Origin of the sequence: Bradyrhizobium sp. HKCCYLS20291, assembly GCF_051167715.1 — a bacterium.
Classification (GTDB): Bacteria; Pseudomonadota; Alphaproteobacteria; order Rhizobiales; family Xanthobacteraceae; genus Bradyrhizobium.
In genome coordinates, this window is record NZ_JBNPTO010000009.1 from 230,140 (window position 1) to 284,537 (window position 54,398).

Annotated in this window: 47 protein-coding genes and 1 other RNA gene; 31 read left to right on the forward strand and 17 right to left on the reverse strand. The window is 66.2% G+C overall.

Features of this window, described 5'->3' with window-relative positions; all coding sequences use genetic code 11:
• The first annotated feature begins 180 nt into the window (after nt 1-180).
• From rpmH to ACQR07_RS21495, 12 genes are all read left to right on the forward strand, one after another.
• Nucleotides 181-315: a 50S ribosomal protein L34 gene (gene rpmH / locus ACQR07_RS21440; protein ID WP_006609582.1), complete on the forward strand. Its 135-nt coding sequence runs from the start codon at nt 181-183 to the stop codon at nt 313-315.
• Nucleotides 316-346: 31 nt separating this feature from the next.
• The gene (gene rnpA / locus ACQR07_RS21445; protein ID WP_434904152.1) at nt 347-757 is read left to right on the forward strand and encodes a ribonuclease P protein component; all 411 of its coding nucleotides are present in this window, start codon (nt 347-349) and stop codon (nt 755-757) included.
• Between the two features lie 22 nt (nt 758-779).
• Nucleotides 780-2,642, forward strand: coding sequence for a membrane protein insertase YidC (gene yidC / locus ACQR07_RS21450; RefSeq protein ID WP_434904153.1), 1,863 nt, complete (start codon nt 780-782; stop codon nt 2,640-2,642).
• 152 nt (nt 2,643-2,794) lie between these two features.
• Complete coding sequence (yihA, locus tag ACQR07_RS21455) at nt 2,795-3,454, forward strand: ribosome biogenesis GTP-binding protein YihA/YsxC (RefSeq protein ID WP_434904154.1); 660 nt, start codon at nt 2,795-2,797, stop codon at nt 3,452-3,454.
• Nucleotides 3,451-3,822 (forward strand): DUF423 domain-containing protein, encoded by a 372-nt coding sequence (locus tag ACQR07_RS21460; protein WP_434904155.1) that lies wholly within the window; start codon nt 3,451-3,453, stop codon nt 3,820-3,822. Before yihA ends, ACQR07_RS21460 begins: the two co-directional genes overlap by 4 nt.
• A 73-nt stretch (nt 3,823-3,895) precedes the next feature.
• Entirely contained in the window at nt 3,896-4,792 is an 897-nt protein-coding gene (argB, locus tag ACQR07_RS21465; RefSeq protein ID WP_434904156.1) for an acetylglutamate kinase, read from the forward strand.
• Between the two features lie 86 nt (nt 4,793-4,878).
• On the forward strand, nt 4,879-5,946 hold the full coding sequence (locus ACQR07_RS21470) for a DUF1036 domain-containing protein (RefSeq protein ID WP_434904192.1): 1,068 nt from the start codon (nt 4,879-4,881) through the stop codon (nt 5,944-5,946).
• A gap of 211 nt (nt 5,947-6,157) precedes the next feature.
• Nucleotides 6,158-6,853: a pyrimidine 5'-nucleotidase gene (locus tag ACQR07_RS21475; RefSeq protein ID WP_434904157.1), complete on the forward strand. Its 696-nt coding sequence runs from the start codon at nt 6,158-6,160 to the stop codon at nt 6,851-6,853.
• A gap of 388 nt (nt 6,854-7,241) precedes the next feature.
• A complete protein-coding gene (dapD, locus tag ACQR07_RS21480) occupies nt 7,242-8,087 on the forward strand; it encodes a 2,3,4,5-tetrahydropyridine-2,6-dicarboxylate N-succinyltransferase (RefSeq protein WP_434904158.1) in 846 nt (281 codons plus the stop codon).
• Nucleotides 8,088-8,155: 68 nt separating this feature from the next.
• A complete protein-coding gene (locus ACQR07_RS21485; protein ID WP_434904159.1) occupies nt 8,156-8,806 on the forward strand; it encodes a DUF805 domain-containing protein in 651 nt (216 codons plus the stop codon).
• A 17-nt stretch (nt 8,807-8,823) separates the two neighbouring features.
• The gene (gene dapE, locus ACQR07_RS21490; RefSeq protein WP_434904160.1) at nt 8,824-9,978 is read left to right on the forward strand and encodes a succinyl-diaminopimelate desuccinylase; all 1,155 of its coding nucleotides are present in this window, start codon (nt 8,824-8,826) and stop codon (nt 9,976-9,978) included.
• A gap of 19 nt (nt 9,979-9,997) precedes the next feature.
• Nucleotides 9,998-10,381 carry a RidA family protein gene (locus ACQR07_RS21495; protein WP_434904161.1) on the forward strand — a complete coding sequence of 128 codons (384 nt, stop codon included), beginning with the start codon at nt 9,998-10,000 and terminating at the stop codon, nt 10,379-10,381.
• Here ACQR07_RS21495 and truA read toward each other — a convergent pair whose 3' ends face one another.
• The 3 genes from truA to def all read right to left on the reverse strand — a co-directional run bounded on the left by truA (nt 10,382) and on the right by def (nt 12,843).
• The gene (truA, locus tag ACQR07_RS21500) at nt 10,382-11,119 is read right to left on the reverse strand and encodes a tRNA pseudouridine(38-40) synthase TruA (RefSeq protein ID WP_434904162.1); all 738 of its coding nucleotides are present in this window, start codon (nt 11,117-11,119) and stop codon (nt 10,382-10,384) included.
• A gap of 120 nt (nt 11,120-11,239) precedes the next feature.
• The gene (fmt, locus tag ACQR07_RS21505) at nt 11,240-12,175 is read right to left on the reverse strand and encodes a methionyl-tRNA formyltransferase (RefSeq protein WP_434904163.1); all 936 of its coding nucleotides are present in this window, start codon (nt 12,173-12,175) and stop codon (nt 11,240-11,242) included.
• Between the two features lie 140 nt (nt 12,176-12,315).
• The gene (gene def, locus ACQR07_RS21510) at nt 12,316-12,843 is read right to left on the reverse strand and encodes a peptide deformylase (protein WP_434904164.1); all 528 of its coding nucleotides are present in this window, start codon (nt 12,841-12,843) and stop codon (nt 12,316-12,318) included.
• A gap of 169 nt (nt 12,844-13,012) precedes the next feature.
• On the opposite strand from def, the gene ACQR07_RS21515 reads away from it, so the two are divergent.
• Complete coding sequence (locus tag ACQR07_RS21515) at nt 13,013-14,245, forward strand: DNA recombination protein RmuC (RefSeq protein WP_434904165.1); 1,233 nt, start codon at nt 13,013-13,015, stop codon at nt 14,243-14,245.
• Nucleotides 14,246-14,288: 43 nt separating this feature from the next.
• Nucleotides 14,289-15,674 carry an AmpG family muropeptide MFS transporter gene (locus tag ACQR07_RS21520; RefSeq protein ID WP_434904166.1) on the forward strand — a complete coding sequence of 462 codons (1,386 nt, stop codon included), beginning with the start codon at nt 14,289-14,291 and terminating at the stop codon, nt 15,672-15,674.
• 94 nt (nt 15,675-15,768) lie between these two features.
• On the opposite strand, the gene ACQR07_RS21525 is transcribed toward ACQR07_RS21520, so the two are convergent.
• The 5 genes from ACQR07_RS21525 to ffs form a co-directional block, all read right to left on the reverse strand.
• A complete protein-coding gene (locus ACQR07_RS21525) occupies nt 15,769-16,194 on the reverse strand; it encodes a hypothetical protein (RefSeq protein WP_434904167.1) in 426 nt (141 codons plus the stop codon).
• A 20-nt stretch (nt 16,195-16,214) separates the two neighbouring features.
• Nucleotides 16,215-16,814: a recombination mediator RecR gene (gene recR, locus ACQR07_RS21530; protein ID WP_231318362.1), complete on the reverse strand. Its 600-nt coding sequence runs from the start codon at nt 16,812-16,814 to the stop codon at nt 16,215-16,217.
• 20 nt (nt 16,815-16,834) lie between these two features.
• Nucleotides 16,835-17,155 carry a YbaB/EbfC family nucleoid-associated protein gene (locus ACQR07_RS21535; RefSeq protein WP_434904168.1) on the reverse strand — a complete coding sequence of 107 codons (321 nt, stop codon included), beginning with the start codon at nt 17,153-17,155 and terminating at the stop codon, nt 16,835-16,837.
• Nucleotides 17,156-17,232: 77 nt separating this feature from the next.
• Nucleotides 17,233-19,050, reverse strand: a complete 1,818-nt coding sequence (locus ACQR07_RS21540) for a DNA polymerase III subunit gamma/tau (RefSeq protein ID WP_434904169.1) — start codon at nt 19,048-19,050, stop codon at nt 17,233-17,235.
• 147 nt (nt 19,051-19,197) lie between these two features.
• An RNA gene (gene ffs, locus ACQR07_RS21545) (signal recognition particle sRNA small type) lies at nt 19,198-19,294 on the reverse strand.
• A 149-nt stretch (nt 19,295-19,443) separates the two neighbouring features.
• Here ffs and ACQR07_RS21550 point away from each other — a divergent pair.
• The 4 genes from ACQR07_RS21550 (at nt 19,444) to ACQR07_RS21565 (ending at nt 23,419) form a co-directional block, all read left to right on the forward strand.
• Nucleotides 19,444-19,863 (forward strand): HIT family protein, encoded by a 420-nt coding sequence (locus tag ACQR07_RS21550; RefSeq protein ID WP_434904170.1) that lies wholly within the window; start codon nt 19,444-19,446, stop codon nt 19,861-19,863.
• A gap of 3 nt (nt 19,864-19,866) precedes the next feature.
• Nucleotides 19,867-20,805, forward strand: coding sequence for an NAD(+) diphosphatase (gene nudC / locus ACQR07_RS21555; protein WP_434904171.1), 939 nt, complete (start codon nt 19,867-19,869; stop codon nt 20,803-20,805).
• Nucleotides 20,806-20,941: 136 nt separating this feature from the next.
• Nucleotides 20,942-21,442, forward strand: a complete 501-nt coding sequence (locus tag ACQR07_RS21560) for an Lrp/AsnC family transcriptional regulator (RefSeq protein ID WP_434865404.1) — start codon at nt 20,942-20,944, stop codon at nt 21,440-21,442.
• Between the two features lie 507 nt (nt 21,443-21,949).
• Nucleotides 21,950-23,419 (forward strand): methyl-accepting chemotaxis protein, encoded by a 1,470-nt coding sequence (locus tag ACQR07_RS21565; protein WP_434904172.1) that lies wholly within the window; start codon nt 21,950-21,952, stop codon nt 23,417-23,419.
• Nucleotides 23,420-23,435: 16 nt separating this feature from the next.
• Here ACQR07_RS21565 and ACQR07_RS21570 read toward each other — a convergent pair whose 3' ends face one another.
• The 4 genes from ACQR07_RS21570 to ACQR07_RS21585 all read right to left on the reverse strand — a co-directional run bounded on the left by ACQR07_RS21570 (nt 23,436) and on the right by ACQR07_RS21585 (nt 29,876).
• The gene (locus ACQR07_RS21570) at nt 23,436-24,935 is read right to left on the reverse strand and encodes a phosphomannomutase/phosphoglucomutase (RefSeq protein ID WP_434904173.1); all 1,500 of its coding nucleotides are present in this window, start codon (nt 24,933-24,935) and stop codon (nt 23,436-23,438) included.
• A gap of 181 nt (nt 24,936-25,116) precedes the next feature.
• The gene (locus ACQR07_RS21575) at nt 25,117-25,614 is read right to left on the reverse strand and encodes a TIGR02281 family clan AA aspartic protease (protein ID WP_434904193.1); all 498 of its coding nucleotides are present in this window, start codon (nt 25,612-25,614) and stop codon (nt 25,117-25,119) included.
• Between the two features lie 160 nt (nt 25,615-25,774).
• Nucleotides 25,775-28,252 carry an ATP-dependent helicase HrpB gene (hrpB, locus tag ACQR07_RS21580; RefSeq protein WP_434904174.1) on the reverse strand — a complete coding sequence of 826 codons (2,478 nt, stop codon included), beginning with the start codon at nt 28,250-28,252 and terminating at the stop codon, nt 25,775-25,777.
• Between the two features lie 304 nt (nt 28,253-28,556).
• Complete coding sequence (locus ACQR07_RS21585) at nt 28,557-29,876, reverse strand: UDP-glucose dehydrogenase family protein (RefSeq protein WP_434904175.1); 1,320 nt, start codon at nt 29,874-29,876, stop codon at nt 28,557-28,559.
• Nucleotides 29,877-30,027: 151 nt separating this feature from the next.
• Between ACQR07_RS21585 and ACQR07_RS21590 the strand changes: the two genes are divergently transcribed.
• The 3 genes from ACQR07_RS21590 to ACQR07_RS21600 all read left to right on the forward strand — a co-directional run bounded on the left by ACQR07_RS21590 (nt 30,028) and on the right by ACQR07_RS21600 (nt 37,041).
• Nucleotides 30,028-31,080 (forward strand): acyltransferase family protein, encoded by a 1,053-nt coding sequence (locus tag ACQR07_RS21590; protein WP_434904176.1) that lies wholly within the window; start codon nt 30,028-30,030, stop codon nt 31,078-31,080.
• A 282-nt stretch (nt 31,081-31,362) separates the two neighbouring features.
• Nucleotides 31,363-34,377, forward strand: a complete 3,015-nt coding sequence (polA, locus tag ACQR07_RS21595) for a DNA polymerase I (RefSeq protein ID WP_434904177.1) — start codon at nt 31,363-31,365, stop codon at nt 34,375-34,377.
• A 1,464-nt stretch (nt 34,378-35,841) separates the two neighbouring features.
• Entirely contained in the window at nt 35,842-37,041 is a 1,200-nt protein-coding gene (locus tag ACQR07_RS21600; protein ID WP_434904194.1) for a glycosyltransferase family 87 protein, read from the forward strand.
• Nucleotides 37,042-37,063: 22 nt separating this feature from the next.
• On the opposite strand, the gene ACQR07_RS21605 is transcribed toward ACQR07_RS21600, so the two are convergent.
• A complete protein-coding gene (locus tag ACQR07_RS21605; protein ID WP_434865395.1) occupies nt 37,064-37,690 on the reverse strand; it encodes a glutathione S-transferase family protein in 627 nt (208 codons plus the stop codon).
• 191 nt (nt 37,691-37,881) lie between these two features.
• Between ACQR07_RS21605 and pyrE the strand changes: the two genes are divergently transcribed.
• Both pyrE and ACQR07_RS21615 read left to right on the forward strand, forming a co-directional pair.
• Nucleotides 37,882-38,439 (forward strand): orotate phosphoribosyltransferase, encoded by a 558-nt coding sequence (gene pyrE, locus ACQR07_RS21610; protein WP_434904178.1) that lies wholly within the window; start codon nt 37,882-37,884, stop codon nt 38,437-38,439.
• Between the two features lie 193 nt (nt 38,440-38,632).
• Nucleotides 38,633-39,454, forward strand: a complete 822-nt coding sequence (locus ACQR07_RS21615) for a DUF2865 domain-containing protein (protein ID WP_434904195.1) — start codon at nt 38,633-38,635, stop codon at nt 39,452-39,454.
• A gap of 34 nt (nt 39,455-39,488) precedes the next feature.
• Here ACQR07_RS21615 and ACQR07_RS21620 read toward each other — a convergent pair whose 3' ends face one another.
• Nucleotides 39,489-39,920, reverse strand: a complete 432-nt coding sequence (locus ACQR07_RS21620; protein WP_434904179.1) for a hypothetical protein — start codon at nt 39,918-39,920, stop codon at nt 39,489-39,491.
• Nucleotides 39,921-40,099: 179 nt separating this feature from the next.
• On the opposite strand from ACQR07_RS21620, the gene ACQR07_RS21625 reads away from it, so the two are divergent.
• From ACQR07_RS21625 to ACQR07_RS21635, 3 genes are all read left to right on the forward strand, one after another.
• Nucleotides 40,100-40,402, forward strand: coding sequence for a GIY-YIG nuclease family protein (locus tag ACQR07_RS21625; RefSeq protein ID WP_434904196.1), 303 nt, complete (start codon nt 40,100-40,102; stop codon nt 40,400-40,402).
• A 229-nt stretch (nt 40,403-40,631) separates the two neighbouring features.
• A complete protein-coding gene (locus ACQR07_RS21630; RefSeq protein WP_434904180.1) occupies nt 40,632-43,139 on the forward strand; it encodes a glycogen/starch/alpha-glucan phosphorylase in 2,508 nt (835 codons plus the stop codon).
• Nucleotides 43,140-43,244: 105 nt separating this feature from the next.
• Nucleotides 43,245-44,066: an acyl-CoA thioesterase gene (locus ACQR07_RS21635; RefSeq protein ID WP_434904181.1), complete on the forward strand. Its 822-nt coding sequence runs from the start codon at nt 43,245-43,247 to the stop codon at nt 44,064-44,066.
• A gap of 243 nt (nt 44,067-44,309) precedes the next feature.
• On the opposite strand, the gene ACQR07_RS21640 is transcribed toward ACQR07_RS21635, so the two are convergent.
• From ACQR07_RS21640 to ACQR07_RS21650, 3 genes are all read right to left on the reverse strand, one after another.
• Nucleotides 44,310-45,923 carry a phosphoenolpyruvate carboxykinase gene (locus ACQR07_RS21640; RefSeq protein ID WP_434904182.1) on the reverse strand — a complete coding sequence of 538 codons (1,614 nt, stop codon included), beginning with the start codon at nt 45,921-45,923 and terminating at the stop codon, nt 44,310-44,312.
• A gap of 257 nt (nt 45,924-46,180) precedes the next feature.
• Nucleotides 46,181-48,763 (reverse strand): CHAT domain-containing protein, encoded by a 2,583-nt coding sequence (locus ACQR07_RS21645; RefSeq protein ID WP_434904197.1) that lies wholly within the window; start codon nt 48,761-48,763, stop codon nt 46,181-46,183.
• A gap of 390 nt (nt 48,764-49,153) precedes the next feature.
• Nucleotides 49,154-49,882 carry a HugZ family protein gene (locus ACQR07_RS21650; RefSeq protein WP_434904183.1) on the reverse strand — a complete coding sequence of 243 codons (729 nt, stop codon included), beginning with the start codon at nt 49,880-49,882 and terminating at the stop codon, nt 49,154-49,156.
• Nucleotides 49,883-50,098: 216 nt separating this feature from the next.
• On the opposite strand from ACQR07_RS21650, the gene ACQR07_RS21655 reads away from it, so the two are divergent.
• From ACQR07_RS21655 to ACQR07_RS21675, 5 genes are all read left to right on the forward strand, one after another.
• Nucleotides 50,099-50,800, forward strand: coding sequence for a response regulator transcription factor (locus ACQR07_RS21655; protein ID WP_434865387.1), 702 nt, complete (start codon nt 50,099-50,101; stop codon nt 50,798-50,800).
• 268 nt (nt 50,801-51,068) lie between these two features.
• A complete protein-coding gene (locus ACQR07_RS21660) occupies nt 51,069-52,886 on the forward strand; it encodes a stimulus-sensing domain-containing protein (protein ID WP_434904184.1) in 1,818 nt (605 codons plus the stop codon).
• Entirely contained in the window at nt 52,883-53,335 is a 453-nt protein-coding gene (locus ACQR07_RS21665; RefSeq protein ID WP_434904185.1) for an HPr kinase/phosphorylase, read from the forward strand. Before ACQR07_RS21660 ends, ACQR07_RS21665 begins: the two co-directional genes overlap by 4 nt.
• 204 nt (nt 53,336-53,539) lie before the next feature.
• Nucleotides 53,540-53,941 carry a PTS sugar transporter subunit IIA gene (locus ACQR07_RS21670; RefSeq protein ID WP_006611446.1) on the forward strand — a complete coding sequence of 134 codons (402 nt, stop codon included), beginning with the start codon at nt 53,540-53,542 and terminating at the stop codon, nt 53,939-53,941.
• A complete protein-coding gene (locus ACQR07_RS21675; RefSeq protein WP_434904186.1) occupies nt 53,938-54,267 on the forward strand; it encodes an HPr family phosphocarrier protein in 330 nt (109 codons plus the stop codon). Before ACQR07_RS21670 ends, ACQR07_RS21675 begins: the two co-directional genes overlap by 4 nt.
• Nucleotides 54,268-54,398 lie beyond the last annotated feature (131 nt).

Sequence of the window (54,398 nt, forward strand, 5' to 3'; positions counted from 1 at the left end):
GTCGGGACGCTCCCTTATAAGCCGCGCCAACCGTCCGCGATGACCCGGCCTGTCCGGGAGCGGCTCGATTTCAGGGCCGGAAGCGGTCCACTTTGGGCCCGAAACCATCTCTGGACATCAATCGACATTTCAAGCAGGCAAGTTGTCAACTGGCAAATTGCCCGTCAGCGGAGAACGACCGTGAAGCGGACTTATCAACCCAGCAAACTGGTGCGCAAGCGCCGTCACGGCTTCCGCGCGCGCCTCGCCACCACTGGCGGCCGCAAGGTTCTTGCTGCCCGTCGTGCACGTGGCCGCAAGCGTCTGAGCGCCTGAAGCCAGGGCGTCCGTCCCGGAGATTTCGATCATGGATCGGCTACGGCAGCGGGCGGACTTTCTCGCCGTTGCCGATGGCGCGCGGGCCAACGGCCCTGCCTTCGTGGTCCAGCGCCGTGAGCGCGCCGACCAGGGCCCGGTCCGGATCGGCTTTACCGTCACCAAGAAGAATGGCACCGCCACGGAGCGCAATCGCATCCGTCGGCGGTTGCGCGAGCTTGTGAAACGGCTCGATCCCCTGTCGATGCGGCCGCACAGCGACTATGTGCTGATCGGTCGCCGCGATGCGCTGTCGCGCGACTTCCTGGCCATGCTCGAGGACCTCCAGGCGACGCTCCGCCGCCTCGACCGGCAACAGGCCAGGCCGCAGCCGCGCAGGCCGTCGCATGCGGACAGGCAGAATGCTCCCGCACCGGCCGCGCAGTTCCGCAAACCGGATTGAACGACGAGATCATAAGAAAACGATGACCGACAATCGCAACACCATCCTCGCCGTCATTCTGTCCGGCCTCGTGCTGATCCTGTGGCAGGTCTTCTACAACGGGCCGCAGATGGAGAAGCAGCGCGCCCAGGCCCAGATGCAGGCCGAGCTCGCCAAGCAGCAGGCGCCGGCCGGGCAGCCCGGCGCGACGCCCTCCGCCACGCAGCCGAATGCGGCCGCCTCCGGCAGCCCGAGCGCGCCCGGCGGCGCCGCGGCCACGGCCGCCGGCGTGATGCCGCGCGAGACCGCGATCGCGGCCAACCCGCGCGTCAAGATCGACACCCCGCGGCTGACCGGCAGCATCTCGCTGAAGGGCGCCCGCCTCGACGACTTGGCCTTTGTAAAGTATCGCGACACGGTCGATCCGACGTCTCCGGCCATCGTGCTGTTCTCGCCGTCGAACACCGCTGAGCCGTATTATGCGGAATTCGGCTGGGTCAATGCCGCCGGCGCCAAGGTGCAGGTGCCGGACCAGAGCACGATGTGGCAGCAGGACGGCTCCAATGCGCTGACGCCGACCACGCCGGTGAAGCTGACCTATACCAATGGCGACGGCCTGACCTTCCAGCGCACCATCGCCGTCGACGATCACTATCTCTTCACCATCAAGGACGACGTCACCAACGCCGGCAATGCCCCGGTGACGCTGTATCCCTATGGCCTGATCTCGCGCCACGGCACGCCGCATGTCTCGGGCTACTACATCCTGCATGAAGGCCTGATCGGCTATCTCGGCGAGAAGGGCCTGCAGGAATTCACCTACAAGAAGATGGACGACGAGAAGGCCGCCAAGTTCGACATCACCAATGGCTGGCTCGGCATCACCGACAAGTACTGGGCGACTGCGCTGCTGCCGATGACCGACGCCCATTTGCAGGCGAACTACTCGTCGAAGCTGGTCGACAACCAGCACCGCTACCAGACCGACTATGTCGAGAACCCGCAGACCGTTGCGGCCGGCGGCTCGGCCACCGTCTCCACCCGGCTGTTCGCCGGCGCCAAGGAGGCCGGCGTCGTCGGCATCAACTTCCCGATCGGCGGCCTTGACGGCTACAATCAGAAGCTCGGGCTGAACCATTTCGACCTGCTGATCGACTGGGGCTGGTTCTACTTCCTGACCAAGCCGATGTTCCTGGCGCTCGACTTCTTCTTCCGCTTCTTCGGCAATTTCGGCGTCTCGATCCTGCTGGTGACGGTGCTGGTGAAGCTGCTGTTCTTCCCGCTGGCCAACAAGTCCTACGCCTCGATGGCCAAGATGAAGGCAATCCAGCCGCAGCTGCAGGCGCTGAAGGAGCGCTATCCGGACGACCGGATGAAGCAGCAGCAGGAGATGATGGAGATCTACAAGAAGGAGAAGATCAACCCCGTCGCCGGCTGTCTCCCTGTCGCGCTGCAAATCCCGGTGTTCTTCTCGCTGTACAAGGTGCTGTTCGTCACCATCGAGATGCGGCATGCGCCGTTCATTGGCTGGATCAAGGACCTCTCGGCGCCGGATCCGACCAACCTGTTCACGCTGTTCGGCCTGATCCCGTTCGATCCGACCCAGCTGCCGCTGTTCGGCCATTACCTGGCGCTCGGCATCTGGCCGATCATCATGGGCATCACGATGTGGTTCCAGATGAAGCTGAACCCGACGCCGCCGGATCCGACCCAGGCGATGATCTTCAACTGGATGCCGCTGATCTTCACCTTCATGCTCGCGGGCTTCCCGGCCGGTCTCGTGATCTACTGGGCCTGGAACAACACGCTGTCGGTGCTGCAGCAGGGCTTCATCATGCGCCGCAACGGCGTGAAGGTGGAGCTGTTCGACAACATCCGCGGCACGTTCAAAAAAAAAACGGCGTGACGACGAGTAAGGCGGCGTGAGAGTTCACGCGCTGAGACGATAAAAGATTGCGTCATGGCCGGGCTCGTCCCGGCCATCCACGTCTTGAGACCCACGCACAGCGGCGTGGATGCCCGGGTCAAGCCCGGGCATGACGGAGGCATGAGCCTGTCATGACAACGAGCAGCGACGTCGACGAGCGCCTGATCGAGAAGGGCCGCAAGCTGTTTGCGCAATCTTGGCGCTTCACCCATGCCTCGCCGTCGATCGAGAGCCTGCCGCCGATGGGGGCCATCGAGGTCGCCTTCGCCGGCCGCTCCAATGTCGGCAAGTCGAGCCTGATCAATGCGCTGACCGGCCAGAACGCACTGGCGCGAACCTCGCATACGCCCGGCCGGACCCAGGAGCTGATCTTCTTCGAGGCCCCCGAATACGCGCCGCTGCGGCTGGTCGACATGCCCGGCTATGGCTACGCCGCGGCAGCCAAGACCAAGGTCGCGTCCTGGACCGAGCTGATCCACAAATTCCTGCTCGGACGCTCCTCGCTCGCCCGCGTCTATGTGCTGATCGACGCCCGCCACGGGCTGAAGGAGGTCGATCAGGAGATCCTCAAGACGCTCGATCGGTCGGCCGTCAGCTATCAGCTGGTTCTGACCAAGGCCGATCAGATCAAGCCGGCGGAACTCGCGGCCCGCATCGCCGAGACCGAAACCGCGCTCGCCAAGCATCCCGCAGCGTTTCCGCAGGTGCTGGCGACGTCGTCACGCTCCGGCACCGGCATGCCGGAGCTGCGCGCCGCGATGGTGCGCCTGCTCGAGGAGCGCGGCGCATGATCAAGGCCTGGCGAATTCTCGTCGCCCTGGCGGGCCTGATGGGGGCCGCCGGCGTGGCGCTGGCGGCGAAGGCCGCGCACGATCCCGACGCGTCGCGGCTCGCGACTGCGTCCACCATGCTGCTGTTCCACGCCTGCGCCCTGCTTGGCACCGTCGCGCTGGCCGAGCGCGGCGTCGTCGCCCGGCGCATCGGCCTGGTCGCGGCGATCGGGTTCGTGCTCGGCCCGGCGCTGTTCGCCGGCGACCTCTTGATGCGGCAATTCACCGGCGACCGGCTGTTTCCGTTTGCGGCGCCGATCGGCGGCAGCCTGCAGATCGCCAGCTGGCTGGCGCTCGCGGTGTGCGCGCTGTGGCCACGGCGAGCGTGATCCGGCGCTTTGCGCCGCCCCGGCAATCGGATAGAACCGCGCGCGACGTTCCGACAGCCGAGATCACCCAGACATGACCGACGCGACCACCATCAGCCCGCTCGATCAGGCCCGCATCCTGTCCGAAGCGCTCCCGCACATGCAGGAGTATGACGACGAAACCATCGTCATCAAATATGGCGGCCACGCCATGGGCGACGAGGACACCGCCAAGGCATTCGCGCGCGACATCGTGCTGCTCGAGCAGACCGCCATCAACCCGGTGGTCGTGCATGGCGGCGGGCCGCAGATCGCGACCATGCTCAAGCGCCTCGGCATCGTCTCCGAATTCGCCGCAGGCCTGCGTATCACCGACGCGGCGACGATCGAGATCGTCGAGATGGTGCTGGCCGGCTCGATCAACAAGCAGCTGGTCGGCTACATCAACGAGGCCGGCGGCAAGGCCGTCGGGCTGTGCGGCAAGGACGGCAACATGGTGCGCGCCGTCAAGGCGACCCGCACGATGGTCGATCCCGACAGCCACATCGAGAAGGTGGTCGATCTCGGCTTCGTCGGCGAGCCGGACAAGGTCGATCTCACGCTGCTGAACCAGCTGATCGGCTACGAGCTGATCCCGGTGCTGGCGCCACTCGCGACCTCCAAGGAGGGCCAGACCTTCAACGTCAACGCCGACACTTTCGCCGGCGCCGTCGCCGGCGCGCTGAAGGCCAAGCGGCTCTTGCTGCTGACCGACGTGCCCGGCGTGCTCGACAAGTCGAAGAAGCTGATTCCGGAAATCTCCATCAAGGACGCGCGCAAGCTGATCGCCGACGGCACCATCTCCGGCGGCATGATCCCGAAGGTCGAGACCTGCATCTACGCGCTCGAGCAGGGCGTGCAGGGCGTCGTGATCCTGGATGGCAAGGTGCAGCACGCCGTGCTGCTCGAGCTGTTCACCAACCAGGGCACGGGCACGCTGATCCACAAGTGATGGGCACCGTCGCCACACAGTCAGGACTCGTCATGCCCGGGCTTGACCCGGGCATCCACGACTTCCTTTCCGGTGGTTGCAAAGACGTGGATGGCCGGGTCAAGCCCGGCCATGACGGCGGAGAGAGTTTCGGACGAAGGAGGCTGGTCTCAGCTCGGGTGGTGCTCACTCTGACGGCCATTCTTCTTCCGCTTCTCGCCGCCACCACCCCTGCCCACGCCGATCTCAAGCTCTGCAATCGCATGAGCTACGTCGTCGAGGCCGCCATCGGCGTCGACGAGAAGGCGGCCACCGCAACGCGCGGCTGGTTCCGGCTCGATCCGGCGGCCTGCCGCGTCGTGCTGCAGGGGGCGATGACCGCCGACCGCATCCTGCTGCATGCCCGCGCGCTCAGCCTGTACGGCGCCTCGCCGATCGCCGACAACGGCAATGACCAGCTGTGCGTGGCTGCGTCCGACAATTTCGTCATCGCCGCCGCGCGCCAGTGCCGCACCGGACAGACGCCGGCGCCGTTCACACAGGTGACGCCGGCCAAATCCGACGATGGCACGCTGACCGCGTATCTCGCCGAGAGCGCCGAATATGACGACGAGCAGGCGCGGCTCGCGGGGATTCAGCGGCTGCTCGGCATCGCCGGCTACGACGCCTCGCCGATCGACGGTGTCGACGGGCCAAAGACGCAAGCCGCGCTCGCCGCCTTCCTGAAGAGCCGTGGGCTTGCTTCCGACATCGTCTCGCAGCCGACCTTCTTCGCCACCATGGTGGACGCGGTACAGACGCCGTCGCCGACCGGGCTCACCTGGTGCAACGACACCCCGCACAAGGTGATGGCGGCGGTCGGCACCGACGACGGCCGCACCGTGGTCAGCCGCGGCTGGTACCGCATCGATGCCGGCAAGTGCCTGCATCCGGACATCACCGGACAGCCGAAGAAGGTCTACAGCTTCGCCGAGGCGGTCGATGCCGACAACCGCACCATCAAGCTGAAGGACAAGCCGCTGAATTGGGGCGGCCTGGTGCAGCTCTGCACCCGCGAAAACAAGTTCGAGACGACGGAGCAGGGCGACTGCCCGAGCCGCGGCTTCACCGCGACCGGCTTCACCGCCGTCGACATCACCCGCGGCGGCAAGACGCTGCGATTTGCGCTGCCGTGATGAGCGTGTCGATGAGAGCCGTGATGCCGCAACAAATTCCGCCGTCATCCCGGCGAACGCCGGGATCCATAGCCACCAGCCGTCGTGTGGGCCACCGGCATCAGCCATTCTGCCTCAAGACAGATCACGCGGTATGGGTCCCGGCGTTCGCCGGGACGACGGCGGAATATGCCGTGCCAGCTGGGCATGATCACTCAGGACCCAGGCACCCATGACAAAATCCCCCCGCAGCTTCGGTCACGTCGACACCTGGGTGTTCGATCTCGACAACACGCTGTATCCGCATCACGTCAATCTGTGGCAGCAGGTGGATGCGCGGATCGGCGAGTTCGTCTCCAACTGGCTCAAGGTCGACGCCGACGAGGCGCGGCGCATCCAGAAGGACTACTACCGGCGCTACGGCACGACGATGCGCGGCATGATGACCGAGCATGGCGTGCATGCCGACGACTTCCTCGCCTACGTGCACAAGATCGACCACTCGCCGCTGGAGCCGAACCCGGCGATGGGCGCGGCGATCGAGCAGTTGCCGGGGCGCAAGCTGATCCTGACCAACGGCTCGGTCGACCATGTCGACGCCGTGCTGGCGCGGCTCGGCATTGCCGGGCATTTCCACGGCGTGTTCGACATCATCGCCGCCGAACTGACGCCGAAGCCGGCGCGCGAGACCTACGACAAGTTCCTCAAGCTGCACGACGTCGATCCGACCCGCTCGGCCATGTTCGAGGACCTCGCCCGCAACCTCGCCGTGCCGCACGACCTCGGCATGACCACCGTGCTGGTGGTGCCCGACGGCACCAAGGAGGTGGTGCGCGAGGATTGGGAGCTGTCGGGCCGGGACGATCCGCATGTCGATCATGTCACGGATGACCTGACGGGGTTCTTGCAGCGGCTGGTGGCTGCCTAAGACTCTCTGTCGTCCCGGACAAGCGGAGTGCCCGGCGTGCACTGGGATCAGATGGCCGCCCGACAATCTCAGTGTCGTCCCGGGCAAGCCCGTTGACGCGCAGCGTCAGCGGGCGCCGACCCGGGACCCATAACCACAGGGAGATGTGTTGGGCACGCAAGCGGCTCAGGATGTGCCCAATACGTCGCCCTGTGGTTATTGGGTCCCGGATCGCGCTCGCGCGATAGAGCCGTCTCAATAGCGGCAGCCGGGCGCTCCGCTTGTCCGGGACGACCACTGTGGGTGCCTTGACTCCCCTGCCTCAAACTCCGAAAAAGCCGCCCTGCCCATCAAGCTCGTACATGACCGATCCCAGGCGGCGCGCCCGGGACCAAGCGAGGATCGACCGATGTCACTGTCCGCCCTGGAATCCACCATCAACAGCGCCTTCGATGCCCGTGACGGCGTCTCGACCTCGACCAAGGGCGAGGTCCGGGACGCCGTGGAGAGCGCGCTGGAGCTGCTCGACAAGGGCGAGACCCGCGTCGCCGAGCGCGGCGCCGACGGCAAGTGGAGCGTCAACCAGTGGCTGAAGAAGGCCGTGCTGCTGTCGTTCCGGCTCAACGACATGAGCGTGATCCCCGGCGGCCCCGGCCAGGCGTCGTGGTGGGACAAGGTGCCGTCGAAGTTCGAGGGCTGGGGCGAGAACCGGTTTCGCGATGCCGGCTTCCGCGCCGTGCCCGGCGCGATCGTGCGCCGCTCGGCGTTCATCGCTAAGAACGTCGTGCTGATGCCGTCCTTCGTCAATCTCGGGGCCTATGTCGACGAGGCCACGATGGTCGACACCTGGTCGACGGTCGGCTCCTGCGCCCAGATCGGCAAGCGCGTGCACATCTCCGGCGGCGTCGGCATCGGCGGCGTGCTGGAGCCGCTGCAGGCTGGCCCGGTCATCATCGAGGATGACTGCTTCATCGGTGCACGCTCGGAGGTCGCCGAAGGCGTGATCGTGCGCAAGGGCGCGGTGCTGGCGATGGGCGTGTTCCTGAGCGCCTCGACCAAGATCGTCGACCGCGAGACCGGCGAGACCTTCATCGGCGAGGTGCCGGAATACTCGGTCGTCGTGCCGGGCGCGCTGCCGGGCAAGCCGATGAAGAACGGCCAGATGGGACCGTCCACGGCTTGCGCCGTCATCGTCAAGCGCGTCGACGAGCGAACCCGCTCCAAGACCTCGATCAACGAGCTGCTGCGCGACTGATCGAACCGCCGCTGCGGCGGCAGCGACGAATCTCCGGACCGGCCCTACCGCTCGTCCGGAGATCGCCCATGGACTGGATCTGGTTTCTGCTCCGCTTCCACGGCCGCATCAATCGCGCCAAGCTGTGGCTGTCGCTGCTGGTGATCTTTGGCTGGATGGTGGCCGCCGCTGCTCTGACGGCCGGCTTCAGCAAGCTGCTCGGCGGCCCGGCGGCCGCGAGCTTCCGTCTCACCGATATTTTCGTGGTCTTCGACCCCGACACCTTTCGCAGCCTGACGCGGGCCGATCTCCTGTCCGCGGCGATCCACATCGTCGTCACCCCGTTGTTCGCCTGGGTGTTCGCCGCGGGCGCCGTCAAGCGGCTGCACGACCGCGGCAAGAGCGGCTGGTGGACGGTTCCGTTCTTCGCCGTGCCGGGACTCATCAACCAATACGTCGACCTGCTGCCCGGCACGCTGCTTCCCACGATCCTCGGAGGTCTCGGCGCCGTGTTCTCGGTCTGGGGCTTCATCGAGCTGTACTGCCTGGCCGGCGATCCCGGGAGCAATCGCTTCGGACCCAGCCCGCTGCCGCAGGTCGCATCGGCCGAATACGGCGGCCGGCAGACCAGCCATCCGCCGGCCTGGAACCAGCAAAAGGAGCTGGAATTCACGCCGCACGTCGCGAGCCCACCGCTCAGCGGAGCGGCAATCGGCAGCACTAGCCGGCCGCCAAACTAGCATGATAAGCCGAGGGCATGACCGACGCCCTCGACATCACCCGCGACCTGATCCGCTGCCCTTCCGTCACGCCGGCCGATGCCGGCGCGCTCGGTGTGCTCGAAGCCCTGCTGGCGCAAGCGGGCTTCACGACGCATCGCGTGACGTTCTCCGAGGCAGGCACCGCCGACATCGATAACCTCTACGCTCGCATCGGCAGCGAGGGACCGCACATCACCTTCGCCGGCCACACCGACGTGGTGCCGCCTGGCGACGAAAAGGCCTGGAGCCTCGGCGCATTCTCCGGCGAGGTGAAGGACGGCTACATCTACGGCCGCGGCGCGGTCGACATGAAGGGCGGCATCGCCTGCAGCGTCGCGGCGGCGCTCGACTATCTGCGCGAGCACGGTGGCCAGCCCAAGGGCTCGATCTCGTTCCTGATCACCGGCGACGAGGAGGACGTCTCGATCAACGGCACCATCAAGCTGTTGCAGTGGGCGGCCGAGCGCGGCGAGCGCTTCGATCATTGCGTGCTTGGCGAGCCGTCCAATCAGGAAGTCATGGGCGACTGCATCAAGATCGGCCGCCGCGGCTCACAGTCCGGCACCCTGATCGTCGAAGGCAAGCAGGGCCACGTCGCCTATCCGCACCGCGCCTCCAACCCGGTGCCTGACATCTCGCGCCTGATCGTGGCACTTTCCGACGAGCCGCTCGATCACGGCAGCGCGCAATTCCAGCCGTCGAACCTCGAATTCACCACCGTGGATGTCGGCAACACCGCGACCAACGTCATCGCAGGGATCGCACGAGCGAAGTTCAACATCCGCTACAATGACTGCCATACGCAGGAGTCGCTGCGCGCGCTGGTCGAGAAGCGGCTGGCAACAGCCTGCGGCAACCGCATCCGCGCCCACATCGACTGGCTGCCGTCGAACTCCAACGTGTTCCTGACCAAGCCGGGTCCGTTCACCGACCTCGCGGTCGCGGCGATCGAAGAGGTCACCGGCCGCAGGCCTGATTTGTCGACCACCGGCGGCACGTCGGATGCGCGCTTCATCTCGAGCTACTGCCCGGTGATCGAGTTCGGCCTGGTCGGCCAGACCATGCACCAGATCGACGAGCGCGCCTCTGTCGCCGATATCGCGACGCTGACGAAGATCTATCGCGGCATCCTCGACAGATATTTCGCCTGAGCTGCAAGGGGTGGCGCGGATGGACCGACGAGCTCTGAGCGCCAAGGACGCGCCGCAGCCCTCGGGCTGCTACAGCCAAGTCTGCGAGGTCTCGCACCCGACGCGATGGGCATTCGTGAGCGGTCAGATTCCGCAAGATGCAGATGGCGCGGTGCCCGCCGATTTCACGAGCCAAGCCCGTCTCGTGTGGCGCAATGTAGAAGCGCAGCTTCGGGCGGCCGACATGACACTCGGCAACATCGTCAAGGTCACGACCTATTTGTCGGATCGAAAGTACGGCGTCGAAAACCGCGACGTTCGCAACGAAGTCCTGGGCGACCTGGCGCCTGCATTGACGGTGATCATTGCCGAAATCTTTGACAGCGCCTGGCTACTCGAAATCGAAGCAGTCGCCGCCGCCTGATCAGTAGTCGACCTTCACGAGATACAGCCCTTCGGGCGGCGCGACGACGCCGCAGGCGGCGCGGCTGCGCGCGGCGAGCGCGGCCGCCAGATCATCGGCGCTCCAGCGGCCCTGCCCGACCCACACCAGCGAGCCGACCATCGAGCGCACCTGGCTGTGCAGATAGGAGCGTGCCGAGGTGATGACGGTGATGGCGTCACCGTCCCTGACGACGTCGAGCTGATCGAGCGTCTTCTCCGGTGATTTTGCCTGGCACTCGGTGTCGCGGAACGTGGTGAAGTCGTGCTTGCCGATCAGGCGTTGCGCAGCGACGTGCATCGCATCCGAATCGAGCCGCTGCGGCACGCGCCAGACGCGGCCGACCTCCAGCGCCAGATTGGAGCGACGATTGACGATGCGATAGCGATAGTGCCGCTTGCGCGCGGAGAAGCGCGCTTCGAACGTCTCCGGCACGATCTCCGCGTCGAGCACGGCGACCGGGTTCGGGCGCAGATGCGCGTTGAGCGCATCACGCAGCTTGTCGGGGCGGAACGCCTTCTCGATGTCGCAATGCGCGACCTGCCCGGTGGCGTGAACGCCCGCATCGGTGCGGCCGGAGCCGTGCACGCGGGTCGGCACGCCGCAGGTCGCCTGCACCGCCGTTTCCAGCGCGCCCTGCACCGACGGCAGCGTCTCCTGCAGCTGCCAGCCGCAGAACGGGGTGCCGTCATATTCGATGGTGAGCTTGTAGCGGGGCATCCGGTTTATTGCTGCCGTCATCGCCCGCGCAGGCGGGCGATCCAGTCATCGCCGACGTCTCGGCTCGACAATGGCCGTCTCGGCGTACTGGATACCCCGCTTTCGCGGGGTATGACAGCGTTACGAAAAGCGGGCACCACACTTCAATGGCGTGCCGCGCAGGAAATCCGCGGCCTTCATCGGGCCCTTGCCGGCGCGCTGCAGTTCGGTGATGCGGATGGCGCCGTCGACACAGGCGATGGTGAGCTGCTCGTCGAGCACGGTACCCGGCTCACCCACGCCAGCGGTTAGCGCACAGCGCAGGATCTTCAGGCGCACCGCCTCGCCATCGAGCCCGATCTCGCTCCAGGCACCAGGGAACGGCGACAGACCATGGATGTGGCGCAGCACGGCATGCGCCGGCCTGCTCCAGCCGATTCGAGCTTCGGCCTTCTCGATCTTGGCGGCGTAGGTGACGCCGTCCTCGGCCTGCTTCGTCAGCGTCAACCCGCCGCGCTCCAGCGCAGCCATCGCGCGCACCATCAGGTCGGCGCCGATCCGCGACAGGCGATCATGCAGATCGGACGCCGTCATGGCGTCGGTGATACCAATGCGCTCGGCTATCGCGACGTCGCCGGTGTCGAGACCGACGTCCATCTTCATGACCATCACACCGCTTTCGGCATCACCCGCCATGATGGCGCGGTTGATCGGCGCGGCGCCGCGCCAGCGCGGCAGTAGCGAAGCGTGAAGATTGTAGCAGCCGAGCCTGGGCGTATCGAGAATCGACTGCGGCAGGATCATGCCATAGGCGACGACGACGGCGGCATCGGCCTCATGCGCGCGGAACCCGGCCAGCGCCTCCTCGGTCTTCAACGTCTTCGGCGTGAGCACGGGAATGCCGAGCCGGCGCGCCTCGGTCTCGATCGGCGTCGGCACCAGCGCCAGGCCACGGCGGCCGCCGGGCTTCGGCGCGCGGGTGTAGACGGCTGCGATCTCGTGGCCATGGCCGGCGAGCTCGAGCAGGGTCGGCACGGCGAAGTCCGGCGTACCCATGAAGATCAGGCGAAGCGGCATCTGGTGGGCGATCCTGCATGGCCGAATCCTCCGCGTCACGGCTGGGCTTGTCCCGGCCATCCACGTCGCGATGCCAATGCGAGCGGCACGACGTGGATGCCCGGGTCGAGCCCGGGCATGACGGAGGAGAGAGTTGTTTGTTACTCGCCCGCGCGCTTGGCGGCCTTGGTGAACTTCTTCATCACGCGGTCGCGCTTGAGCTTCGACAGATAGTCGATGAACAGCACGCCGTTGAGATGGTCGATCTCATGCTGGATGCAGGTGGCGTAGAGCCCCTCGGCATCCTCCTCGCGGACCACGCCGTCGATATCGGTGAAGCGGACGCGGACGCGCGCCGGCCGTTCGACCTCCTCATAATATTCGGGGATCGACAGGCAGCCTTCCTCGTAGATCGACAGCTCATCCGACTTGGCGACGATCTCCGGGTTGATGAAGACCCGCGGCTCGCGCTTGGTCTCGCCGCCGGAATCCGGCTTCGCCAGATCCATGGTGATGAGGCGCAAGGGCTGCGCGACCTGGATCGCCGCGAGCCCGATGCCGGGCGCGTCGTACATGGTCTGGAACATGTCGTCGACCAGCTGCCGGATCTCCGGCGTGACCTTCTCGACAGGCCTGGAGACCAGCCGCAGCTGCCGATCCGGCAGGATGATGATTTCTTTTAGGGACATGGCGCGCGATTTAAGCCGCGGAACTGACCGGGTCAATCTAATGGCGTGCGGTTAAGACATCGCTAACCATGAATTTCAACGATCCGTTAACCATGCTTCTTAACCCGGCCTTAACCATAAATGTTCTCTCTTCGTTCGCGAGCTTGCGCGAATCGGATAGACGGGGGTGATGACCGCCAGCCAAAGCCTCAATCCTGTCGTCGTCATGATCGGCGACCTGCCGATCCGGGCCAGCGATGCGCTGATCGGATTCGGCGTGCTGGTGCTGCTGCTGCTCGTGATGATCGTGGCGGCGGTCGCCCGCTCCGGCCGGCGCGGGACCGAGCTTGCTGCCCTGCAGGCGATTCGTGCCGACGAGCTTGAACAACGGTTCGGCGAGATGATCCGCGTCCAGAGCGAGGCCTCCGGCCGGGTCGACGCGATGGCGCAGCTGCTGGCCGGGCGCCAGGTGGACCTGGCCCGCAGCGTCAACGAGCGGCTCGATGCCGTCACTCACCGCGTCGGCCAGTCGATGGAGCAGAGCACGCGCCACACCATGGATTCGCTGCGCGTGCTGCACGAGCGGCTCGGCATCATCGACAATGCGCACCGTGATCTCAGCGAACTGACCACGCAGGTGACGACCCTGCGCGACGTGCTTGCCAACAAGCAGTCACGCGGCGCCTTCGGCCAGGCGCGGATGGAGGCGATCGTCCAGGATGGGCTGCCGAAGGGCAGCTACGCGTTCCAGTACACGCTCGCCGGCGGCAAGCGGCCAGACTGCGTCGTGTTCCTGCCCGACACCAGGCCACTGTGCATCGACGCCAAGTTTCCGCTGGAGGCGGTCACCGCGCTGCATGACGCCGAGACCGAGGAGGAGAAGCGCGTCGCTGCGCAGCGCCTGCGCACCGACGTGCTGCGCCACGTCAACGACATCGCCGAGAAATATCTGGTCGTCGGCGAGACTCAGGATACGGCCCTGATGTTCGTGCCGTCGGAGTCGGTCTATGCCGAAATCCACGACGGCTTCGACGACGTCATCCAGAAGGCCTATCGCGCGCGGGTCGTGCTGGTATCGCCGTCGCTCCTGATGCTCGCCATCCAGGTCATGCAGCAGATCATGAAGGACGCCCGCATCCGTGACGCCGCCGACCAGATCCGCAACGAGGTGATCCATCTCGGCGACGACCTCGGCCGCCTGCGCGAGCGCGTGCTCAAGCTGCAGAAGCATTTCGGCGACGTCAGCGAGGACATCCGCCAGATCCTGATCTCCGCCGACAAGATCGAGAAGCGCGCCGCCCGCATCGAGGAGCTGGATTTCAGCAAGCAGGACGCGCCGGTGGACTCGCCCCGGATCGTGCCGGGCACAAGCACGACGCCGGACCTGTTTCCGTTGGCCGGCGGGATGCAGGCGGGAGAGTGAGGGTGGCGTCGCGACAGCCGTCCAAATCTGCTACCACCCGGTCATGACTGCACCCGACGCGACATCCGACCTCGCAGCGCCCGCCGCAAACCCCGAAGCGCCCAAGCCCGCCCCGACCTGGCGCGAGAGCATGGCCGTGTACCTGCAGCCACGCGTGTTGATCGTGCTGTTCCTCGGTTTCTCTTCGGGCCTGCCGCTGGCGCTGTCCGGCTCGACCTTGCAGATCTGGATGCGCGAGCTCGGCGTCGATCTCGGCACCATCGGGCTGTTCGCGCTCGTCGGCACGCCCTACACGCTGAAGTTCCTGTGGGCGCCGCTGGTCGATGCGCTGCACGTGCCGCTGCTCACCCGCGCGTTCGGACGGCGGCGTGGCTGGCTGGTGTTCGCGCAGATGCTGCTGATCGCGGCCATTCTGCTGCTGGGGTCAACCGACCCGGCGCATGCGCCGTTCATGGTGGCGCTGGCCGCGCTGCTGGTCGCCGCGACGTCGTCGACCCAGGACATCGTGGTCGACGCCTTCCGCGTCGAGAGCCTGCCGGAAAGCGAGCAGGCCGCCGGCATGGCGTCCTATGTCGCGGCCTACCGCATCGGCATGCTGGTCTCCACGGCCGGCGCGCTCGTCGTGGTCAGCGCGTTCGAGAACTCGGGGCTGACGCGGCCGTCGTCCTGGATGTGGGGCTACGTCGTCATGGCCGCCCTGGTGCTGATCGGCACGATCACGGCACTCGCCGCAACCGAGCCGGCGCAGTCGAAGCAGGCCGAAGCCGAGATGAGCGCCGACACCGCGCTCACCCGTGTGATGCATGCGGCCAGCGGCGCGTTCCTCGAATTCCTGGGACGGCGCGATGCGCTGGCCGCGCTCGCCTTCGTCGTTCTGTTCAAGTTCACCGACGCCTTCTCCGGCACCATGACCGCGCCCTTCGTGATCGATCTCGGCTTCACCAAGGTCGACTACGCCGCGATCGTGAAGGGCGTCGGCCTCGCCGCCACGCTCGCCGGCGGCTTTGCCGGCGGCTTCGTCGCGCGGCGCTATTCGCTCGCCACGAGCCTGTGGATCGGCGGTGTCGTACAGGCGCTGGCCAACCTGTCGTTCTCGTGGCTTGCAGTCGTCGGCGTCAATCAATGGGCGCTGGCGTTGGCGATCTCGGCGGAAAACTTCACCAGCGCGATCGGCACCGTGATCTTCGTCGCCTATCTCTCCGCGCTGTGCCAGAACCCGCTGCACACCGCGACCCAATACGCGCTGCTGACGGCGCTCGCCGCCGTCGGCCGCACCTATCTGTCGTCAGGCGCAGGCTACGTGGCGAAGGCGACCGGCTGGCCGGCATTCTTCGTCATCTGCGTGCTGGTCGCGATCCCGAGCCTCGTGCTGCTCGCCTGGCTGCAGCGGCGCGGGCATTTCGCGGCACTGGGGCCCGTAAAGGTATAGCTTCTCACCTCGTATAAGGCCGTCATCACCCGCGAGCCGGGCGATGACAGCGGAAATCATGACGCTGCATTCGCGTGAACACCGATAGCGGCTCTCAGCGCTTCACCAGGCTCCACTTGGTCACGACCGCCTCGCTGATCTGCCCCGCATCCTGGGCGCAGGCGATCTCGTCGACCTTCACGGCGATCTGCTTACCCAGGAACCCTTTCAACTGCGAGGCCTGCGCGGGGCTCGCGGTGATCAGCTGGAACGTCTCCGGGCCGGTCTCGAGATTGCACAGCCCGCCCGGTGGCGGCAGGCGGCGGGGCTCGCTGGTGATCTGATAGGCCGATGACGGCTGGCCGGGCTTGGCGCCCTTGACCTTCAGCGCGCTCAGCTCACCCGACAGCACGTCGCCGGCGTTGAGCGGCTTGCCCGCCTTCAGCGACGTCTCGCCCTGCTGCGCCAGGACGGATGGCGCCGCGAGCGCCACAAGAATCGCGCCCAAAGCCAGCCGTTTGCCGAATCCACGCTTCGTCATCATCTCACTTCCGTCTGTGCTTAGAACAAGGTCCGCTGCCGCATCGCGGCCGAGAGCGTGCCTTCGTCGAGATAGTCGAGTTCGCCGCCGACCGGCACGCCATGCGCCAGCCGCGTGACCTTGACGTTCGCCTCCTGCAGGAGGTCGGTGATGTAGTGCGCGGTGGTCTGACCATCGACCGTCGCGTTCAAGGCCAGGATGATCTCCTGCACCTCGGGCGCATGCGCACGCTGCACCAGCGCATCGATGGTGAGGTCCTGCGGGCCGACGCCGTCGAGCGGCGACAAGGTGCCGCCGAGTACGTGATAGCGACCGTTTGAGGCTTTTGCGCGCTCCAGCGCCCAGAGGTCGGCGACATCGGCGACGACCACAATCATCGCGGGATCGCGCCGCGGATCGGTGCACACCGTGCAGGGGCTCTGCGTGTCGATATTGCCGCAGGTCTTGCACACCTGGATGCGCTCGATCGCGACCTGCATCGCCGAGGCCAGCGGCACCATCAGCGCCTCGCGCTTCTTGATCAGATGCAGCGCGGCACGCCGCGCCGAGCGCGGCCCGAGGCCGGGCAGGCGCGCGAGCAGCTGGATCAGGCGCTCGATTTCAGGACCGGCGACGGCCATCAGATCACGACGATCATGAACTAACCAAAACCGAAGCCCGGCGGCAGGCCGAGCTTGCCGGTGATGGCCTGCATCTTCTCCTGCATCGCGGCTTCCGCCTTGCGGCGCGCGTCGCCATGTGCGGTGACCAGGAGATCCTCGAGGATCTCGGCCTCCTCCGGATTCAACAGCGACGGATCGATCTTGATGGACTTCACGTCCATCTTGGCGGTCATGCGCACGGCGACGAGGCCGCCGCCGGAGATGCCCTCGACCTCGATATTGCCGAGCTCCGCCTGCATCTCCTGCATCTTCGTTTGCAGCTGGGCCGCCTGTTTCATCATGCCGAGAAAATCAGCCATCGGAGCACCTCATCATCTGTCTTTTTTATTGAGCATGATCTTTCGGAAAACCGGTTCTTACTTTTCCGGATCAAGCTCTAGAAATCATCATCGTCCGATTCGTCCGGCGGCTCGACAGCACTGGCGTCGGATTCGGGCGGCTCGGGGGCGAGCCGGCGCACTTCGATCACCTTGGTACCCGGGAACCGTGCCAGGATCTCCTGCACGCGCGGGTCAGCCTCCGCCGCCGCCTCGCGCTCGCTCTTGGCGCGCAGGTTCTGCTCGCGCAGGGTCGCTTGGCCCTGCTCGTTTGAGACGATCACGGTCCAGCGCCGCCCCGTCCAGTCCTCCAGCTTGCGGCCGAGGTCGGAGACAAGCGATCGCTGCGCCGTGCGTTCCAGCGCAATCTCCAGACGCCCCTCCTCGAAGCGGACGAGCCGAACGTCCATCTCGAGCGCGCTCTTGGTGATCAGGTCGCGATTCTTGCCAGCAAGAGCGACGAGCTCCTGGAAGCTCGCGATCCGCAGCGCAGGCTGATCCTGCTGTGACGGTGACGGCTGCGATGACATCGCCTGAGGGCGCATCCCGCCGCCGACCGCGGCGAGCGTCGGGCCTTGCGGACGCGACGCCTGCACCGGCGGCGCTCCGGCACTCATGCTGGTTGCAGGACGCGGCGCTCCGCCGCCATTCGTGACAACCGGCGACCCGCCGCCATTCTGATCGATCATGCGAATGGCTTCGTCGGGCGTCGGCAGATCGGCTGCGTAGGCGATGCGCACCAGCACCATCTCGGCCGCGGCCGCCGGACGCGTCGCGCCCTGCGTCTCCGCAATGCCCTTCAGCAGCATCTGCCACATCCGCGACAGCACGCGCATCGACAGCTTGGTCGCGAAATCCCGCGCGCGCAGCCGCTCTGTCTCGCTGAACGCGACGTTGTCGGCTGTCACTGGCACCGCCTTCACGCGGGTGACGAAGTTCACGAACTCGGCGAGGTCCGACAGCACGACCACGGGATCGGCGCCGACATCGTATTGCTCGCGAAACTCCTTGAACGCGGCGGCGATGTCGCCGCTGGCAAGATGATGAAACAGGTCGATGACGCGGGTGCGGTCGGCAAGCCCCAGCATCTGCCGGACGTCGTCGGCGCGCACCTCGCCGGCACTGTGCGCGATCGCCTGGTCGAGCAGCGACAGCGAATCGCGCACCGAGCCTTCGGCGGCGCGCGCGATGATGCCGAGCGCCTCGGACTCGATCGTCACGCCCTCCTTGGTCGCGATGCCCTGGAGATGCTTCATCAGCACGTCGGCCTCGACCCGGCGCAGGTCGAAGCGCTGGCAGCGCGACAGCACCGTCACCGGCACTTTCCTGATCTCGGTGGTCGCGAACACGAACTTGGCGTGTTCCGGCGGCTCCTCCAAGGTCTTCAGGAAGGCGTTGAACGCCGCCGTCGACAGCATGTGGACTTCGTCGATGATGTAGACCTTGTAGCGCGCGCTGGCCGGCGCATAGCGCACGCTGTCATTAATCTGGCGGACGTCGTCGACGCCGGTGTGCGACGCCGCGTCCATCTCCAGGATGTCCATGTGCCGGCTTTCCATGATCGCCTGGCAATGGGTGCCGAGCACCGGCATGTGGATGGTCGGCCCCTTCACCGAGCCGTCGGGCAGCTCGTAATTCAGGGCGCGGGCAAGGATGCGGGCGGTGGTCGTCTTGCCGACGCCGCGGACGCCGGTGAGAATCCAGGCCTGCGGAATGCGGCCGGTCTCGAACGCGTTCGAGACCGTGCGCACGACGGCTTCCTGGCCAATCAGATCCGCGAAGCTGGAGGGGCGGTATTTGCGCGCCAGCACCCGGTAGGGCTTGGCGGGAGCGGCGGCGCTGTCGGGCGGAACGGATGGGGCGCCGGCGTCAGTCATCGAGCGATCCGCAAGTGAAACATTTCAGGCCGGCATCGATCGCGGTCGTCGACGCAATCAGCCTCGACGCGATCCACCGGAGCGCGGTCGAGCGCCCGCCTTGCGCGGGGTCCCCGCCATCTGTGCGCGATTCGCTCGAGAAAACAGGTAGGAGACTGACGAGCGACCCGATCCGGACCTCGTTAGGGCTGCTTCCTTCCGGACCTGACCCGGTTGGCGAGTGGCTCGTCCACCGCCAATCTCCCGCTGCCTATTTGGGGCCAAACGGACCGGAAAGCAAGCGCGAGCTTCGCCGGTCCGCTCCCCCGCCCTGCGGGCTTGTGCCACAGCTGGGAAAGGCTTTAGGTGCCGTCCAGCTCCCCGCATGACCGCCCCTGCCAGGAACCCCGCCGCATGCCCGAATCAGCCTGGTCGCTGCATCCGCAACTTGCGAAGGATACGATCGATATTGGCGACCTGCCGCTGTCGCGCGTGCTGGTGATCAAGGACGGCAATTTCCCCTGGCTGCTGCTGGTGCCGCGGCGCGAGGGCGCGGTCGAGATCATCGATCTCGACGAGGTCGCACAGGCGCAGCTGATGACCGAGATCACGCGGGTGTCGCGTGCCCTCAAGGAAATCACCAAATGCGACAAGCTCAATGTCGCGGCACTTGGCAACATGGTGCCGCAGCTGCATGTCCATGTCATCGCCCGCCGCACCACTGATGTGGCGTGGCCGCGCCCGGTCTGGGGCGTCGCACCACCTGTGCCGCACGATGCGCAGGAGGTGCAGCAATTCATCAGCGCCATCCGGCGCAAGATCTGGCTAGGGTGAGAGATGTCGCCATTCGACTTGTTTCCGCTGGGCAAGCCGGCCTTCGTCGGCCATCCGATCGAGCGCGCCGCGCATTTGCGCTTTCATGACGACAAGCTGCTCGCCTTCGAGAGCAAGCCGTCGACCCGGGCCTATGTCGTGCATCGCGATTCGCTGGTGCTGAAGCGGGACGGCGACCAGTTGCGCCCGCTGCTCTCGATCGACGAGGCGCTCGGTTTCGGCGCCAATCCGGGCACGATCTTCCTCGGGCTGCAGGACGGTGCGGCGGTGTTCGGCATGGGCATTTCGCCGGCCGCGGTCGAGAAGCTCGCGGGGCGCGAGGACGTGTCGGTCACCGAGCTGCGTGGCATCGCGATGCAGGGCGCGATCCCGGTCGACCAGCTGGCGACGATCGCGATGGCCAAGTCGATGGTCTCCTGGCATCAGCGCCACGGCTTCTGCGCCAATTGCGGCACCAAGACCGCGATGCGCGAGGGCGGCTGGAAGCGCGAATGCCCGAGCTGCAAGACCGAGCATTTCCCGCGCACCGACCCGGTCGTGATCTCGCTGGTCGCCTCGGGCGACAAGTGCCTGCTCGGCCGACAAAAGCAGTTTCCGGCCGGCATGTATTCCTGCCTCGCCGGCTTCGTCGAGGCGGCCGAGACGATCGAGGACGCGGTCCGCCGCGAGGTGTTCGAGGAATCCGGCATCCGCTGCACCGACGTCGCCTACTACATGACCCAGCCGTGGCCGTATCCGTCGTCGCTAATGATCGGCTGCAGCGCCCGGGCGCTGAACGAGTACATCGTCATTGACCGCGCCGAGCTCGAGGACGTCCGCTGGTTCAGCCGCGACGAGGCCCGGCTGATGCTCCAGCGGCAGCACCCGGATGGGCTGGCAGGCCCGCACCCGTTCGCCATTGCCCATCATCTGGTCGGGCGTTGGCTGAAGGACGAGGCCTAAAGGTAATTCAAGACCTCCGTACCCGGCGGGCGAGGCGGTACTTGGCGCCTCGGCCGTCCTGAACGGCCGATTCTTGCCATGGAACGTTTTTCTCTATATGAGGGTTTATCGACCTTCATATGGAACAAATTTCTCCATGACCGACGTCTCCGCCCAGGGCCCCGAAGCCAACCGCCGGCTCGACGCCATTGACCGCAAGATCCTGATGGTCCTGCAGGAGGATGCATCCCTGTCCGTCGCCGAGATCGGCGACCGGGTGGGGCTGTCGTCGACGCCGTGCTGGAAGCGCATCCAGCGGCTGGAGGCCGATGGCGTGATCCTGCGCCGGGTCGCGCTGGTCGATCAGAACAAGATCGGGCTCGGCATCTCCGTGTTCGTCTCGGTGGAGAGCGCCGACCATTCCGAGGCCTGGCTGAGGAAATTCGCCGAGGCCGTCAGCTCGATGCCGGAGGTGATGGAGTTCTATCGCATGGCCGGCGACGTCGACTACATGCTGCGCGTTGTGGTTGCGGACATGCAGAGCTATGACGTGTTCTACAAGAAGCTGATCAGCGCGGTGCCGTTGAAGAACGTCACCTCCCGCTTCGCGATGGAGAAGATCAAGTCGATCACCGTGCTGCCGGTGCCGCCGGTCTGATCGCCCCGTGATCGCGCCCCCCGCTCGCCTCATCGGCCGCCATGATCGCGGTTCGTCGGCACAGGACCGCAGGCGGCGAATGATCTCGACGGCCGCAACAAACTTCCGGGGACTGTTTACCATAACTTAGGCGGCGCCGCCTATCATACCTCCGATGGCGCCGCGTTCACCCGCTCCCTCGGCTCGTTTCGCATGGCTGAACGCCATCGTCCTGCTGCTTGGGAGCTTCGTCGCGGTCGCCTGGCTGACGCTGCAGGCACGTCCAGGCAATGAGATCGTCGCCGTGGCATTTCCGCCATGGTGGAGCGCGGAGGATGCGATGAACGCCGCAGCATCCGCCGATGCGGCCATCGTACGCACGACGTATCTTCCGACACTCCTGGTGTTGCGTCCCGGCCCCGTTGCGGGCTGGACGCGGCTGCGCGCAGCAGGAGCTTGGTTTGCCATTGATCCACAGGCGGTTGCCGCCTGTCTCACGGAATCGATCGGGACGCAGGGGGAACGGAAATGACGGACACGAACGCAGATCTTGCCGAGCTTCGCGAGATCACCAGCAAGGCTCTGATCACGCTGCTTTGGCTCCATGTTCCGATCGTTCTCATCGTCGGCCTCGCACGCGGGGGCGAGTGGCTGCTGCCGACGCTGACCATCGCAGTGCTGGCCGCGATCGCGACGATCTCCTGGCGGGCGACCGGGAGCGAATTGTCCACCCGTCTCACCGTCGCCGTCGCGCTGATGGTCACGGTGTCCGTGCTCGTCTACCAGATGTCGGGCCATGCGTGGCAGACCGACATGCACATGTACTTCTTCGCGATGCTGGCCTGCCTCATGGCCTATTGCGATTTCAGGCCGATCCTCATCGGCACGATCACGGTCGCGCTGCATCATCTGGTGCTCAATTTCATGCTGCCGGCGGCGGTCTATCCGGGCGGCAGCGACTTCGCCCGCGTCGTGCTGCATGCGGTGATCCTGCTGATCGAGGCCGGGGTCCTGATCGCGCTCGGCCACAAGCTGTCGCAGCTGTTCGAGACCACCGCCCGCAAGACGGCGGAGGCGGCGGCCGCCGGTGCGGCCGAGGCGCGCGCCAATGCCGAGCACGCTGAAATCGAACGACGCAGGAAGCTGGAGGGCGATGCGGCACGGCGCGAGCTTGCGACCGGCTTCGAGCGCAGGATCGGAGGCATCGTCGAGGCGGTTGCGGTCGCCGCAAACGAGATGCAGGGCCTGTCGACCTCGATGAGCCGCAGCAGTTCGGAAGCTGCGCGGCAGACCACGGCCGCGGCCCACGCCTCGCAGCAGGCCTCGAGCAATGTCGGAACGGTTGCTGCCGCGGCCGAAGAGCTGTCGGCGTCCATCAATGCCATTTCCCAGCAGGTCACCCGCTCCGCCGAAATCGCCGCGAAAGCGGCCGACGAGGCCCGCCGCACCAACACGGTGGTGGAGGGGCTCGCCTCCGGCACGCAGAAGATCGGCGAGGTCGTGACGCTGATCCAGACGATCGCCAGCCAGACCAATCTGCTCGCGCTCAACGCCACCATCGAAGCCGCTCGCGCCGGCGAGCATGGCAAGGGTTTCGCGGTCGTGGCAAGCGAGGTCAAGGCGCTCGCCAATCAGACGGCCAAGGCGACGGAGGAAATTTCCAGCCAGGTCCAGTCGATCCAGAACGCCACGGCGGATGCGGTCAGCGCCATTCAGCTCATCGGCGGAACGATCGCCGAGATCGACGGAATCTCCAAGGGCATCGCGAGCGCCGTGGAGCAGCAGGGCGAGGCCACGCGCGCCATCTCGGGCAACGTGCACCAGGCCGCTGACGGCACGCGCGAAGCGCACCTCAACATCCAGAACGTGGCGCATGCCTCCGACGAGACCGGCACCGCGGCGACGAAGCTGCTTGGCGCCGCCAACGGACTGACCTCGCAGTCCGACCGGCTGAAATCGGAGGTCGACCAGTTCTTGCGCTCGCTCAGCGCGGCGTGATGACGATCGAGCGCTCTCAGATCGTCTGGTTGTAGGCACCGACCTCGGGGTGCGTCCGCAGCACCTCGTTGACGGCCTCGAACATGTCGTGCATGCGCCGGTCGGAGACCGGGCTCTCCACCACGACGACGAGTTCCGGCTTGTTGGATGACGCCCGCACCAGGCCCCAGCTGCCGTCCGCGACGGTGACGCGCACGCCGTTGACGGTGACGAGATCGCGGATCGGCTGCCCCGCGACCTTGCCGCCCTGCTGCTGCAGCGCCTGGAAATGCTTCACCACGGCGTCGACGACACCGTATTTGACCTCGTCACCACAATGCGGCGACATGGTCGGCGACGACCACGTCTTCGGCAGCGCCTCCTTGAGGTCCGCCATCGACTTGCCCGGCGCGCGATCGAGCATCTCGCAGATCGCGATCGCCGAGACCAGGCCATCGTCATAGCCGCGGCCGAACGGGCGGTTGAAGAAGAAGTGGCCGGACTTCTCGAAGCCGGCGAGCGCACCGAGCTCGTTGGTGCGGCGCTTCATGTAGGAATGGCCGGTCTTCCAATAGGCGGTCTTGGCGCCCTGCGCCTGCAGCACGGGATCCGTCATGAACAGTCCCGTCGATTTCACGTCGACGACGAACTGCGCGTCCTTGTGAATCGCCGACATGTCGCGCGCCAGCATCACGCCGACCTTGTCGGCGAAGATCTCCTCGCCGGTGTTGTCGACCACGCCGCAGCGGTCGCCGTCGCCATCGAAGCCGAGGCCGACATCGGCCTTGTGCGCCAGCACGGCGTCACGGATGGCGTGCAGCATCTCCATGTCTTCGGGATTCGGATTGTACTTCGGGAAGGTGTGGTCGAGCTCGGTGTCGAGCGGGATCACTTCGCAGCCGATCGCCTCCAGCACTTGCGGCGCGAACGCGCCCGCCGTGCCGTTGCCGCAGGCGGCAACGACTTTCAACTTGCGCTTCAGCTTGGGACGGTTGGTGAGATCGGCGATGTAGCGCGCGGGATAATTTTCGTGGAACTGATAGGAGCCGCCGCCGGCGTTCTTGAACTCGGCGTTGAGCACGATCTCCTTCAGCCGGGTCATCTCCTCGGGGCCGAAGGTGAGCGGCCGGTTGGCGCCCATCTTCACTCCGGTCCAGCCATTGTCGTTGTGCGAGGCGGTGACCATGGCGACGCAGGGCACGTCGAGATCGAACTGCGCGAAATACGCCATCGGCGTCACCGCGAGGCCAATGTCGTGCACCTTGCAGCCGGCAGCCATCAGGCCCGAGATCAGCGCGTATTTGATCGAGGCGGAGTAGCCGCGGAAGTCGTGGCCGGTGACGATCTCTCGGCTGACGCCGCGTTCCGCGATCAGCGCGCCCAGCCCCATGCCGAGCGCCTGAACACCCATCAGGTTGATTTCTTTGTTGAACAGCCAGCGCGCGTCATATTCGCGGAAGCCCGTCGGCTTCACCATCGGCTCGGATTCAAAGGCATAGGTGTTGGGAACCAGGACGGCTTTCGGCTTGGGAAACATCAGCAGGGGCCTCGAAAAATCACATCAATGGAAGAATGGGGTCGTGCCTTGCACGACGTCATACAACAAAGGCAGATGAATGCAGGCAACAATCAGGCAGCGTGGCCCCGTCCTCGGAACCATCTGGCCTGCCGGTATATGGGGACAGTCAGCGCATCAGCCAAGATGCGGGCGATGGTGATTACTGCTCCAGCACCATCTGGCCGTTGGCGTAGGCGAAGCGCTTCAGCTTGGACAGGAACGACAGTCCGAGCAGGTTCTCCGACAGCGCGGTATCCGGCAGCACCAGCGCATCGACGTCGCGCACGGTGAGCTCGCCGAGCTCGACCATCGCGAGCCGGGCGCGCGCGGCCTTCACGGTGCCGTTCGCCGTCGTCACGTTGGCGGTGTAGTCGCTGCGGGCGGGGCGCAGGCCAAAGCGGGCGGCGGAGCTTTCGTTGAGCGCGACCATCGAGGCGCCGGTATCGACCATGAAGCTGATGCGCTGGCCGTCGATGCGGCCGTCGGCCCGGAAATGGCCGCGCCGGTCGGTCGAAATGCTGATGCTGCGCTGAGCTGAAGCCGTGTCCAAGGTGGCGGCGCGTGCCGCGGGCGTGGCGGACGCCGGCGCGGGCGTCAGGCGATCGGCCAGCTGTGCCATGAAGGTGCCGAGGCCGACGAGAACGGCCGCGAAGATCATTATGCTACGCATTACACAACGCCCGACTTTACCCCGCAACCGACTTGACCATGAAAGCCGCTGACGGGCGACTGAAGCGGAGCGGCTGCCGCTGTCATTTTGGCGAAAACGATGAGCGAAGCGTTAACGATGGCGATGCGGACGGTATAATTTGCACGAGCTACGTCCCGCGCGGCTTCGCTCGCCGGGTCGGCTGCGCGTTGGCCGGATCGTCGGGCCAGGGATGGCGGGGATAGCGGCCGCGCAAATCGGTGCGCACGGCGGCGTAGGAGCCGCGCCAGAAGCCCGGCAGATCGCGCGTCACCTGCACCGGCCGCTGCGCCGGCGACAGCAGCTCCAGCACCAGCGGCACCGCGCCCCGGGCGATCGAGGGGTGGATATTGAGCCCGAAGAGCTCCTGCAGCCGCACGGCAATGGTCGGTCCCTGCTCGGCCTCGTAGTCGATCGCCAGCATGGTGCCGGTCGGCGCCTCGAAATGCGTCGGCGCCTCCTTGTCGAGCCGGGCGCGGAGGTCCCAGGGCAGCAGTGCCATCACGGCATCGGAGACGTCGCCGGGCGAGACCTCCTTGAGCGAGGTCTTGTCGGCGAGCAGCGGCACCAGCCAATCCTCACGCCGCGCGATCAGGCCCGCATCCGACAGGTCCGGCCAGCTGTCGCCTTCCGCCTTACGCAGGAAGGTTACGCGGTCGCGCCATTGCTTGGCGGCCTTCGACCATGGCAGCCGGTCGAGCCCGGCCGCGCAGATGCCGTCTGCAAAGATGCGCGCGGTGTCTTCCGAGGGCGTGAGCGCCACCGGCGCATCGGCCATGACGATGGCGTGCAGCCTGCGCCGGCGCCGCGCCCGCAGTGCCAACGCATCTCGGTCGAAGCTGACCTCGTCCCTGGCTTCGATGTGAGCAGCGAAATGGCGCTCGATGTCCTCGATCGCGAGCGGCGCCGCCAGCAGGATGCGGCCGTTCGCCGCCGTGCCGGTGAGTTCGCCGACGGCAATATAGGGCACGCGGGCCAGCGACGAGGTCTGCTCGACGGCCGCGCCGCGGCCGTTGGCGAGCACGAAGCTGCCATTGCCGCGATTGCGCGCGACGCGGTCGGGGAAGGCGAGAGCGAGCATGACTCCGGTGCTCAAGTCGCTCACCACGTCGGAGGAAGCTGGCGACGACCCCACCTGCTGGACCCAACGCCGCGCCAAGTCGCGAGCGCTCTGGGCTCGCTGGGAACGATCGCGACGGAACTGATCGATCCGGACCTCGAGGTCGATGCTATCGCCGCCAAGCCCGCGTTCGGTCAGGATGGCGGCGATCTCGGCCGCCTCCTCGGTCATCGAATAATATTCGGAGTCGATGATCATCCGCGCCAGCCGCGGCGGCAGCGCCAGCGCCCGGAGTCGCCGGCCCTCGTCAGTCAGGCGGCCGTCGCCATCGAGGGCGCCGAGCTCGTTCAGGAGGTCGCGGGCCTCCTTCCAGGCGGGCTGTGGCGGCGGATCGAGGAAGCTCAGCGTCGCGGGATCACTGACGCCCCATTGGGCGAGGTCGAGCACCAGCGAGGACAGGTCGGCGCTCAGGATTTCCGGCTGGGTGTAGGCCGCGAGCGAGGCGGTCTGCGGCTCGTCCCACAGCCGGTAGCAGACCCCAGGCTCGGTGCGGCCGGCGCGGCCGCGGCGCTGGTCGACGGCGGCGCGCGAGGCCCGCACCGTCTCCAACCGGGTCAGGCCGATGTCCGGTTCGTAGCGTGGTACCCGGGCGAGGCCGGAATCGACCACGATGCGGACGCCTTCGATGGTCAGCGAGGTCTCCGCGATCGAGGTTGCCAGGACGACCTTGCGCTGCCCCTTGGGCGCCGGCGAGATGGCGCGATCCTGGACCGCGGCGTCGAGCGCGCCGAACAGCGGCACGATCTCGATCGCAGCGTCATGGACGCGCTCGGCGAGCATGGTTTGCGTCCGCCGGATCTCGGCGGCCCCGGGCAGGAACGCCAGCACCGAGCCGGCATCGGCCCGCAACGCGCTCGCGATCGTCTCGGCCATCTGGCGCTCGATCGGCGCATCCGGCTTGCGGCCAACATGACGGGTCTCGACCGGATAGGCGCGACCCTCGCTCTCGACCACCGGCGCATCGCCGAGCAGGCTCGCGACGCGGGCGCCATCCAGCGTCGCCGACATCACGAGAATGCGGAGATCCTCGCGCAGGCCCTGCTGCGCATCGCGCGCCAGCGCGAGGCCCAGATCGGCATCGAGCGAGCGCTCGTGGAATTCGTCGAACAGCACGGCGGCGACGCCGGTGAGTTCGGGATCGTCGAGGATCTGCCTCGTGAAGATGCCTTCGGTCACGACCTCGATGCGGGTCGCGCGCGACACCTTCGAGCCGAACCGGACGCGATAGCCGACGGTGTCGCCGGCGCGCCCACCGAGCGACTTCGCCATGCGCTCGGCGCTGGCGCGGGCCGCGATGCGTCGCGGCTCAAGCACGATGATCTTGTTATCCCCGACCCATGGCGCATCGCGCAGCGCCAGCGGCACGCGCGTGGTCTTGCCGGCGCCGGGGGGCGCCACCAGCACGGCCGTGTTGCTGCGCGCAAGCGTGCCGGACAATTCGTCCAGCACGGCATCGATGGGCAGCGGCGTGTCGAAGCGGAGGGGCACTGATGGGGCCGTGGACTATGCGACCCGTCTTCCGGGACGGGCCAATCTAGATACCGTGGTGAGATGATGAGATGCCTGCCGCGAATTCGATGCACCCTCTCCCCCTGTGGGAGAGGGTGGCGGACATGAGCGCAGCGAAATGGCCGCCGGGTGAGGGGTTCTTTCCGCGGAGACAGACCCCTCACCCGGCTCGCCGGCGCTTCCGCGCCAGCGATCCACCCTCTCCCACAAGGGGAGAGGGTGCACCGAGATCTGGATGAAGTATCTCGTCATCTCAACCAACAAAGAACGAAACGTCGTAAAACTAATTTCCCTTCACCGACGGCCTGCCGACACTTTCGTAGACGAAGCCGTGGGCGGCCATCTCGTCGGGTCGGTAGACGTTGCGCAGGTCGACCACGACGGGAGTGGCCATCACCTCCTTGAGGCGATCGAGGTCCATGGCCCGGTACTGCACCCATTCGGTGACCAGCACGATGGCGTCGGCACCCGTCGCGCAATCATAGGGATCGTCGTAATAGGCGATCTCGGGCAGCTCCTTCTTGGCCTGCTCGATGCCGACAGGATCATGCGCGCGCACCTTAGCGCCCATGTCGAGCAGACCCGTCACCAGCGGGATCGACGGCGCCTCGCGCATGTCGTCGGTCTCCGGCTTGAAGGTCAGGCCGAGCACCGCGACCGTCTTGCCGCGCAGATTGCCGCCGACGGCATGCGCGACCTTGCGCGCCATCGCGCGCTTGCGGTTGTCGTTGACGGCCAGCACGGATTCGACGATGCGCAATTGCGTGTCGTAGTCCTGCGCGATCTTGATCAGCGCGCGCGTATCCTTCGGGAAGCACGAGCCGCCGAAGCCAGGGCCCGCGTGCAGGAACTTCGAGCCGATGCGGTTGTCGAGACCGATGCCGCGCGCCACTTCCTGAACGTCGGCGCCGACCTTCTCGGCGAGATCGGCGACCTCGTTGATGAAGGTGATCTTGGTCGCGAGGAACGCGTTGGCGGCGTACTTGATCAGCTCGGCGGTGCGCCGCTCCGTGTACATGATCGGCGCCTGGTTCAGCGACAGCGGACGGTAGATGTCGCCGAGCGCCTTGCGGCCGCGCTCATCCCCCGTGCCGACGACGATGCGGTCCGGCCATTTGAAGTCGCGGATCGCAGCACCCTCGCGCAGGAATTCTGGATTGGAGGCGACCACGACGTCGGCCGCCGGATTGGTCTCGCGGATGATGCGCTCGACCTCGTCGCCGGTGCCGACCGGCACCGTCGATTTGGTCACGACCACGGTGAAGCCGGTCAGCGACGCCGCGATCTCGCGGGCGGCAGCATAGACGTAGGACAGGTCGGCATGGCCATCGCCGCGCCGCGACGGGGTGCCGACGGCGATGAAGACGGCATCGGCTTCGGCGACCGGCTGCTTGAGATCGGTGGTGAAGTCGAGTCGCTTGGCCTTCACATTGGTCGCGACCAGCGCATCCAGCCCGGGCTCGAAGATCGGGATTTCTCCGCGATGAAGCGCGGCGATCTTGCTTTCGTCCTTGTCGACACAAGTGACCTGATGGCCGAAATCGGCAAAGCAGGCACCGGACACCAGCCCCACATAGCCCGTGCCGATCATCGCAATTCGCATCGAAATCCATCCTTCGTGGTTAATACTTTCGCGTCTTAAACCATTTGCGGTCCAAGGGGAATTTAGAAAACGGCATGACGTTTGGATGACAGCAAGGAGTATTAACGGCTCTGCTCGATAATGCGGCAGCTCCGCGCCAGAGAGGGACATCATGACCGCGAATGGCACGCCGACAGCTGCCGGAACCGAGGCGCGTATCGACTGGGTCGACTACGCCAAGGGTATCTGCATCATCATGGTCGTGATGATGCACTCGGTGCTCGGCGTCGAGCTCGCCGCCGGCGAGACCGGCTTCATGCACGCTGTCGTCGCCTTCGCCAAGCCGTTTCGGATGCCCGATTTCTTCCTGATTTCGGGCTTGTTTCTGCCACTGGTGATCAATCGTGACTGGCGTACCTATCTCGACCGCAAGGTCGTCCACTTCGCCTATTTCTACGTGCTCTGGGTGACGATCCAGTTCGGCTTCAAGGCGCCCGGCTTCGCCGCGGCGAGCAGCTGGCCGCATGCCGGCTACCTGTATCTGGAATCCTTCATCGAGCCGTTCGGCACGCTGTGGTTCATCTATCTGCTGCCGATCTTCTTCGTGGTCATCAAGCTGACGCGAAAGGCGCCGGCGCCGATGATCTGGGGCATGGCCGCGGGCCTGGAGATGGCGCACATCGTCACCGGCTGGACCGTGATCGACGAGTTCTGCGCCCGCTTCGTCTACATCTACTCGGGCTATCTGTTCGCCTCTCATATCTTCGCGCTCTCCGAGCGCGCGCGGTCCCAGCCTCTGCTCGCGGTCGCCGGCCTGCTCGCCTGGGCGGTGATCAATCAAGGTCTCGTCAGTCTCGGCGTGAGCGAATGGCCGGCGATCTCGTTGCTGCTCGGCTATGCCGGCGCGGTTGCCATTATCATTGCCGGCACGCTGCTCGCCCGCGCGCAACTGCTCAACGCGCTCAAGTTCTGCGGCGAGCATTCGATCGTGATCTATCTCGCCTTCTTCCTGCCGATGGCCGCGACCCGCGCCTTGCTGCTGAAGACGGCGATCATCACCGACATCGGCACGATTTCGCTGCTCGTGACCGTCGCCGGCGTGCTCGGCGCCCTCGCGATCTGGCGCCTCGCGCTCCTTGTCGGCGCGCGCTTCCTGTTCGAACGCCCGATCGCATTCTGGATCGCGCCGCCGAAGCGGCGTCCGGCGTTGCAGCCGGCAGAGTAGCGCCACCCTCAGTGTCGTCCCGGGCGAAGACCCGGGACCCATAACCACCGTCCCCTGTGTTGGGCATGCTGTGGCTCCAGCCTGCCACCTCATCACCGCCTGGGAGTATGGATCCCGGGTCGGCGCCCCGCCGCCGCTTCGCGCCGTCTTGGCTTGCCCGGGACGTCAGCGGAGTTTGTGGCGCCGACCGCGCGCTACAGGGCCGTCGATTTGCGTGGGGAACGCAGAGGAATCTACCGTTCCGAGGGTGTCAATCCGGTCCAAATTCCCTACATTGCGGCCATGCCCAAAGCTCCCCAGAAAGCCGCCGTCACGCCCGCCGCTCCTGCGCCTGCCGCCGCCAAGGCTGCTGCCAAAGGCGACCATGTGTTCCTGGTCGACGGCTCGTCCTACATCTTCCGCGCCTATCACGCACTGCCGCCGTTGAACCGCAAGTCCGACGGCTTGAACGTCAATGCCGTGCTCGGCTTCTGCAACATGCTGTGGAAGCTGTTGCGCGACATGCCCGAGACCGACCGGCCGACGCATCTGGCGATCGTGTTCGACAAGTCCGAGGTCACGTTCCGCAACAGGATCTATGCCGACTACAAGGCGCACCGGCCACCGGCACCGGATGACCTGATCCCGCAATTCGCGCTGATCCGCCAGGCCGTACGCGCCTTCGACCTGCCCTGCCTGGAGCAGGGCGGCTTCGAGGCCGACGACCTGATCGCGACCTATGCGCGGCTCGCCTGCGAGCGCGGCGCCACCACCACCATCGTCTCCTCCGACAAGGACCTGATGCAGCTCGTCAACGACTGCGTCACGATGTACGACACCATGAAGGATCGCCGCATCGGCATCGCCGAGGTGGTCGAGAAGTTCGGCGTGCCGCCGGAGAAGGTCGTCGAGGTGCAGGCGCTGGCCGGCGATTCCACCGACAACGTGCCGGGCGTGCCCGGCATCGGCATCAAGACCGCCGCGCAGCTGATCAACGACTATGGCGACCTCGAAAGCCTGCTGACGCGCGCGACCGAGATCAAGCAGCCGAAGCGGCGCGAGGCGCTGATCGAGAATGCCGAGAAGGCGCGGATCTCGCGCCAGCTGGTGCTGCTCGACGACAAGGTCGCGCTCGAGGTGCCGCTCGACGATCTCGCCGTCCACGAGCCCGATCCGCGCAAGCTGATCGCGTTCCTCAAGGCGATGGAGTTCTCGACGCTGACGCGCCGCGTCGCCGACTATTCGCAGATCGATCCTTCGGATGTGACCGCGGATGCCCAGCTGAAGAGCGGCGCTGCAACGGCCGCACCCCCGCCCGCCGCTGCAAGCGTTGGAGCAAGCGCATCCAGCAAGCCGGCGGCTGCTCCTCGCAGCGGCGATCCGCGGATCGACAAGTCCGCCATGGGCAAGGGCACACCCGCTGGTCTCGCCGAGTCCAGGGCCGAAGCGGCGAAGAGCGCGCGCATCGATCGCGACAAGTACCAGACGCTGCGGACCCTGCCCGAGTTGAAAGCCTGGCTGGCGCGCGCGCACGAGTTCGGCCGGATCACCCTCGAAGTCAAGGCCAGCTCGATCGACCCGATGCAGGCGAGCCTCTGCGGCATCGCCCTTGCGCTGGCGCCGAACGATTCCTGCTACATCCCGCTGGCGCATCGCCAGGCCGGCGATGGCGGTGGCCTGTTCGATGCCGGTCTGGCGCCCGACCAGATCAAGGAGAGCGATGCGCTCGCCGCGCTGCAGCCGGTCCTCGAATCCGCCGGGCTCACGAAGATCGGCTACAACATCAAGTTCATCGCGGTTCTGCTGGCGCAACACGGCATCACGCTTCAGAACGTCGACGACATCCTGCTGATGAGCTACGCGCTCGACGCCGGGCGCGGCTCGCACAAGCTCGATTCGCTGGCCGAGCACGTGCTCGGCCACGCCGTCCTCAGCGAAAGCGAGCTGATCGGCAGCGGCAAGAACAAGCTGACGTTCGAGCAGGTCGCGATCGACCGCGCCACGGCGCATGCGGCTGAAGCGGCCGATGTCATTCATCGCGTCTGGCGCGTGTTGAAGCCGCGCCTCGTCGCCGAGCGCATGACCGCCGTGTACGAGACCTTGGAGCGGCCGCTGGTGGCGGTGCTGGCGCGCATGGAGCGGCGCGGCATCTCGATCGATCGCCAGGTGCTGTCGCGCCTCTCCGGCGATTTCGCCCAGACGGCGGCGCGCGTCGAGGCCGAGCTGCAGGAGCTGGCTGGCGAGCCGATCAATGTCGGCAGCCCCAAGCAGATCGGCGACATCCTGTTCGGCAAGATGGGCCTGTCGGGCGGCACCAAGACCAAGACGGGCGCGTGGTCGACCTCCGCGTCTGTTCTCGATGACCTCGCCGAGCAGGGCAATGATTTCGCGCGCAAGATCCTGGAATGGCGCCAGGTGTCGAAGCTGAAATCGACCTACACCGACGCGCTGCCGACCTACGTCAACCCGCAGACGCACCGCGTGCACACCACCTACGCGCTGGCCGCGACGACCACCGGCCGGCTGTCGTCGAACGAGCCGAACCTGCAGAACATCCCGGTGCGCACCGAGGACGGCCGCAAGATTCGCCGCGCCTTCATCGCCACGCCGGGCCACAAGCTGGTATCGGCCGACTACTCGCAGATCGAGCTGCGGCTGCTGGCCGAGATCGCCGACATTCCGGTGCTGAAGCAGGCGTTCAAGGATGGCCTCGACATTCACGCGATGACCGCGTCGGAGATGTTCGGCGTGCCGATCAAGGACATGCCGAGCGAGGTGCGCCGCCGCGCCAAGGCGATCAATTTCGGCATCATCTACGGCATCTCCGCGTTCGGCCTCGCCAACCAGCTCGGCATCGCCCGCGAAGAGGCCTCGGCCTACATCAAGCGTTATTTCGAGCGCTTCCCGGGCATTCGTGCCTACATGGACGAGACCCGCGAATTCTGCCGCAAGAACGGCTATGTCGTCACGCTGTTCGGCCGCAAGTGCCACTACCCGGAGATCAAGGCGTCCAACGCCTCCGTGCGCGCCTTCAACGAGCGCGCCGCGATTAACGCACGATTGCAGGGGACTGCTGCCGACATCATCCGCCGCGCCATGACGCGGGTGGAGGAGGCGCTGGCGCAAAAGAAGCTGTCGGCGCAGATGCTGCTGCAAGTGCATGACGAACTGATCTTCGAGGTCCCCGACGACGAGGTCGCCGCCACCTTGCCGGTGGTGCAGCACGTCATGCAGGACGCCCCGTTCCCCGCCGTGCTGCTCTCGGTGCCTCTGCACGTCGACGCCCGCGCTGCCAATAACTGGGACGAGGCGCATTGAGCGGCAGACGATGAGCTCGTTCATTACCGCGAACTGGCTCATGATCGCGCATCGCATTCAACGACCACCACTGTCGTCCCGGGCAAGCCCTGAGTAGCGCGAAGCGATGCTCGGGGCGCCGACCCGGGACCCATACCCCCAGGGAGCGGTTTGAGGCGCGCTGGTCATTGGCTTTTTGCCCAACGCGACTGCTGCGGCGTATGGGTCCCGGATCGGCGCCGCGCCGCGCTATCGCGCGTCGAGGCTTGTCCGGGACGACGGCGGTGGGTGGGGCGCGAGCGCCGATCAAACAGCTCAGCTCTATCGGGTGGGCAAAGGCGCGCCCATCCGAGCGCTCGTGTCGCCGAGCCATCCCGCGCCGTGCCACCGTTGCCACCGTCGGCGCGGATGCGCGGGGGGCACGCGACCGCCCTGCAGGCGGCTGCTTTGCCTACCCTACGGCCGCTTCCATTCTGCTTCACATCTCAAACAGCGATCGACATGGGGACGCAGTCTCGCGGCGTAGCACGCCCGAGGTCTGCGATCAGTTTGTCCCTCTTATGAGTGCAGAGGGCGCAGGGAATGCCGGGTGAGGGCCTCACCCATGGCCCGCCTGCGAAAAAAATGCAGGCGGCAGGTACCACAGGCAAAGCCGAACACGCCGGCATTCCCTGCGCGATGGGCTTACGGCTGCTTCGCGATCTCCCCGGTGCGCCGGCTCGTTGGCCACCGTCGTCCACGCCGTGCATCAGCAGCAGCGCCAACTTGACCTCAGCGTCGGGAGGCCAGGACCACGCGACTTGACCGTCCGCAAGCGCCCGTTCGTCCGCACACCACAAGGACATGCTGCGAGCTCTCGCGGCCATCGCATCCCCACCTCGCGTGTCGTGACGATCGCGCGCTGACGCCCCTCTGCGGTGAGGCGGGATGCGCGGATACAATCATGATTTCTGTAAAAGCGCAAGGGATTTATTTTTATCAGAATACAGCCCATTGCTTGCGGCGCTGACCCGGGACGACAGCGGAGGGTGGACGCAAGTGTCGCGACACACCCGTGTCGTCCCGGGCAAGCCCTGGGCAGCGCGAAGCGATGCTCGGGGCGCTGACCCGGGACCCATACCCCCAGGGAGTGGTTTGAGGCGCGCTGGTCATTGGCTTTTGTGCCCACCACGTCCGCCGCGGCGTATGGATCCCGGATCGGCGCCATGCCGCGCTGTCGCGCGTCACGGCTTGTCCGGGACGACAGCGGCGAGAGGGGACGGATAGGCGGTTCACAGGCGCCCGGCGCGAAATCGGACGAACGCGGCTTCACCGCTCGTTAGGCATGATGCGATCGCATCCGGGTCGAGGGCGCTGCCGGTAACACGACGTGCAGCGTGCCCGAGCAAGATCGTCCACGGGATGCCGCGTGAGCCGATCGCGCGACGTGTCCTGACCACCCACGCCCGCGCCGATCGCACCGAACAGGCCGAATTGATTCATCCGATGACCGCGACCATCTCCGCAGCCTCGAGCCAGACGCGCGATCGCCGCGCGCTCCTGATTCTGCTGGCGGAGCTGTGCCTGTACAACGGCCTCTATCTGGTGCGCTGGTGGCCGACGTCGCCACAGCCGGGTTTTGGCGATTTCTTCGGCCTGTGGTCGTTCGGCAAGTTCGCAGCGCTCGCGGGCGCAGGCATCTACGATCCGTTCGCGCTGATCAACTATCAGCAGACGCTGATGTCGACGCTCGATGGCGGCGGCTTTCCCTATCCGTACCCGCCGACCTTCCTGCTGGCCCTGATTCCACTCGGCATGATGGCGTTGCCACCGGCCTATCTGTGCTGGATCGGGATCACCTTCGCGCTCTATGGATGGGCGACCCTCGGGCGCGAGTGGCGTTGGCTGCTCGGCCTCGCGCTGCTCGCCGCGCCGACGACGCTGATCAGCGTCATCACCGGCCAGAACGGTTTCCTGTCGGCCGCGCTGCTGATCGGCGGACTACGCCTCGTCCCGAGCCGGCCTGTCATCGCCGGCGTGCTGCTCGGCCTGCTCGCCTACAAGCCGCAATTCGTGCTGCTGATGCCGGTCGTGCTGCTGGCGTCGCAGAGCTGGCGGACCATTGGCGCCGCGGTCGCGACGACGCTGCTCATCGTCATCGTCACCAGCGCGGCCCTCGACTGGTCGATCTGGCTGCAATGGATCAAGGGCTTCCCGACCTACCAGGCGCTGCTGCAGGACAACCAGGGCAGCCTCGACCACATGATGCCGACGGTGATCGCCGGCGTGCATGCGATCGGCTCCCCCGCGGCGGTCGGCCACGCGCTGCAGCTCATTCTGTCCGGTGTCGTCGCCGTGCTGGCCTGGCGGGCCTGTCGGCGCGGCATCACCGACCGGACCATCGCGCTGGTCGCGATCGGCAGCGTCATCGTCACGCCCTATGCGATGATCTACGACCTGCCGATGGTTGCGGCGGGACTGCTGATCCATTGGAAGGCGCGGACCGACGCCGGCGAGCCGATCGCAGCAGCGGAGATCGGCGTCGCGATCGCGTTGTCCGCCTGCCTGCTCGCGATGATCGGTCATTCGCTACCGTTCGTCGCCGCCGCGCTGCTCTGCCTGCTGTTCCTCAGCGTCGCCGGCATCTTCAGCCGGGCGGAGCAGTCGATCCCAGCGCTGAAGGTGGCGCCGCCGGCAGCGGGCTGATTGCGCTCGCGCGAGAGCGCCCTCAATCCAGCTTCGCCTCCATGCCGCGTTTGACGGCGGGGCGGGCCATCAGCGTGTCGTACCAGCGCTTGACGTGGGGGAAGTCGGCGAGGTCGACCTTGTGGCGGGGGTGGCGCCAGGCCCAGCCGAGGATGGCGAAATCGGCGATCGAGAGCGCGCCGGCGACGAATTCGTGGCTCGCCAGCCGACGGTCGAGCACGCCATAGAGGCGGACGGTCTCGGCCATGTAGCGCTTCAGGCCATAGGCACGGTCCTGCTCGTTGGTCAGCGCGATGAAATGGTGCACCTGCCCCGGCATCGGGCCGAAGCCGCCCATCTGCCACATCAGCCACTCATAGACCGGGATCCGCTCGGCCAGCGATTTCGGCAGGAATCGCCCGGTTTTTTCGCCCAGATAGAGCAGGATCGCACCGGATTCGAACACGCTGACCGGCTTGCCATCCGGGCCGTCGGGATCGACGATCGCCGGGATCTTGTTGTTGGGGCTGATGGCGAGGAAGTCGGGGGCCATCTGGGCGCCCTTGGTGATGTCGACCGGGACGACGCGGTAAGGTAATCCCATCTCCTCGAGCGCGACCGAGATCTTGCGGCCGTTGGGCGTGTTCCAGGTGTGCAGCTCGATCGTCATGGCGGGGGTCCTTCCGATGTCCTTGCCAAATGTCCTTGCTTGGCCTTTGGCTTCCCATTAGCTCGAAACTGCGCGGCGTTCCAAACGTACCGTTGTTGATGGGACATCCTGGCGGCTGGCCTCGGCCGGCCGACCCCGATAGATTGCGCCACCCGAAATCACCGACGAACCGACCCCCAGGGGAAACCGCCGTGTCCAAATCCGCCTCCCGCGCCCGCCTTCTCGAGATCATCCGCAGGCGCTCGTTCGGCCGTGGCGAGATCACCCTGGCCTCCGGCCGCAAGAGCGATTTCTACTTCAACCTCAAGCCGACCATGATGGACCCGGAGGGTGCGACGCTGCTCGCCGAGCTCACCTATGAGGCGTTGAAGGACGACGGCTACGACTATATCGGCGGGCTGGAGATGGGCGCGGTGCCGCTGGCCGGCGCGATCGCGCAGATCTCCTGGATCAAGGGCCACCCGATCGCGGCGTTCTTCGTGCGCAAGAAGCCGAAGGAGCACGGCGCCAGGCTCGCGATCGAGGGCCTGACCCGGGACGAGACCTTGGCGGGAAAACGCATCGTCGTCGTCGAGGACGTCACCACGACCGGCGGCTCGGCGATGAAGGCCGTGGAGGCCCTGCGCGAGGCCGGTGCCGAGGTGTCGCTGGTGTTCACGATGGTCGACCGCGAGGAAGGCGCTGCGGAGACGTTCGCCGCGGCCGGCCTGCCGTTCCAGGCGCTCTACAAGGCCCGCGAGTTCCTCTGACTTTCTCGCGTAGCGCGGCACATTTCGGCACCGCGCACACCGCTCATTTACCAACGCTCGTTAAGGTTACCGCAAAGCTGATGGGGCCTCGCCTTAAGTGTGGCCCGATCGATCGCTCTTGATCGATGCGACGCGGATTTGCCGCGTCTGTCAGGGCTTTGCGGTGACGATGGTGGCGGCGGGAGTGCGGGCGTTGCGGTGCGTGTTGTCGGTTGCGCGGATGGCCCGCGGGGTGGCGGTCGCAATCACGCTCGGCGTTGCCGCAGCGGTGGCGCTGATGCCGCAGATCGCGTCGGCCCAGGGCTTGTTCGATCTTCTGTTCGGCGGCTTCAGCAAGCCGGCGTCGCAGCGGCCCGCACAGGGCGGCTTCTTTGCTGATCCGTTCGGCACCAACCCTCAGGCGCCGGTGCAGCCGCGCGCGGCCTCGAGCGGCTCGGGCGCGGCGTTCTGCGTGCGCACCTGCGACGGACGCTATTTCCCGCTGACCCGCGGCCTCGCCTCCCCCGTGCAGATGTGCCAGGCGTTCTGCCCGGCCAGCCCCACGAAGGTGTATTTCGGCTCGAACATCGACTACGCTACCGCGGCCAATGGTGAGCGCTATGCCGACAGCGAGAACGCGTTCGCCTACCGCCAGGCGCTGCGCGCCGACTGCACCTGCAACGGCCGCGATCCCGCCGGACTCTCACCGGTCGACCTCTCGCTCGACACCTCGCTGCGCCCCGGCGACGTGGTCGCCACCAGCGATGGGCTGGTCGCCTATTCCGGCACGCGCGGCAGCGGCGGCCAGCCGGCCGACTTCAAGCCGGTCGCCTCCTATCCCGGGCTGAACTCGGACACGCGGGCGCGGCTGAGCGAGATGAAGGTCGCGCCGGTGCGCGCCGAGATGCTGGCGGCGGATGCATTGGCCGCCATGCCGCCGCCGGAGGCCAGTGCCGGCAATGTCAGCGTCGCGCCGCCGCTGACCATCGCGCCGAAGCCGGCTGCGAGCCGCGCCAAGCGAGCGGGCGTGGATTGAGCCTGGGCTGGCGTCCGTTGCGAGCAGGACGGCGTCAGCGCCCCACGATCACGCCGATGACGTTCGGCGCCTCCAGATATTTCTCCTCGATCGCCGCGCGTGTGGCCGCACGGTTGTCCGGCGTCAGCAGGCCGCGCTTCTCGGCCAGGATCATCCAGCAGAAGCCCCACCAGTCGGTCAGCATTCCCTCGTCGTCGACCAGGTCATAGCCCTGCTCGGCCGCGAAGATGCGCGCCCGCGCCTCGTCGAGCCCGTCGAGGAAGGTGTGATCGGTGGCCGCGAACAGGTCGTCCGAAATATCGTCGGTGGTGTAGCCCCAGACCGACATGCAGACGGCGTTGAAGGCGCGGTCGATCTGGTCGTCATCGACGGCCCGGCGCCGCGCCGTCTTGTGCAGCCGCGTCAGGCTGCGCGCAAAATCGGCAATGCGGGTCAGGGCCAGGGGATCAAAGGCGATGGTGGACATGGTGTGCTCGCGTGATGCACTGATGCCGGGGTGTGAGCGGATCGAATCGCAATCAGGATAAGCGATCTGTTGCTAAATTGTTCTTAATTTGTTCTGAGCGAAAAAGGAAGTCAATTTTCGTCCTCCCGGCCTCCGAGCCGGGACCCAGACCCATCGCAGCCAATTGTTTGGCACAAGCGATGATCACTGGGGCCGCATGGACAGTCTACATCCTCGCCAGCGGCCACCACGGCACGCTTTACGTGGGCGTGACCAATGATCTGAGCCGGCGACTCGAAGACCATCGCACTGGGCGGGGCTCCAAGTTCGTCAGCCGGTACAAGGTCTTTCGCCTGGTTCACGTCGAGCGCTTCGCAAGTCCCCTCGAGGCCATCGCCCGCGAAAAGCAGCTGAAGAATTGGCATCGCGATTGGAAGGTCGAGTTGATCGAGCGGGACAATCTGGATTGGGCCGATCTCTCGGGCCTTATTTTAGAACGGTGAGTCTGGATCCCGGCGTTCGCCGGGATGATGACGTGGGGATATCTCCAAATCCTCTCCAAGACGGCCCCCGCGGCGAGACCGGCTGCGCGTTCCCCTCGGGAACTCCGGCCCGAACTTTGCATCTTTTTCCATCACCTTGCTGTGCGGACCAGCCTTTCCCCGGGTTTCGGTCCGCGCGCAACCATCGTATGCTTTTACCGGTTCCTCGTAGCATCACAGGTTTCCCAAGGTGACAGATCAGCCGTCCCAGCGCAGCTTCGTAAGCACCGGCCAACCCGTCGACGAATTGGCCGTCGCCGAGATCAAGAGCGACATCCTGGCCAAGCTTCGGCTGGCGATCGGCAAGGAGGCGAGCCAGGCGACGCAACAGGACTGGTACCACGCCGCGGCGCTGACCTTGCGCGACCGCATCGTGCATCGCTGGCTCACCGCCGACAAGGAGAGCTACGACGCCGGGCGCAAGCGGGTCTATTATCTCAGCCTCGAGTTCCTGATCGGCCGCCTGTTCACCGACGCGCTCAACAACATGGGCCTGATGAGGGTGTTCGAGACCGCGCTCGGCGATCTCGGCGTCGGCCTACAGGACCTGCGCAAATGCGAGCCGGATGCCGCGCTCGGCAATGGCGGCCTGGGGCGGCTCGCGGCGTGCTTCATGGAGAGCATGTCGACCCTGCAGATCCCGGCGATCGGCTACGGCATCCGCTATGATTTCGGCCTGTTCCGCCAGGTCATCGTCGACGGCTGGCAGCACGAATATCCCGACGTCTGGCTGTCGTTCGGCAACCCCTGGGAATTCCAGCGCCCGGAGGTGGTGTATCACGTCCATTTCGGCGGCGGCGTCGAGCATGTCGACGACAAGGGCCGCGACCGCGCGATCTGGCATCCCGGCGAGACCGTGCAGGCGGTGGCCTACGACACGCCGATCGTCGGCTGGCGGGGCCAGCACGTCAATGCGCTCCGGCTGTGGTCGGCGCGTTCGCCCGATCCGCTCAAGCTCGACGTGTTCAACTCCGGCGACTATCTCGGCGCCTCAGCGGAAGAGGCGCGCGCGGAAGCAATCTGCAAGTTCCTGTATCCGAACGACGAGAGCCCCGCGGGGCGCGAGTTGCGGCTACGTCAGGAATATTTCTTCGTCTCGGCCTCGCTGCAGGACCTCGTCAAGCGCCATCTCGGCTCCGAGGGCCAGCTGCGCAGCCTGGCGCAGAAGGCCGCGGTGCAGCTCAACGACACGCATCCGTCGCTCGCCGTCGCCGAGCTGATGCGCATCCTGGTCGACCTGCACAATTTCCGCTGGGACGAGGCCTGGAAGGTCACGGTCGCGACCCTGTCCTACACCAACCACACGCTGCTGCCCGAGGCGCTCGAGACCTGGCCGGTCGAACTGTTCGAGCGGCTGCTGCCGCGGCATCTCGAAATCATCTACCGCATCAACGCGCAGCATCTGGCGCTCGCCGAGCAGCGTGCGCCCGGCGATATCGACTACCGCGCCTCGGTGTCGCTGATCGACGAGAAGAGCGGCCGCCGCGTGCGCATGGGCCAGCTCGCCTTCGTCGGCTCGCATCGCATCAACGGCGTCTCGGCGATGCATTCGGACCTGATGAAGGAGACCGTGTTCCACGATCTCAACCATCTCTATCCCGGCCGCATCACCAACAAGACCAACGGCATCACCTTCCGCCGCTGGCTGACGCTCGCCAACCCGAAGCTGACCAGCCTGCTGCGCGAGGCCTGCGGCGACGCCGTCGTCGACGATCCGACCCTGTTGACCAGCCTCGAAAGCTACGTCGCAGATTCCAGCTTCCACCAGAAATTCCGCGCCGTGAAGCATCACAACAAGGTGCAGCTGGCGCGTCTCATCTCCGAGCGCATGAACGTGCGGCTCGACCCGAGCGCGCTGTTCGACGTTCAGATCAAGCGCATCCACGAATACAAGCGGCAGCTGCTGAACATCCTCGAAGCGGTCGCGCTGTATCTGGACATCAAGGATGATCCGCAAGCCAACCGGGTGCCGCGGGTAAAAATCTTCGCCGGCAAGGCGGCGGCGAGCTACCGCTACGCCAAGCTGATCATCAAGCTGATCAACGACGTCGCCGAGGTGGTCAACAACGATCCGGCGATCGGCGGCAAGCTGAAGGTCGTGTTCATGGCCGACTACAATGTCAGCCTGGCCGAAACGATCATTCCCGCGGCCGATCTCTCCGAGCAGATCTCGACTGCCGGCATGGAGGCGTCCGGCACCGGCAACATGAAGCTGGCGCTCAACGGCGCCATCACCATCGGCACGCTCGATGGCGCCAATATCGAGATCCGCGACAATGTCGGCATCGAGAACATCGCAATCTTCGGCATGGAGGCGGGCGACGTGATGCTCCGCCGCAAGCAGGGCCTCGACGCGACCGACATCATTCGCCGCTCGCCGCGGCTGGGGCGCGCCATCGATGCGATCGCGAACGGCGCGTTCTCGCCCGGCGAGCCCGGCCGGTTCGAGCCGATCGCGCATGCGCTGCGCCATCTCGACCATTACATGGTCTCGGCGGATTTCGATTCCTACTACGAGGCCCAGCGCGGCGTCGACGCACGCTGGCAGACCACGCCGGCCTGGACCCGCGCCTCGATCCTCAACGTCGCGCGCATGGCCTGGTTCTCCTCCGACCGCACCATCCGCGAATATGCCGACGACATCTGGAACGTGCCGGTCGGAGCGAGCGCGGCACCACCGCGGGCGCAACGGGCGTGAGGGTTCAGCTACCCGGCGTCGTCAATGCCCTGTGACGTCATTGCGGAGGTCGCCGAATTGCATTTGACCTGACGAGCATCATACGATGCGCGTCAGGAGAATGGCATGACAGAACCGCTTCCGCCCCATTTGTTCGACGAGGCCACCCGCGTCACTGCCGGTGACAGCCGCTGGCAGGGCCGGACCAGCCCGGACTACTGGGCCTTCGTCGGCCCGTTCGGCGGCGTGACTGCGGCCACCGTGCTGCGCGCGCTGGTCGAGCATCCGCAGATCGCCGGCGATCCGCTAGCGGTGACGGTGAACTACTGCGCGCCAATCGCGGAGGGGCCGTTCGATCTCGACGTGCGGCTGGTGAAGGCCAACCGGTCCTCGCAGCACTGGTGCGTCGAGCTGAGGCAGGGCGATGCCGACGCGGCGACGCTGGCGACAGCAGTCTTTGCCGAGCGGCGGCCGTCCTGGTCGCACCAGCCGGCCATCAGCCCCGAGGCGCCGGCGTTCGATCAGGTCAAGCGTCACCCCGACACGAACATGTCGTGGACCAAGCAGTATGACTTCCGCTTCGTCGAAGGGCGCCCGGCGTTCGGCGCCTCGGCCACGGGCGCGCCGCACAGCAGCTATTCGCGGCTCTGGATCTCAGATCGCAAGCCGCGCAAGCTCGACTGCCTGTCGCTGCTGTCGATGTCGGATGCGTTCTTCGGCCGCATCTTCCATGCCCGCGGCGAACTGGTGCCGTTCGGCACGGTGTCGCTGACGACCTATTTCCACGTCAGCCGCGAGGAGCTCGCGGCCGAGGACATCACGCATGTGCTCGCAACAGCGGATGCCAAGATCTTCAACCGCAGCTATCAGGACCAGCACGGCGAGCTGTGGTCGCCGTCCGGCCGCCTGCTCGCGACGACGACGCAGATCGCGTATTTCAAGGCGTGAGTCCGGCGCTGCGTCCACACTAATGGTGTCGTCCCGGCCTTGAGCCGGGACCCATAGCCACCGCCTCCAGTTTGGCGAAGGCCGGAGCTACCTACAGGCCGCAACCACATAGTTCGGTGGTTATGGGTCCCGGCGTTCGCCGGGACGACAGCGGTGGGTGTGGCGCGACCTCGGCAGCTCCAGGCGTTGGCAGAGAGCCGAAGGGCCAGCCGCAATGCGGCTGGCCCTTTTGCGTTTGCAGCCCTACTCCGCCGCGAGCTTCACGTCCGGCGCGGCGGCGCGGACGTCGGCGTCAACCTGGGCTTCGAACTTGGCGAAGTTCTTCTGGAACATGCCGACCAGGGCACGAGCGGTCTTGTCGAACTCGGCCTTGTCCTTCCAGGTGTTGACCGGGTCGAGGATCTCGCTCGGCACGCCCGGCAGCGCCGTCGGCACCGCGAAGCCGAAATACTTGTCGGTGCGGAATTCGACGTTGCGCAAGGACCCGTCGAGCGCCGCGGTCAGCAGCGCGCGCGTCACCTTGATCGGCATGCGCGAGCCGGTGCCATATTTGCCGCCGGTCCAGCCGGTGTTGACCAGCCAGCAGTCGACATTGTGGTCGGCGATCAGCTGCCGCAGCATGTTGCCGTAGACGGACGGGTCGAGCGGCAGGAACGGCGAGCCGAAGCAGGTCGAGAATTCCGGCTGCGGCTCGTTGCCGAGCCCGCGCTCGGTACCGGCGACCTTGGCGGTGTAGCCGGACAGGAAGTGATACATCGCCTGAGCCGGCGACAGCTTGGCGATCGGCGGCAGCACGCCGAAGGCGTCGGCGGCGAGCATCACGACGTTCTTCGGATGCGGCGCGCGTCCAGTGCGCGAGGCATTCGGGATGTAGTCGAGCGGATAGGCCGAGCGGGTGTTCTCGGTCTTGGAGCCGTCGTCGAAATCCGGAACGCGGTTGTCCTCGTCGAGCACCACGTTCTCGAGCACGGCACCGAAGCGGGTCGACGCCGCATAGATCTGCGGCTCGGCGTCCCGCGACAGCTTGATGCACTTGGCGTAGCAGCCGCCCTCGAAGTTGAACACGCCGGACGGACCCCAGCCATGCTCGTCGTCACCGATCAGGGTGCGGTTCGGATCGGCCGACAGCGTGGTCTTGCCGGTGCCGGACAGGCCGAAGAAGATCGCGGTGTCGCCCTTCGGGCCGACATTGGCCGAGCAGTGCATCGGCATCACGCCGCGCTCGGGCAGATAGTAGTTGAGCGTCGTGAACACGCTCTTCTTCATCTCGCCGGCGTAGTAGGACCCGCCGATCAGGACGATCTTGCGGGAGAAATCGATCGCGACGACGTTCTGCGAGCGCACGCCGTGCCGCATCGGGTCGGCGCGGAAGCTCGGCATGTCGATGATGGTGAGCTCGGGCACGAAGGTGTCGAGCTCGATTGTCTCCGGGCGAATCAGCAGCGTGCGGATGAACAGCGAGTGCCAGGCGAGCTCGGTGAACACGCGCGTCTTGATCCGGAAAGCCGGATCGGCGCCACCATAGAGATCCTGAGCAAACAGGCTCTTGCCTTCGGCGTGCTTGAGGAAGTCCTGATACAGCGTCTCGAACTGCTCGGGCGTGATCGCCTGATTGCCTGCCCACCACATCTTCTCGGTGGAGGCATCACGCACCGTGAACTTGTCCTTCGGGCTACGACCGGTGAACTCGCCAGTATCCGCGCACAGCGCCCCGTCGGCAGACAGCACCGCCTCGCCCGCCGCCAGCGAATACTGATAGAGCTGGGGCGCGCCGAGATTCCAATGCACCTGCTTGAGGTTCTTTAAGCCGAACTTGTCGGCACCGAAGGCACCGTTGCGAATACCCGTTTCTTGCACGAAAATCCCTCCTGAGAACCCGCAGCCGTTTGCGCGCGAAAACGTGGACGCGCGGTGCGCGGTGACCGTTACCGTTTACATCGCCTTATCAAGCGCGGTCGCCGACCTAATACTGATCAACGCTGGTCTTGCCAAGACGATCCGGATGAATTGGTTATTGCTATCGGCTGATGTACGTAGCTCATCTTCGCTGCGAAATTGCCCATCGGATCAGCAGCTTGATGCAGCGCCAAGCATATTGCGACGCAACAAATATATCAGCGCGAATCGGTTTCGCCGAGCAGCACGAATGGCGCCCAAACCGAAGGATGCGCGCTGTCCGGTGAAGCTCGATCGTCGAGCAGCGCAAGCATGGCCTGCCGCAGCGCCTCGCTGCGACCTAGGGTCGGATGCTCCTTGAGCCGGTGAAACGTATCGGTCATCAACCGCGTCGCGGCCGCCGAATCCACAGCCCAATGCGTGACCAACAGCGCGCGCGCACCGGCGTAGAAGAACGCCCGCGCCAGACCCGACAGCGCCTCGGCGCCGGGCTTGTCACCGGCAATGGTATTGCAGGCCGACAGCACGACGAAATCGGCGTTGAGCTTCAACTGCGCGACTTCGCTGGCGGTGAGAAGACCGTCGTCGAGCGGCGACGATACGCTGGGAATGCTGAGCGCCAGCGACGGCTCGGCAATGCCTTTCACGTCGCCGGCCACGAGGCCGTGGGTTGCGAAGTAGACGATCCTGTAATCGGAAAGGTGCTCGCGCTTGACGGTGGCCTCGCTGGCGTCACGGCCGAGATGAAGATCGGACGCGGCGACGCCGAGATCGGCCGCGACAGCATTGAGTTCGTCGGCGGTGTCGGGGAGCTGCGGCAGAGCACGCGCAAGCTGCGTGGGATCGACACCGGCGCCGCGCCAGAAATCCGTGTAGGCCAGACTGGCGATGCTCCGTGCCGCCAGCTTGCCGGCGCCACGGGTGCCACTCGCGCGTGACGGATCGAACACCGGATCACCGAAGCCGATCATCGGCTTGCCGCCGCGATCGCCGCGCGACGCGCTGCGCAGCGCCTTGAGGCTGGCGAGCGAGGGCAGCACCGAGACCGCCTGACGCCGCAGCAGCCAGGGGGCGTCGCGATAGCCGGCCACGCTGTCGGGCACTGCCTGCGCCGGCGGCGCCGTCAGCAGCAGGTGAAACGGCAACGCTGTCAACGCGCCCGACGGCACGACCAGCAGGCTGCGCTTGGTCTTCGTCAGCTCCTCCACCGGCGCCAGCAGCAGAGAGTAGAGCTCGTTGGCGACCGTGAGATCGAACGCGGCGTTCGCACCGCCTTCGCCCGCTCCGCCCGGCGCGAGGCCGCGCCGGAAACGCATGACGTCGCGCGCAAGTGCGTCGGCGCCGCGCGGGATCTGCTTCCAGTCGTAGCCCTCGCGAGTGATCGCCAGCACAAAGGACGCCTGGTCGACGAGCGCAAATGCCACCAGCGCCTCGTTCTCGGCCAGCAGCGGCTGGATCTCGCCCAGTCTCAGCGGCAGCGGATTCGAGAGCGCCGTGTAGTCCGGAAACTCGCGCGCGAGCGTGCCGCGCAGCGCCGCGCGGTCGGCCGCAACAGTGGCAAGCCGCGCCCTGTCGCGCCGCTCGGCGCCGAGGTCGCGCTGGCGTGCAGGACGCGACACCGCCGCGACGAGACCCTTGTCGAGCGCCTCGCTCTCGGCCGCGAGATCCTGATCCTTGCGCACCAGCTCTGCCAACCGGTCTGTGCCCGCGGCGAGCCGAACGGCGAGCTTATCGACGGCGGCCGCGGCCTGCAACTGCGTGCCGCGCTGGATCACGTCGATGGCCTCATCGAACCCCTTCGTCGCCGGCAGACTGCCGTCACGCGCGGCCGCGAACAGCACCGGCAGGGCCACCTTCGCCTGCGCCTGTCCGCGTTGGACGGTGCGCTCGACCAGCGGCAGCGCATCCGGAATACGACCCGCTGCCTGGTACAGCCCAGCCAGATTGTTGAGCGCCGTCACCGCGTCCGGATGATCCGGCCCCAGCGCCCGCTCGCGGATCGACAGGGCACGGACGAACAACGGCTCCGCCTCGCCGAAGCGCTGCCGGCGTTGCGCGAGATCGGCGAGGTTGTTGAGCGAACGCGCGACATCGGGATGGTCAGCACCGAGCAGCTTCTCGCGGATGGCCAGGGATTGCCGGACCAGCGGCTCGGCTTCGTCGAACCGGCCGTCGCTCTTGGTTAGCTGGCCGAGATTGTTGAGCAAGGTCGCCACCGGCGCGCTGTCGTTGCCCGCGGCCTTGCGGTAGATCGCGAGCGCGCGCTTGAACAGCGGCTCGGCCTGGCCGTGGCGGTCCTGTCGCTCGTACAGTGTGGCCAAGTTGTTCAGCGCCTGCCCGACGTCGGGATGCCCGGGTCCGAGCGCCTTCTCGCGGATCGCCAGCGCCCGCGTGAACAGCGGCTCCGCCTCCGCATAGCGCTGCTGGCGCTGATACAGCGCCGCGAGATTGTTCAGCGCCGGTGCGATCTCGGCGCTGTCGAGACCGAGCGCGCCCTCGTAGAGCAAGATGGCGCGCTTGTAGATCGGCTCGGCTTCGGCATCGCGGCCGAGCGAGGCGAGAACCTGACCGAGATTGGTGAGCGCTGCCGCCAACTCGCGCTTGTTGGAGGCCGCTTCGAGGCTCGCCACCATCGCCTGCGCCAGCGGCAAGGCCTCGCGGTATTTGCCGGCGCGGCTGAGCGCGATGATGCGGCCACTCTCCGCCGCGAGATCGGTCTTTTGGGCAAGGCATGGAGCTACCAGCGCGCTCGTGATCAGGACGGCGCCGATCGCGATTGCCACCCGCTTGCAGATAAGCATCATCAGATCTCCGCCAAGGACGGAGATAGGTCGCGGGGTCACGCGGTGGCGTTCAAGACGGCGGATGCTGCAACATCTCCCCGCCCTTTGCGGGGGCGCGACGAGCTTCGCTCGCGCTGAGAGGTCGGATTGCGCAGCAATCCGGGTGAGGGGCATGGCACTTATGAAGCCTGGATCGAGGTCTATCGGACAGGCACGTCGTCTCCGCTGCGGCGGACGGCACTGAGGGCGTACTCACCGTCATTCTGTGTAGCTGACAGTATTAGTTCGTCATACAGAAGCCGCACCGCCCGTGCGGCTGCCCCTCACCCCGGCCCTCTCCCCGTGAAGAACGGGGAGAGGGAGCGCACCTTCAATGCCGCGCGACCTATCTGCGCTCAAACTGGATTGCTAGTCCTTCGCCCTCGCCTCGTCCGCGAGCCGCACCAGCATCTTGCGCAAGGCTCCGGGCGTGGTGACGCGCTCGGGGAAATCCAGCCGCAGCGTCCGGCCATCGGCCATCAGGTCGAGCCCGTCGGGATCGCAGCCGCTGCAGCGCCATTCCGCGGCGTCGGCGCCGCACAGCTTGGTCGCGTAGAGCCCAAGCGCGTCGCGATGATCTTCGTTCATGTGATCGACGGCGCCCTGCTCCGCGGCGATCAGCTCGGCGGCATCGGAGATGTCGGTGAGAAACTGCTCGGGCTTGAGGTCGACGATGCGGCCGAATCCGGCGACGAGATGCGTGCCCGCCGGGCGAATCACGAAGAACGAGAAGTCGGCAAAATCGGCATAGTCGCTCGCCGACGGATGCGCATTGAGATACCGACGACGCAGCGAATCCTTGTTCTCATCAGTTGCCTGCTCGGCCTTGCCGGACAGCATGATACGTGAGCCTTCGAGCGGATCGCCGGGCGCGCGCTCGTCAAGCATCAGCGACACGCGCTGATCGGCGAGAATGTTTTTCGTGTGCACTGCTAAGCGCGAAATCAGGATGACCGGCGAGCCGTCGGCGGCGGTCGCAACGTTGACGAGGGAACAATAGGGATCGCCTGACCCCGTCATCAGGGTCGCGAGCGCGCCCTGTCGGCTTCTTCGCAGCAGAGACCGGGTGGCGCGGTTAGGGTTAAAGCTCGGCTGCATCGTCTTTGCCTCGTCCATCCAGTTGCAATGAGGGCCTTTTTTCGGCTAAACGGGCCACAAACTTGGGCGCAGCACAAGACTTTGCCATGGTATTTGTGGAACTCGGTCACACTTCAGCCCAGCTTGCATTGCTCGTTGACCATGTTCGAAGCCCAAATACGCGGCCCTTATCTGGATTATCGTAGTCTCGGCTAACCAGACTCTGAAAGCAGGCTCATGCCCACAATCGCCTTGGTCGATGACGACCGTAACATTCTGACATCCGTCTCCATCGCGCTCGAGGCGGAAGGCTATCGCATCATGACCTATACCGATGGTGCATCGGCCCTCGACGGTTTCCGGACCAGCCAGCCTGATCTGGCCATTCTCGACATCAAGATGCCGCGCATGGACGGCATGGAGACGTTGCGGCGGCTGCGGCAGAAGTCGGACCTGCCGGTGATCTTCCTCACCTCCAAGGACGAGGAGATCGACGAGTTGTTCGGCCTCAAGATGGGCGCGGACGACTTCATCCGCAAACCGTTCTCGCAGCGCCTGCTGGTCGAACGCGTCAAGGCCGTGCTGCGCCGCTCGCAGCCGAAGGATCCGACCGCGCTGCCGAAGGAGAACGACGCCAAGGCGCTGGACCGCGGCCTGCTGCGCATGGACCCCGAGCGTCACACCTGCACCTGGAAGAACGAGCCGGTCACCCTGACCGTCACCGAGTTCCTGATCCTGCAGGCGCTGGCGCAGCGTCCGGGCGTGGTCAAGAGCCGCAACGCGCTGATGGACGCGGCCTATGACGACCAGGTCTATGTCGACGACCGCACCATCGACAGCCACATCAAGCGGCTGCGCAAGAAGTTCAAGATGGTCGACGACGAGTTCGAGATGATCGAGACGCTCTACGGCGTCGGCTATCGCTTCAAGGAAACCTGAAGCCCTGCATTGGCGGCGTCGGGCGAATTTGCGCGCTGACGTCGCGGACGGCATAGGTTAACATCGGTGCCGGCGTTGCCACCGGCGCTGACGGAAAGGGCCATCGGTCCACGAATCGAAGCTCCGATGCCACTGCTGGCGCGCTTTATGTCGGAACTTCCCATGAAGGTCGCGCCGGCTTGACGATGACGACGGCTCCTCTGCCTCCGGAGTTCGCCCAGGAGCCCGCCGGACACGCCTTTCGAACTTCGGAGTCGGAGCGCTCACATTGCTCGATCGAACGCATCCTGACCCCGGCCAGCACGCTGACGACACCCCGCCATCAGTGGTCTCCGACGTGACCGACGGTGCCGTCGACGAGACCCCGAAGGTTTCGGCCTGGCAGCGTCCGGCAAGCTGGCTGCGCCGCGCCGGGCAGTTCCTGTTCGCGCTGTCGTTCTCGAGCCTCACCCGCCGCATCGTCTCGCTCAACATCGCCGGTCTGCTCGCGCTGGTGGCCAGCGTGCTGTACCTGTCGCAGTTCCGCGCAGGCCTGATCGACGCCCGCGCGCAGAGCCTGCTGGTGCAGGCCGAGATCATCGCCGGCGCCATCGCGGCCTCCGCGACGGTGCAGACCAACGCGATCACCATCGACCCCGAGCGCCTGCTCGACCTCAAGCCCGGCGAGAGCTACGGCGCGCCGGACGAATATTCGCCGCTCGATTTCCCGATCAATCCGGAGCGCGTCGCGCCGGTGCTGCGCACGCTGATCTCGCCGACCAAGACGCGCGCGCGCATCTACGACCCGAATGGCGGGCTGCTGCTCGACAGCCGCAATCTCGAGAACGTGCTGCGCCTCGACCTGCCGCCGCCGTCGAACGAGAAGCCGGGCTTCGTCGAGCGCGCGCTGATCTCGGTGCGCACCTGGCTCAACCGCGGCGACCTGCCGCTGTATCGCGAATACGGTCCGGAGAACGGCAACGGCTACGAGGAGGTCACGGACGCACTGAAGGGCCAGAAGCGCAGCATGGTCCGGGTCAATTCGCGCGGCGAGGTGATCGTCTCGGTCGCCGTGTCGGTGCAGCGCTCGCGCACCATCCACGGCGCCTTGATGCTGTCGACGCAGGGCGACGACATCGACCAGATGGTCACCGCCGAGCGTCTCGCGATCCTCAAGGTCGGCGGCGTCGCCTCCGCGGTCATGATCGTGCTGTCGCTCCTGCTCGCCAGCACCATTGCAGGCCCGGTGCGCCGGCTCGCCGACAGCGCCGAGCGCGTCCGCCGCCGTATCAAGACCCGCGTCGAGATTCCCGACTTCACCCGCCGCCGCGACGAGATCGGCCATCTCTCCGGGGCACTGCGCGACATGACGGATGCGCTCTACAACCGCATCGAGGCGATCGAGATGTTCGCCGCCGACGTCGCCCACGAGCTCAAGAACCCGCTGACCTCCTTGCGCTCGGCGGTCGAGACCCTGCCCCTGGCGCGCAACGACAACAGCCGCGCCCGGCTGCTCGCCGTCATCGAGCACGACGTGAGGCGGCTCGACCGCCTGATCTCGGACATTTCCGACGCCAGCCGGCTCGATGCCGAGCTGCAGCGCCAGGACATGACCTTGGTCGATCTGCGCCGGCTGCTGACCACGCTGACCTCGGTCGCCAACGAGACCAAGATCGGCACTGACGTCGCCGCCGAGGTCCGATTCGAGGGCCGCGGCTCGAGCGACACCTTCTCGGTGCCGGGCCATGATTCGCGGCTCGGCCAGGTCATCTCCAACCTCTTGTCGAATGCCCAGTCGTTCTCGGCGGCGGGCGGCAAGGTGCGCATCACCTGCCGGCGCGTCCGCTCCGAAATCGAGATCATGGTCGACGATGACGGTCCCGGCATCCGCGAGGACGCCCTGCAGCGCATCTTCGAGCGCTTTTACACCGACCGGCCGCACCAGGGTTTTGGCCAGAATTCCGGCCTCGGCCTTTCGATCTCCAAGCAGATCATCGACGCCCATGGCGGACGCATCTGGGCCGAGAACCGGCCGGGCCCGGTGGACGAGGACGGCCATCCGACCTCGGCCGGCGCCCGCTTCATCGTCCGGCTGCCGGCATCTTGACCGAGGACTCCGCCAGCATCCACGCATCCGCCGTCAGGGTCGGGGAGCGGGCGGTGCTGATTCGCGGCCCCTCGGGCTCCGGCAAATCGCATCTCGCCTTCGACCTGATCCTGGCCGGACGCGCCGGACAGATCCCGCCCACCGTCCTGGTCGGCGACGACCGTGTTCATCTCGCCACACGTGGCGGAGAAATGTGGGTCAGCCCCGCCCCGGCCCTCGCCGGCCTGATCGAGATTCGGGGGCTCGGCATCCGCTCCTGCGACTTCGTGTCCGACGCGCCAATCGGTCTCGTGGTCGATTTGATGGCAGAGGATGGGCAGCGCCTTCCGCCGCCGGAAGCGCTGCGTTGGAACGAAAACGGTATTGAATTGCCGCGAATACCGGTCGGCCGGGGATACGCACCCCTGCTGCTGGTTGTGGCCGCCCTGACCACGACCAAGAGTTCATGACCCGGTAATCTTTCGGCCAATTGTGTGAAGCGAATTGGTAACCATATCACCCCCACTATGGCGCCCCGATAGACCGTCGCCAGCTCCCCCTCCCCTCATCCTCAAGCCGGGAGAATCGCGAACATGCCCTCTTGCGCGGGGGCTCCGGATGGTCAAAGTGGCGCGTTCGTGCGGTGCACCCAAGGCGCCCGCGAGGAGTATCCGATGATTGGCCTGGTACTGGTGACCCATGGGCGCCTCGCCGACGAGTTCAGAGCGGCGCTCGAACACGTCATGGGTCCTCAAAAGCAAATTGAAGCGGTCACGATTGGCGCCGACGATGATTCCGACCTCTGTCGCAGCGACATCATCGAAGCCGTGAACCGCGTGGACACCGGCGACGGCGTCGCCATCCTGACCGACATGTTCGGCGGCACGCCGTCGAACCTTGCCATCTCCTGCATGAGCCGGCCCAAGGTCGAGGTGCTCGCGGGCATCAACCTGCCGATGCTGGTGAAGCTCGCCAAGGTGCGCGAGGAGCGCTCGCTGCCCGACGCTATCGCGATGGCGCAGGAGGCGGGACGCAAATACGTCACCATCGCCAGCCGGGTGCTCGCCGGCAAATGAGCGACGAGGACGCGCCGCAGGACAATATCGCCGGGCCCTCCGTGCCCGCCGACGCGATTTCGCGGGAGCTCCTGATCACCAACAAGCGCGGCCTGCATGCGCGGGCCTCCGCCAAGTTCGTGCAGATGGTCGAGAAGTTCCAGGCCGAGGTCTGGGTCACCCGCGGCGGCGAGACCGTCGGCGGCCGCTCGATCATGGGCCTGATGATGCTGGCCGCCGCGCCCGGCACCAAGATCCTGGTGTCGGCGAAGGGCCCCGAGGCCGAGGCCGCACTGCAGGCGATCACCGACCTGGTGAACGACAAGTTCCACGAAGAGGGCGTGTAGCGGGCCTTGCCTCTCACGCTCCTGTTCCGTCGGCGAACACTGCCCGTGTGGCTGCCCCTTGTATCTTGAAAATGTGCCAGAAACGGCAGGGGCCGACGCGGTAGCCGCCGCGTCGGCCCTGGAGGGGAGAG

Coding starts and splice junctions, on each gene's coding strand:
- rnpA (WP_434904152.1), top strand. CDS start 347: ATGGATCGGCTACGGCAGCGGGCGGACTTTCTCGCCGTTGCCGATGGC.
- yidC (WP_434904153.1), top strand. CDS start 780: ATGACCGACAATCGCAACACCATCCTCGCCGTCATTCTGTCCGGCCTC.
- yihA (WP_434904154.1), top strand. CDS start 2,795: ATGACAACGAGCAGCGACGTCGACGAGCGCCTGATCGAGAAGGGCCGC.
- ACQR07_RS21460 (WP_434904155.1), top strand. CDS start 3,451: ATGATCAAGGCCTGGCGAATTCTCGTCGCCCTGGCGGGCCTGATGGGG.
- argB (WP_434904156.1), top strand. CDS start 3,896: ATGACCGACGCGACCACCATCAGCCCGCTCGATCAGGCCCGCATCCTG.
- ACQR07_RS21475 (WP_434904157.1), top strand. CDS start 6,158: ATGACAAAATCCCCCCGCAGCTTCGGTCACGTCGACACCTGGGTGTTC.
- dapD (WP_434904158.1), top strand. CDS start 7,242: ATGTCACTGTCCGCCCTGGAATCCACCATCAACAGCGCCTTCGATGCC.
- ACQR07_RS21485 (WP_434904159.1), top strand. CDS start 8,156: ATGGACTGGATCTGGTTTCTGCTCCGCTTCCACGGCCGCATCAATCGC.
- dapE (WP_434904160.1), top strand. CDS start 8,824: ATGACCGACGCCCTCGACATCACCCGCGACCTGATCCGCTGCCCTTCC.
- ACQR07_RS21495 (WP_434904161.1), top strand. CDS start 9,998: ATGGACCGACGAGCTCTGAGCGCCAAGGACGCGCCGCAGCCCTCGGGC.
- truA (WP_434904162.1), bottom strand. CDS start 11,119: ATGCCCCGCTACAAGCTCACCATCGAATATGACGGCACCCCGTTCTGC.
- fmt (WP_434904163.1), bottom strand. CDS start 12,175: ATGCCGCTTCGCCTGATCTTCATGGGTACGCCGGACTTCGCCGTGCCG.
- def (WP_434904164.1), bottom strand. CDS start 12,843: ATGTCCCTAAAAGAAATCATCATCCTGCCGGATCGGCAGCTGCGGCTG.
- ACQR07_RS21515 (WP_434904165.1), top strand. CDS start 13,013: ATGACCGCCAGCCAAAGCCTCAATCCTGTCGTCGTCATGATCGGCGAC.
- ACQR07_RS21520 (WP_434904166.1), top strand. CDS start 14,289: ATGACTGCACCCGACGCGACATCCGACCTCGCAGCGCCCGCCGCAAAC.
- ACQR07_RS21525 (WP_434904167.1), bottom strand. CDS start 16,194: ATGACGAAGCGTGGATTCGGCAAACGGCTGGCTTTGGGCGCGATTCTT.
- recR (WP_231318362.1), bottom strand. CDS start 16,814: ATGGCCGTCGCCGGTCCTGAAATCGAGCGCCTGATCCAGCTGCTCGCG.
- ACQR07_RS21535 (WP_434904168.1), bottom strand. CDS start 17,155: ATGGCTGATTTTCTCGGCATGATGAAACAGGCGGCCCAGCTGCAAACG.
- ACQR07_RS21540 (WP_434904169.1), bottom strand. CDS start 19,050: ATGACTGACGCCGGCGCCCCATCCGTTCCGCCCGACAGCGCCGCCGCT.
- ACQR07_RS21550 (WP_434904170.1), top strand. CDS start 19,444: ATGCCCGAATCAGCCTGGTCGCTGCATCCGCAACTTGCGAAGGATACG.
- nudC (WP_434904171.1), top strand. CDS start 19,867: ATGTCGCCATTCGACTTGTTTCCGCTGGGCAAGCCGGCCTTCGTCGGC.
- ACQR07_RS21560 (WP_434865404.1), top strand. CDS start 20,942: ATGACCGACGTCTCCGCCCAGGGCCCCGAAGCCAACCGCCGGCTCGAC.
- ACQR07_RS21565 (WP_434904172.1), top strand. CDS start 21,950: ATGACGGACACGAACGCAGATCTTGCCGAGCTTCGCGAGATCACCAGC.
- ACQR07_RS21570 (WP_434904173.1), bottom strand. CDS start 24,935: ATGTTTCCCAAGCCGAAAGCCGTCCTGGTTCCCAACACCTATGCCTTT.
- ACQR07_RS21575 (WP_434904193.1), bottom strand. CDS start 25,614: ATGATCTTCGCGGCCGTTCTCGTCGGCCTCGGCACCTTCATGGCACAG.
- ACQR07_RS21585 (WP_434904175.1), bottom strand. CDS start 29,876: ATGCGAATTGCGATGATCGGCACGGGCTATGTGGGGCTGGTGTCCGGT.
- ACQR07_RS21590 (WP_434904176.1), top strand. CDS start 30,028: ATGACCGCGAATGGCACGCCGACAGCTGCCGGAACCGAGGCGCGTATC.
- polA (WP_434904177.1), top strand. CDS start 31,363: ATGCCCAAAGCTCCCCAGAAAGCCGCCGTCACGCCCGCCGCTCCTGCG.
- ACQR07_RS21600 (WP_434904194.1), top strand. CDS start 35,842: ATGACCGCGACCATCTCCGCAGCCTCGAGCCAGACGCGCGATCGCCGC.
- ACQR07_RS21605 (WP_434865395.1), bottom strand. CDS start 37,690: ATGACGATCGAGCTGCACACCTGGAACACGCCCAACGGCCGCAAGATC.
- ACQR07_RS21620 (WP_434904179.1), bottom strand. CDS start 39,920: ATGTCCACCATCGCCTTTGATCCCCTGGCCCTGACCCGCATTGCCGAT.
- ACQR07_RS21625 (WP_434904196.1), top strand. CDS start 40,100: ATGATCACTGGGGCCGCATGGACAGTCTACATCCTCGCCAGCGGCCAC.
- ACQR07_RS21635 (WP_434904181.1), top strand. CDS start 43,245: ATGACAGAACCGCTTCCGCCCCATTTGTTCGACGAGGCCACCCGCGTC.
- ACQR07_RS21645 (WP_434904197.1), bottom strand. CDS start 48,763: ATGCTTATCTGCAAGCGGGTGGCAATCGCGATCGGCGCCGTCCTGATC.
- ACQR07_RS21650 (WP_434904183.1), bottom strand. CDS start 49,882: ATGCAGCCGAGCTTTAACCCTAACCGCGCCACCCGGTCTCTGCTGCGA.
- ACQR07_RS21655 (WP_434865387.1), top strand. CDS start 50,099: ATGCCCACAATCGCCTTGGTCGATGACGACCGTAACATTCTGACATCC.
- ACQR07_RS21670 (WP_006611446.1), top strand. CDS start 53,540: ATGATTGGCCTGGTACTGGTGACCCATGGGCGCCTCGCCGACGAGTTC.
- ACQR07_RS21675 (WP_434904186.1), top strand. CDS start 53,938: ATGAGCGACGAGGACGCGCCGCAGGACAATATCGCCGGGCCCTCCGTG.